Annotated in this window: 64 protein-coding genes and 1 tRNA gene (2 of these 65 cut by a window edge); 57 read left to right on the forward strand and 8 right to left on the reverse strand. The window is 44.2% G+C overall.

Annotation, left to right across the window (positions count from 1 at the left end):
* On the forward strand, window positions 1–550 hold the 3' portion of the coding sequence (locus ACMQ5W_RS05660) for a helix-turn-helix domain-containing protein (RefSeq protein WP_419024111.1). 35 nt of this gene lie to the left of the window's left edge; 550 of the gene's 585 nt are visible here — the last part of the coding sequence; its start codon lies off the left edge, out of view; it ends in the stop codon at window positions 548–550.
* 238 nt (window positions 551–788) lie between these two features.
* Here ACMQ5W_RS05660 and ACMQ5W_RS05665 read toward each other — a convergent pair whose 3' ends face one another.
* Window positions 789–1,514 carry a MerR family transcriptional regulator gene (locus ACMQ5W_RS05665; protein ID WP_419024113.1) on the reverse strand — a complete coding sequence of 242 codons (726 nt, stop codon included), beginning with the start codon at window positions 1,512–1,514 and terminating at the stop codon, window positions 789–791.
* A 122-nt stretch (window positions 1,515–1,636) separates the two neighbouring features.
* On the opposite strand from ACMQ5W_RS05665, the gene ACMQ5W_RS05670 reads away from it, so the two are divergent.
* From ACMQ5W_RS05670 to ACMQ5W_RS05695, 6 genes are all read left to right on the forward strand, one after another.
* Window positions 1,637–1,712, forward strand: a tRNA-Pro gene (locus ACMQ5W_RS05670).
* Window positions 1,713–2,099: 387 nt separating this feature from the next.
* Entirely contained in the window at window positions 2,100–2,993 is an 894-nt protein-coding gene (locus ACMQ5W_RS05675; RefSeq protein WP_419024115.1) for a hypothetical protein, read from the forward strand.
* A gap of 95 nt (window positions 2,994–3,088) precedes the next feature.
* Window positions 3,089–4,342 (forward strand): hypothetical protein, encoded by a 1,254-nt coding sequence (locus tag ACMQ5W_RS05680; RefSeq protein ID WP_419024117.1) that lies wholly within the window; start codon window positions 3,089–3,091, stop codon window positions 4,340–4,342.
* Between the two features lie 215 nt (window positions 4,343–4,557).
* Window positions 4,558–5,139 (forward strand): TetR/AcrR family transcriptional regulator, encoded by a 582-nt coding sequence (locus tag ACMQ5W_RS05685; protein WP_148492940.1) that lies wholly within the window; start codon window positions 4,558–4,560, stop codon window positions 5,137–5,139.
* Window positions 5,132–5,824, forward strand: a complete 693-nt coding sequence (locus ACMQ5W_RS05690) for an ABC transporter ATP-binding protein (RefSeq protein ID WP_419024119.1) — start codon at window positions 5,132–5,134, stop codon at window positions 5,822–5,824. The genes ACMQ5W_RS05685 and ACMQ5W_RS05690 overlap by 8 nt, the downstream gene beginning before the upstream one ends.
* A complete protein-coding gene (locus ACMQ5W_RS05695; RefSeq protein WP_419024121.1) occupies window positions 5,808–6,968 on the forward strand; it encodes an FtsX-like permease family protein in 1,161 nt (386 codons plus the stop codon). The genes ACMQ5W_RS05690 and ACMQ5W_RS05695 overlap by 17 nt, the downstream gene beginning before the upstream one ends.
* 50 nt (window positions 6,969–7,018) lie before the next feature.
* Here ACMQ5W_RS05695 and deoC read toward each other — a convergent pair whose 3' ends face one another.
* Window positions 7,019–7,678 carry a deoxyribose-phosphate aldolase gene (gene deoC, locus ACMQ5W_RS05700; RefSeq protein ID WP_419024123.1) on the reverse strand — a complete coding sequence of 220 codons (660 nt, stop codon included), beginning with the start codon at window positions 7,676–7,678 and terminating at the stop codon, window positions 7,019–7,021.
* A 207-nt stretch (window positions 7,679–7,885) separates the two neighbouring features.
* Between deoC and ACMQ5W_RS05705 the strand changes: the two genes are divergently transcribed.
* The 36 genes from ACMQ5W_RS05705 (at window position 7,886) to ACMQ5W_RS05880 (ending at window position 36,738) form a co-directional block, all read left to right on the forward strand.
* Window positions 7,886–8,368 (forward strand): hypothetical protein, encoded by a 483-nt coding sequence (locus ACMQ5W_RS05705; protein ID WP_148492937.1) that lies wholly within the window; start codon window positions 7,886–7,888, stop codon window positions 8,366–8,368.
* Complete coding sequence (locus ACMQ5W_RS05710) at window positions 8,369–9,685, forward strand: Na+/H+ antiporter NhaC family protein (RefSeq protein ID WP_419024125.1); 1,317 nt, start codon at window positions 8,369–8,371, stop codon at window positions 9,683–9,685.
* A 39-nt stretch (window positions 9,686–9,724) separates the two neighbouring features.
* Window positions 9,725–10,438, forward strand: coding sequence for a 4-hydroxy-tetrahydrodipicolinate reductase (gene dapB / locus ACMQ5W_RS05715; RefSeq protein ID WP_419024127.1), 714 nt, complete (start codon window positions 9,725–9,727; stop codon window positions 10,436–10,438).
* 70 nt (window positions 10,439–10,508) lie between these two features.
* Window positions 10,509–11,126: an inorganic triphosphatase gene (locus ACMQ5W_RS05720; protein WP_419024129.1), complete on the forward strand. Its 618-nt coding sequence runs from the start codon at window positions 10,509–10,511 to the stop codon at window positions 11,124–11,126.
* A gap of 142 nt (window positions 11,127–11,268) precedes the next feature.
* Window positions 11,269–12,600 carry a trigger factor gene (gene tig, locus ACMQ5W_RS05725; protein ID WP_419024131.1) on the forward strand — a complete coding sequence of 444 codons (1,332 nt, stop codon included), beginning with the start codon at window positions 11,269–11,271 and terminating at the stop codon, window positions 12,598–12,600.
* Window positions 12,601–12,626: 26 nt separating this feature from the next.
* Window positions 12,627–13,208: an ATP-dependent Clp endopeptidase proteolytic subunit ClpP gene (gene clpP, locus ACMQ5W_RS05730; RefSeq protein WP_148492932.1), complete on the forward strand. Its 582-nt coding sequence runs from the start codon at window positions 12,627–12,629 to the stop codon at window positions 13,206–13,208.
* Between the two features lie 12 nt (window positions 13,209–13,220).
* Entirely contained in the window at window positions 13,221–14,495 is a 1,275-nt protein-coding gene (clpX, locus tag ACMQ5W_RS05735; protein WP_419024133.1) for an ATP-dependent Clp protease ATP-binding subunit ClpX, read from the forward strand.
* A gap of 62 nt (window positions 14,496–14,557) precedes the next feature.
* Window positions 14,558–16,909 carry an endopeptidase La gene (gene lon, locus ACMQ5W_RS05740; RefSeq protein ID WP_419024247.1) on the forward strand — a complete coding sequence of 784 codons (2,352 nt, stop codon included), beginning with the start codon at window positions 14,558–14,560 and terminating at the stop codon, window positions 16,907–16,909.
* A gap of 7 nt (window positions 16,910–16,916) precedes the next feature.
* A complete protein-coding gene (yihA, locus tag ACMQ5W_RS05745) occupies window positions 16,917–17,504 on the forward strand; it encodes a ribosome biogenesis GTP-binding protein YihA/YsxC (protein WP_148492930.1) in 588 nt (195 codons plus the stop codon).
* Complete coding sequence (locus ACMQ5W_RS05750; RefSeq protein WP_148492929.1) at window positions 17,505–17,849, forward strand: YkvA family protein; 345 nt, start codon at window positions 17,505–17,507, stop codon at window positions 17,847–17,849. It abuts the gene before it with no gap.
* A gap of 3 nt (window positions 17,850–17,852) precedes the next feature.
* On the forward strand, window positions 17,853–18,383 hold the full coding sequence (hpt, locus tag ACMQ5W_RS05755) for a hypoxanthine phosphoribosyltransferase (RefSeq protein WP_419024136.1): 531 nt from the start codon (window positions 17,853–17,855) through the stop codon (window positions 18,381–18,383).
* A 40-nt stretch (window positions 18,384–18,423) separates the two neighbouring features.
* Window positions 18,424–18,996, forward strand: coding sequence for a PduL/EutD family phosphate acyltransferase (locus tag ACMQ5W_RS05760; protein ID WP_148492927.1), 573 nt, complete (start codon window positions 18,424–18,426; stop codon window positions 18,994–18,996).
* A gap of 69 nt (window positions 18,997–19,065) precedes the next feature.
* On the forward strand, window positions 19,066–19,731 hold the full coding sequence (locus tag ACMQ5W_RS05765; protein ID WP_419024138.1) for a hypothetical protein: 666 nt from the start codon (window positions 19,066–19,068) through the stop codon (window positions 19,729–19,731).
* A 16-nt stretch (window positions 19,732–19,747) separates the two neighbouring features.
* A complete protein-coding gene (locus ACMQ5W_RS05770; RefSeq protein WP_419024140.1) occupies window positions 19,748–20,317 on the forward strand; it encodes a DJ-1 family glyoxalase III in 570 nt (189 codons plus the stop codon).
* A gap of 17 nt (window positions 20,318–20,334) precedes the next feature.
* Entirely contained in the window at window positions 20,335–21,105 is a 771-nt protein-coding gene (locus ACMQ5W_RS05775) for a PHP domain-containing protein (RefSeq protein ID WP_419024142.1), read from the forward strand.
* 98 nt (window positions 21,106–21,203) lie between these two features.
* Complete coding sequence (locus tag ACMQ5W_RS05780; protein WP_419024249.1) at window positions 21,204–21,290, forward strand: DUF3791 domain-containing protein; 87 nt, start codon at window positions 21,204–21,206, stop codon at window positions 21,288–21,290.
* Window positions 21,291–21,422: 132 nt separating this feature from the next.
* Window positions 21,423–21,635 carry a hypothetical protein gene (locus tag ACMQ5W_RS05785; protein WP_419024144.1) on the forward strand — a complete coding sequence of 71 codons (213 nt, stop codon included), beginning with the start codon at window positions 21,423–21,425 and terminating at the stop codon, window positions 21,633–21,635.
* Window positions 21,635–22,036, forward strand: a complete 402-nt coding sequence (locus tag ACMQ5W_RS05790; protein WP_419024146.1) for a hypothetical protein — start codon at window positions 21,635–21,637, stop codon at window positions 22,034–22,036. Before ACMQ5W_RS05785 ends, ACMQ5W_RS05790 begins: the two co-directional genes overlap by 1 nt.
* A 942-nt stretch (window positions 22,037–22,978) precedes the next feature.
* Window positions 22,979–23,551 (forward strand): glycerol-3-phosphate responsive antiterminator, encoded by a 573-nt coding sequence (locus ACMQ5W_RS05795; RefSeq protein WP_148492923.1) that lies wholly within the window; start codon window positions 22,979–22,981, stop codon window positions 23,549–23,551.
* Window positions 23,548–25,218, forward strand: a complete 1,671-nt coding sequence (locus tag ACMQ5W_RS05800; protein WP_419024148.1) for an MBL fold metallo-hydrolase RNA specificity domain-containing protein — start codon at window positions 23,548–23,550, stop codon at window positions 25,216–25,218. The genes ACMQ5W_RS05795 and ACMQ5W_RS05800 overlap by 4 nt, the downstream gene beginning before the upstream one ends.
* Before the next feature lie 3 nt (window positions 25,219–25,221).
* Window positions 25,222–25,872, forward strand: a complete 651-nt coding sequence (udk, locus tag ACMQ5W_RS05805) for a uridine kinase (RefSeq protein ID WP_419024150.1) — start codon at window positions 25,222–25,224, stop codon at window positions 25,870–25,872.
* Window positions 25,865–26,911 carry a hypothetical protein gene (locus tag ACMQ5W_RS05810; RefSeq protein WP_419024152.1) on the forward strand — a complete coding sequence of 349 codons (1,047 nt, stop codon included), beginning with the start codon at window positions 25,865–25,867 and terminating at the stop codon, window positions 26,909–26,911. The genes udk and ACMQ5W_RS05810 overlap by 8 nt, the downstream gene beginning before the upstream one ends.
* A gap of 182 nt (window positions 26,912–27,093) precedes the next feature.
* Entirely contained in the window at window positions 27,094–28,062 is a 969-nt protein-coding gene (locus ACMQ5W_RS05815) for a DMT family transporter (RefSeq protein WP_419024154.1), read from the forward strand.
* A gap of 106 nt (window positions 28,063–28,168) precedes the next feature.
* On the forward strand, window positions 28,169–28,570 hold the full coding sequence (locus ACMQ5W_RS05820; protein WP_148492918.1) for a hypothetical protein: 402 nt from the start codon (window positions 28,169–28,171) through the stop codon (window positions 28,568–28,570).
* Window positions 28,571–28,756: 186 nt separating this feature from the next.
* A complete protein-coding gene (locus ACMQ5W_RS05825) occupies window positions 28,757–29,722 on the forward strand; it encodes a hypothetical protein (protein ID WP_419024156.1) in 966 nt (321 codons plus the stop codon).
* A 2-nt stretch (window positions 29,723–29,724) separates the two neighbouring features.
* Complete coding sequence (locus ACMQ5W_RS05830; RefSeq protein WP_419024158.1) at window positions 29,725–30,297, forward strand: SAF domain-containing protein; 573 nt, start codon at window positions 29,725–29,727, stop codon at window positions 30,295–30,297.
* An 8-nt stretch (window positions 30,298–30,305) separates the two neighbouring features.
* The gene (locus ACMQ5W_RS05835; protein ID WP_419024159.1) at window positions 30,306–31,052 is read left to right on the forward strand and encodes an AAA family ATPase; all 747 of its coding nucleotides are present in this window, start codon (window positions 30,306–30,308) and stop codon (window positions 31,050–31,052) included.
* On the forward strand, window positions 31,031–32,458 hold the full coding sequence (locus ACMQ5W_RS05840) for an ATPase, T2SS/T4P/T4SS family (protein ID WP_148492914.1): 1,428 nt from the start codon (window positions 31,031–31,033) through the stop codon (window positions 32,456–32,458). Before ACMQ5W_RS05835 ends, ACMQ5W_RS05840 begins: the two co-directional genes overlap by 22 nt.
* 3 nt (window positions 32,459–32,461) lie before the next feature.
* Window positions 32,462–33,412 (forward strand): hypothetical protein, encoded by a 951-nt coding sequence (locus tag ACMQ5W_RS05845; protein ID WP_148492913.1) that lies wholly within the window; start codon window positions 32,462–32,464, stop codon window positions 33,410–33,412.
* A 9-nt stretch (window positions 33,413–33,421) separates the two neighbouring features.
* Window positions 33,422–34,015: a hypothetical protein gene (locus tag ACMQ5W_RS05850; RefSeq protein WP_419024161.1), complete on the forward strand. Its 594-nt coding sequence runs from the start codon at window positions 33,422–33,424 to the stop codon at window positions 34,013–34,015.
* Between the two features lie 16 nt (window positions 34,016–34,031).
* Window positions 34,032–34,190, forward strand: coding sequence for a hypothetical protein (locus tag ACMQ5W_RS05855; protein ID WP_419024163.1), 159 nt, complete (start codon window positions 34,032–34,034; stop codon window positions 34,188–34,190).
* A 2-nt stretch (window positions 34,191–34,192) separates the two neighbouring features.
* Entirely contained in the window at window positions 34,193–34,333 is a 141-nt protein-coding gene (locus ACMQ5W_RS05860; RefSeq protein WP_419024165.1) for a hypothetical protein, read from the forward strand.
* Window positions 34,334–34,339: 6 nt separating this feature from the next.
* Window positions 34,340–34,741, forward strand: coding sequence for a hypothetical protein (locus ACMQ5W_RS05865; RefSeq protein WP_148492911.1), 402 nt, complete (start codon window positions 34,340–34,342; stop codon window positions 34,739–34,741).
* Window positions 34,738–35,097, forward strand: a complete 360-nt coding sequence (locus ACMQ5W_RS05870; protein ID WP_148492910.1) for a hypothetical protein — start codon at window positions 34,738–34,740, stop codon at window positions 35,095–35,097. Before ACMQ5W_RS05865 ends, ACMQ5W_RS05870 begins: the two co-directional genes overlap by 4 nt.
* Before the next feature lie 72 nt (window positions 35,098–35,169).
* The gene (locus ACMQ5W_RS05875; RefSeq protein WP_148492909.1) at window positions 35,170–35,664 is read left to right on the forward strand and encodes a peptide deformylase; all 495 of its coding nucleotides are present in this window, start codon (window positions 35,170–35,172) and stop codon (window positions 35,662–35,664) included.
* 231 nt (window positions 35,665–35,895) lie between these two features.
* The gene (locus ACMQ5W_RS05880) at window positions 35,896–36,738 is read left to right on the forward strand and encodes a DUF5688 family protein (RefSeq protein WP_419024167.1); all 843 of its coding nucleotides are present in this window, start codon (window positions 35,896–35,898) and stop codon (window positions 36,736–36,738) included.
* Between the two features lie 546 nt (window positions 36,739–37,284).
* Here ACMQ5W_RS05880 and ACMQ5W_RS05885 read toward each other — a convergent pair.
* Window positions 37,285–37,956, reverse strand: a complete 672-nt coding sequence (locus ACMQ5W_RS05885) for a CPBP family intramembrane glutamic endopeptidase (RefSeq protein ID WP_419024168.1) — start codon at window positions 37,954–37,956, stop codon at window positions 37,285–37,287.
* Window positions 37,957–38,165: 209 nt separating this feature from the next.
* On the reverse strand, window positions 38,166–38,885 hold the full coding sequence (locus ACMQ5W_RS05890) for a DUF134 domain-containing protein (protein WP_419024170.1): 720 nt from the start codon (window positions 38,883–38,885) through the stop codon (window positions 38,166–38,168).
* 144 nt (window positions 38,886–39,029) lie between these two features.
* Between ACMQ5W_RS05890 and ACMQ5W_RS05895 the strand changes: the two genes are divergently transcribed.
* The 7 genes from ACMQ5W_RS05895 to ACMQ5W_RS05925 all read left to right on the forward strand — a co-directional run bounded on the left by ACMQ5W_RS05895 (window position 39,030) and on the right by ACMQ5W_RS05925 (window position 46,279).
* A complete protein-coding gene (locus ACMQ5W_RS05895; RefSeq protein ID WP_419024172.1) occupies window positions 39,030–39,734 on the forward strand; it encodes an ABC transporter ATP-binding protein in 705 nt (234 codons plus the stop codon).
* Window position 39,735: 1 nt separating this feature from the next.
* Complete coding sequence (locus tag ACMQ5W_RS05900; RefSeq protein WP_419024174.1) at window positions 39,736–41,334, forward strand: hypothetical protein; 1,599 nt, start codon at window positions 39,736–39,738, stop codon at window positions 41,332–41,334.
* A gap of 120 nt (window positions 41,335–41,454) precedes the next feature.
* A complete protein-coding gene (locus tag ACMQ5W_RS05905) occupies window positions 41,455–42,471 on the forward strand; it encodes an ornithine cyclodeaminase family protein (RefSeq protein WP_419024176.1) in 1,017 nt (338 codons plus the stop codon).
* Window positions 42,472–42,494: 23 nt separating this feature from the next.
* Entirely contained in the window at window positions 42,495–43,616 is a 1,122-nt protein-coding gene (locus ACMQ5W_RS05910; RefSeq protein WP_419024178.1) for an aminotransferase, read from the forward strand.
* Between the two features lie 118 nt (window positions 43,617–43,734).
* A complete protein-coding gene (locus ACMQ5W_RS05915) occupies window positions 43,735–44,727 on the forward strand; it encodes an inorganic phosphate transporter (protein ID WP_419024180.1) in 993 nt (330 codons plus the stop codon).
* Window positions 44,728–44,739: 12 nt separating this feature from the next.
* Window positions 44,740–45,366 (forward strand): DUF47 domain-containing protein, encoded by a 627-nt coding sequence (locus tag ACMQ5W_RS05920; RefSeq protein ID WP_419024182.1) that lies wholly within the window; start codon window positions 44,740–44,742, stop codon window positions 45,364–45,366.
* A 205-nt stretch (window positions 45,367–45,571) separates the two neighbouring features.
* The gene (locus tag ACMQ5W_RS05925; protein ID WP_419024184.1) at window positions 45,572–46,279 is read left to right on the forward strand and encodes a B3/4 domain-containing protein; all 708 of its coding nucleotides are present in this window, start codon (window positions 45,572–45,574) and stop codon (window positions 46,277–46,279) included.
* 137 nt (window positions 46,280–46,416) lie between these two features.
* Here the strand turns inward: ACMQ5W_RS05925 and ACMQ5W_RS05930 are convergent, their stop codons facing one another.
* Both ACMQ5W_RS05930 and ACMQ5W_RS05935 read right to left on the reverse strand, forming a co-directional pair.
* Window positions 46,417–47,406 (reverse strand): DUF5692 family protein, encoded by a 990-nt coding sequence (locus tag ACMQ5W_RS05930; protein ID WP_419024186.1) that lies wholly within the window; start codon window positions 47,404–47,406, stop codon window positions 46,417–46,419.
* 99 nt (window positions 47,407–47,505) lie between these two features.
* Window positions 47,506–48,381 carry a LysR family transcriptional regulator gene (locus tag ACMQ5W_RS05935; protein ID WP_419024188.1) on the reverse strand — a complete coding sequence of 292 codons (876 nt, stop codon included), beginning with the start codon at window positions 48,379–48,381 and terminating at the stop codon, window positions 47,506–47,508.
* A gap of 127 nt (window positions 48,382–48,508) precedes the next feature.
* Between ACMQ5W_RS05935 and ACMQ5W_RS05940 the strand changes: the two genes are divergently transcribed.
* Both ACMQ5W_RS05940 and ACMQ5W_RS05945 read left to right on the forward strand, forming a co-directional pair.
* Window positions 48,509–49,450, forward strand: a complete 942-nt coding sequence (locus tag ACMQ5W_RS05940; RefSeq protein WP_419024190.1) for a DMT family transporter — start codon at window positions 48,509–48,511, stop codon at window positions 49,448–49,450.
* A 171-nt stretch (window positions 49,451–49,621) separates the two neighbouring features.
* Window positions 49,622–51,343, forward strand: a complete 1,722-nt coding sequence (locus ACMQ5W_RS05945; protein WP_419024192.1) for a glycerophosphodiester phosphodiesterase family protein — start codon at window positions 49,622–49,624, stop codon at window positions 51,341–51,343.
* Between the two features lie 32 nt (window positions 51,344–51,375).
* Here the strand turns inward: ACMQ5W_RS05945 and ACMQ5W_RS05950 are convergent, their stop codons facing one another.
* Entirely contained in the window at window positions 51,376–52,416 is a 1,041-nt protein-coding gene (locus ACMQ5W_RS05950; RefSeq protein ID WP_419024194.1) for a YeiH family protein, read from the reverse strand.
* 125 nt (window positions 52,417–52,541) lie between these two features.
* On the opposite strand from ACMQ5W_RS05950, the gene ACMQ5W_RS05955 reads away from it, so the two are divergent.
* The gene (locus ACMQ5W_RS05955) at window positions 52,542–52,814 is read left to right on the forward strand and encodes an iron-sulfur cluster biosynthesis family protein (protein WP_419024196.1); all 273 of its coding nucleotides are present in this window, start codon (window positions 52,542–52,544) and stop codon (window positions 52,812–52,814) included.
* A 42-nt stretch (window positions 52,815–52,856) separates the two neighbouring features.
* Here the strand turns inward: ACMQ5W_RS05955 and mscL are convergent, their stop codons facing one another.
* Window positions 52,857–53,261 (reverse strand): large conductance mechanosensitive channel protein MscL, encoded by a 405-nt coding sequence (gene mscL, locus ACMQ5W_RS05960; protein WP_419024197.1) that lies wholly within the window; start codon window positions 53,259–53,261, stop codon window positions 52,857–52,859.
* Window positions 53,262–53,395: 134 nt separating this feature from the next.
* Here mscL and ACMQ5W_RS05965 point away from each other — a divergent pair, with 134 nt between their 5' ends.
* The 4 genes from ACMQ5W_RS05965 to ACMQ5W_RS05980 all read left to right on the forward strand — a co-directional run.
* The gene (locus tag ACMQ5W_RS05965) at window positions 53,396–53,785 is read left to right on the forward strand and encodes a thioesterase family protein (protein WP_148492892.1); all 390 of its coding nucleotides are present in this window, start codon (window positions 53,396–53,398) and stop codon (window positions 53,783–53,785) included.
* A complete protein-coding gene (locus ACMQ5W_RS05970; RefSeq protein ID WP_419024200.1) occupies window positions 53,778–54,647 on the forward strand; it encodes an AraC family transcriptional regulator in 870 nt (289 codons plus the stop codon). Before ACMQ5W_RS05965 ends, ACMQ5W_RS05970 begins: the two co-directional genes overlap by 8 nt.
* A 63-nt stretch (window positions 54,648–54,710) precedes the next feature.
* Entirely contained in the window at window positions 54,711–55,454 is a 744-nt protein-coding gene (locus tag ACMQ5W_RS05975; protein WP_419024202.1) for a GNAT family N-acetyltransferase, read from the forward strand.
* 80 nt (window positions 55,455–55,534) lie between these two features.
* Window positions 55,535–55,680 carry the start of an N-acyl-D-amino-acid deacylase family protein gene (locus ACMQ5W_RS05980; RefSeq protein WP_419024204.1) on the forward strand. 1,456 nt of this gene lie beyond the right edge of the window, so 146 of the gene's 1,602 nt are visible here — the first part of the coding sequence; its start codon is at window positions 55,535–55,537; its stop codon lies off the right edge, out of view.

Below are 55,680 nucleotides of genomic sequence, written 5' to 3' on the forward strand. Positions count from 1 at the left end.
GCTGCGAAAAGAGGCAGCTATGACACAGCAGGAACTTGCCGACAAGCTCTTTATCAGCAATAAAGCCATTTCAAAGTGGGAGAGAGGGCAGGGCTGTCCGGACGTGTCTCTGCTGGGGAGCCTCTCAGAAGTATTTGGCGTAAACATAGAGAAAATACTGGCAGGAGATCTTTCTCCCAACAGTGCAGATGGAGGGAATATGAAGAGAGTGAAATTTTATGTCTGTCCCATGTGCGGGAATATCTTGACAGCCACTGGCGATGCGGAGATTTCCTGCTGCGGCAGAAAGCTGGAACCGCTTGTGAGCAAGACGGCGGATGCGGAACATCAGCTTCACGTTGAGGTAATTGAAGACGACTACTATATTACCTTTGAACACGAGATGAGCAAAGACCATTTTTTGAATTTCTTTGCATATCTCGATTACGACCGGGTGACTTTGGTCAGATTGTACCCTGAGCAGGGCGGCGAAGTCCGCTTTCCAAAGCGAGGCAGGGGGAAACTGCTGTTTGGCTGCAGTAAAGATGGCTTGTTCAGCTGGAAATTGTAGGGCTGAGGCCTGGCGCGGCGGGGTGTTACGCATGCGCTTTGCTGCCGCCCGGTTTTGCTTAACGAAAAGCGGAAAACGGGCTAATCTTGCGTAACGGTACCCCCAAATGCAAAGGGGGTGTTACGCATACGCTTTGCTGCTGCCCGGTTTTGCTTAACGAAAAGCAGGGGGCGAGCGGATTCTGCGTAACAAAATAGCGAAGCAGCATAAACCACTTCGCTATTAGGTTTGATTTGTATTACCTGCAGTAGCAGGCGATGGCCTTTGCGGCAAACTCAGCGGTGCCACTTCCGCCCATTTTGTCGATATTGTCTTTGAAACGCTGATCAGCAGTGTACATCTGACCTAATCCGGCTAAAATGTCCTTGTTACAAGGGTAGTAGAACTGGCTGATGAAATCCTGCAGTTTTTTGACTGCCAGCTGTACCTCCTGGCTTTCCGGCGGCAGATCTTTCAGCTGACCGAGTTCAGCAAAGACAGATGTCATCTGCTCATTTGCCATGTTCCAATCCTCCTTCGTATAATTCTTCGTTTTCCTGGCGCTCTCCTGATATGCGGCGGAGTCGCCCCAGCGTTCCTTTGCTTCTTTTGCGTATTCGTCTATCTTTGACGTATCAAAAGGTTTAAAATCCATTTTATTTACTCCATTCTTTTTGATTTCAAGGGCGAGGTCGATGAGCCCTGAAAGATGCTCCTGCTGCAGTCTCAGCATCTCAATCTGCTGATCGAGGGCTTCTTGCTTATTAAAATCGGGACTATCTACGATGGACTTGATTTCTTTCAGTGGAAATTCCAACTGGCGGAAGAGCAAAATCTGCTGCAGCCGCTCCAAAGCATGCTGACCATATAGTCTGTAACCAGCTTCACTGACCTGGTCGGGACGCAGCAGTCCGATCTGATCGTAGTAATGCAGTGTGCGCACACTGATTCCGCTTAACTTGCTTACTTCATTAACTGTCATCATTGATATCAAACCTCCTCTTGATAAGTATATCATAAAGGCTGACGTTACGTCAGAGTCAAGAAAAATTTTCTTTTTTAGGTACTTCCTTTTTTTGAAATTTGTGGTACAATATTATTCGTTGGCGGGGTATGGCGCAGTTGGTAGCGCGCTGCGTTCGGGACGCAGAGGCCGTGAGTTCGAGTCTCACTACTCCGACCAAAACAGAGAGGTGCATAGCGCCTCTCTGTTTTTTTATGAAATAGAGACTCGAACTCGAAAGAGCGCGAGCGTGAAGTGAGATGGTTCAGTGAACCATCGAATAGGGAGCGGTGCGAATCGACCGAAAGGGGAGATGAAGCACGGCGGATGCGAAGCATACGCATAAGTCTCACTACTCCGACCAAAACTGAGAGGTGCATAGCGCCTCTCAGTTTTTTTACATAAGAAATATCATCTGAAGGACGTATTTATCGTCCTATGGAAAAAATTATATCTGTCGCTCAACGCAGGCAATTCTCCTATATTTGTCGTGCCCAGTGCCTAAAAAGCATTGTCATAGGGGACGGACTATTGTATGATGAAATTATCAGAAAGAAGGAGCGTAATATGAAGAAAAAAGTATTCAGTCTGCTTTTGACTATCACACTTTCGATGCTTTTTTTGCCAACCGCAAGAGTATCGGTATATGGAGCCAGCGCGATACATTATAATTCTGCCAAAGCACTCACCTATGCTGAAAATCACTGGAACGACGGAAAAGGCGACTGTGTTGCGTTTGTCAGAAGATGCGTAGAGTCTGCAGGAATTCCCAGAGACAGTAATCGAACCTATAATTACACGGCAAAACAGTATAAAGATTATCTCGTCAAAAATGGTTATGCTGTTGTATATAAATTGAAAACTTCGATTTACTATGACGATTATCATGGTATTAAAGAGGATGATAACAAAGGGAAGATTGCGCCGGGTGATATCATTCTCTATCGATGTAATAATGAAAAATGCCCAAAACGGGAATTCCATCTTTCCCTTTGCAATGGAGCAAATGGTACCGCTGAGGGCAAGTATCCCGGATGGATGACTTGCTATGCCCACAATGCAGCAGTCAACAATAAAGTGGCCTGCAAAATCAAATGCAGTAAATGCGGTGCAAGTAAGAATTCGATTTCTCTTTATGCCATTCACTTTAAATCAGAGGAGAACGGTTATCGCAATTATACTGGAAAGGTGCTGGGGGTTAAAGCAAAAGGAACCGCCAACAAAAGAATAATCGTCAGCTGGAAGAAACTATCGACAGCCACAGGGTATAAAGTATATCGAGCGCCTAGCAAATCGGGAACTTATGTCTGCATCGCTTCGGTTAAAAAGACCACGTATACTGATACCGTGAAGAGCACTGGGAAAAAATATTATTATAAAGTCAAACCGTACAAAGAGGTAAACGGCTTAAAAAATGATGGAAAATTCAGTTCCATGGTATCAGCGAAAAGCAGTGGATAACCCCTAATTATTTCATATGGTATATTGATACTTTTTTGATATCATTGTATAATATAGCTAATAAGTTGTATCTGTTGATAAAAAAGAGGTACAGTATGAATAGGAATTTTGCAATATTAGGACTCAGAGAAGATGCAACCAAAGAACAAGTGAAGCAGGCCTATGAACTGAGGCTCCGCAAATATAAGTCGTCAGATTATGACGACGATCCTGACTATGTGAGAAAAAAGACTTCAGAGTTGAAAGCTGCCTATGACGCTGCCTACAGTATGGCCGGCAACGCTCCCGCATATGACGACTACGAAGGAACCTTTGGTCGACGGGAAGACTTCGTCCGTGAAGATGATCAGCCTGCGGACTACGAACCAGACGACTATGAGCCGGAGGTCTACAAACCGAAGGTCTATAGACCGGAGAATTACGACCACGATAAATTTGAACGAGATAGGGATCGAGCTGCCAGAGCGGGCGAAGATCGTCGTTTCAAAGGGCCGGATATATCAAAATTAAGAGATAAGATGGATAACCTTAAAACCACTGTCTCAGAAAATGTAGGCGGTCTTGTGGAAGACATTCGCAAATCTTCTGAACAGCGAGACAGGGACCCGGAGGAAAGGCATGAGACGCCCGCAGGAACCTCAGCCAATGTGCGTAGGCTGGACAGTGATCAGAGCGGCAGAATCGTTGAACCGACGCCGCATCCAGTCAATTCACCGAGACTGGATGGCAGTGGAAGTGGCAGGGTCATAGAGACGCCTACCGGGGCGGATAAACCAGTATACAACAGCAGTGACAGCGCTACCGTAAAAGGCGGGTCAGTGGCAGGGATGATTATTGCACTTTTAATCGGAGTGGTAATCATGTTTGTCAGCATGTGTGACGACGGGAGCGATGATTACAACTATGATGATTATGAGGATACCACCAGTTATAGTTATACATACAACACAGACAGAGATGAGCGTGTTTATAATACTGCGGTAGAAGTCAATAATCTGCTCTATGAACAGGACTATGTAAATTCCTACACCTCTTATGGTTACAGCGAAAATGACGTGAAGAAAGCGGCAGACCGCTTTGCCAAGAATTATCTGGAAATGAATGACGTAGAGGAGGTTACCCAATATCTGTATGACAATTATGGAGAGTTTTATACGGATACCAGTGCATCCTATGAAGAGCAGATGACGCAGATTCTGGCTTTTTATGGGTTCATGTCAGAAGCCGAGGCGGAAGGCAGGATCAATCCTTATACCGATAAAACGATTGCCAACTTTCTAGATTACCTCAAGTATATCAATAAATACTATCGAGAGAACGGTATTCTTGACGGCGATGAGGAATCGTAATTTTTAACAAAATGCGGAAGTTTCGTTCCGCTTTAAAGGGATAAGCAGGAACAGCAGCGGTTGAGCCGCTGCTGTTTTTATGTAGAAAACGAGTGGATGAGATTGCTCTGATACACAAATAAAAAAGCCAGGGGCCTTGACATTCTTTCTGTAACAGTTATAATAAAACATATGTTTTAAAACGAAGGTTTTATTATAAACGAAGGAGGAAAGAAATGCCACCGAAAGCAAAATTTACAAAGGAGGAAATCGTTTCTGCCGCGCTGAAAATAACTAGAGCGAGTGGAATTAACGCTGTCAGCGCCAGGGCAATCGGCGCTGCGCTGAATAGTTCGGCCAGACCGATCTTTACCGTGTTTCGGAATATGGAGGAGGTTCAGCGGGAAGTGATCGATGCCGCCAAGAGACTTTATAATGAGTATGTCAGGCAGGGTTTGGAACAAAAGCCAGCTTTTAAACACGTAGGCATGCAATATATCCACTTTGCTGTAAACGAGCCAAAACTCTTCCAGCTTCTCTTCATGTCAGAACAGAAAGAAATTCCCAACTTGTCTGAGGTATTGTCTTTGATCGACCAGAATTATCAAAATATTTATCTTTCTATTATGGAGGAGTACGGTGTAGATGAGAGAACTGCAGAGCGGTTATATCGCCATCTGTGGATTTACACGCACGGAATCGCTTCTCTCTGCGCAACAAAGGTATGTGCGTTTGATGAGAGTGAAATGAATGATATGCTGACAGAAGTCTTTGTCGGTCTTCTACAGCGGGAAAAACAGGAGAAAGAACATGATTGAAATACATGATATTACAAAATGGTACGGGAGCGGCGAGTCCAAGTTTCAAGTTTTAAAAGGCATTTCACTGGACATCAAAGAGGAGGATTTTGTAGTCATTGTCGGTGCCTCTGGTTCAGGCAAATCCACGCTTCTCAATATTATCTCTGGTCTTGAACGTCCTGACAGTGGGAGTGTGTGCTATGATCAGAGGGATATCACCCAGCTGTCTGACCGTGAGTTGACACAGTTCCGTAAAGAAAATGTCGGCTTTATCTTTCAACAGTATTACCTGCTTCCAAATATGAATATCGATAAAAATGTAAGAATGGGTGCCGAGTTAGCTGATAATCAGCACTATCGGCAGATTATAAAAGATGTCGGCCTTGGCGATAAGATGCGTAAACTGCCAGGCGAGCTGAGTGGGGGAGAGCAGCAAAGAGTTTCTGTAGCCAGAGCATTGGCTAAGAAACCAAAGGTACTGTTTCTTGACGAACCGACAGGTGCTTTAGACGAAGAAACTGGACGCATGGTGCTGAATTACATTTGCATGCTGCAGAGAGAATACCACTTTACAATTGTGATGGTAACGCATAATTTGAACATTGCAGAGATGGCGAAAACAGTGATCAGAATGAATAGCGGCAAAATTACAGACACTTATAAAAATGAAAAGCAGAAGACTGCGTATGAGATCGGGTGGTGATGAGATGATCATTGGTATGAAAGATGCTGCAAAGCTGATTGGCATATTCATCATTTCCAGTTGTGCAGTCTTCGTGTGTACACTTTTTCTGAACTTCAATTTGGATATTGTCAGTGTAAAACCTGCTCTCACAGATGGGGCCATGACCATGTTTTATCACGCACAGGTATCGACAGGAAAATTGATCAGCGCCGTCAGTGGAGGCTGTCTGCTGGTCACCTCTATTGTCATGCTGTTTTTCTACATTAAACATTATATCGATGCCCATGGAAAAGAACTGGGTCTTTTAAAGGCATTGGGATACTCGGATATGAAGATTGCCAAAGGGTTCTGGGTATTTGGCAGCAGTATCTTCCTGGGAACATCTGTTGGATTCAGCGCCTCTTTCCTTCTGATGCCCACCTTTTATAAAGTGATGAACGAAGATCAAATACTGCCCCATTTTACCGTGCAGTTCCATCCCGTACTGCTTGTCTGCCTTGTCATTTTACCAACGATGGTCTTTTCTCTTCTTTCCGTATTCTATGCGAGACATCGGATGAAAAGGCCGGTACTGTCATTGCTGCAGGGAACCATTGAACTAAAAATAAAAGTACGCCGTTCCAAAGAAAAAGAAGGGTCTTTTCTTTGGGAACTAAAACACTCTATCGTTAGAAGCCGCATATCGCTGGCCTTCTTTGTTGGCTTTGCTTCGTTCTGTTATTCTTCAATGATGCAGATGTCTTTCAGCATGAAAGAGATTGCCAGTGTGATGTTCACGGCAATCTTGATCGTGATCGGACTTATTCTTGCCGGTACGACTCTCTTTCTGGCTATCACCACGGTAGTCAATGCCAACACAAAGACCATTGCCATGATGCGTTCTATGGGGTATCCTCTCAATCAGTGCAGCAGAGCCATTCTGGGCGGATATCGCCCCATCGCATATATTGGCGTTGTGCTTGGAACGGTGTATCAATACGTGTTACTGAAAACCATGCTAGCTGTTGTCTACAGTGATGTCGAAAACGTACCGGAATATCACTTTGATGATCGAGCGATGTGGATTTCCATCGTCTCTTTCATCATCATTTATGAATTTATCATGTACTGCTATTCCATTAAAATCGTGAAGGTACCTCTCAAAGAAATCATGGCGGAATAAACTAATAAAAATAACAGCCCTGTCGATTTATGCGAAAGGGCTGTTACTTATTATTTATTCTCTGCTTGTTTCATGATTTTGACGGATGCGCTGGATCCCAGTCTATCCGCTCCAGCCTCAATCATTTCTTTTGCGGCCTCATAGTCCCGGATTCCGCCTGCAGCTTTGATTTTCAATACATCTCCAATGGTCTCTTTCATCAGACGCACAACTTCTGTTGTCGCGCCTCCGCTGCTAAAACCTGTCGAAGTCTTGACAAAATGAGCGCCGCCTTGGGCAGCAAGCTGGCAACCTTTGACGATTTCTTCTGGCGTCAGAAGGCCTGTCTCCAAAATGACTTTAACGATTGAGCCGTACTCTGATGCAGCATCCACGACCTTCTCGATGTCTGCCAGTACATAGTCATAGTCCCCTGATTTTAACTTTCCAACGTTCATCACCATATCGACTTCAGAGGCGCCAGCTTTGCAAGCTTCTTCAGCTTCAAAAGCCTTGGTCTTTGAAGTGCATGCTCCCAGAGGAAACCCGACAACCGCGGTAATTTCCACATTGCAGCCCGAAAGCTCTTTTGCCGCCAGGTTGACGTGACAGGAGTTAATGCAGACAGAATAGAAGTCGTATTCTTTTGCCTCTTGGCATAGCGCTTTAATCTGCGCATCTGTTGCATCTGGCTTTAACAAAGTGTGATCAAAATATTTGTTCAATGTCATTATAAAATCCTCCCAATTACTTCTTTCTTTTCAATACGATGATATAATTAGTATAACATAAATCGACTGCAAATCATACGATAAAAAACTTTGGTTCTTTTTTAAAATCCTGGATAAGCTAAACTTTGTCTTTTTGTTTTGACATTATGCGCAATTGAGCATATAATAATTAAGAAAATCCAGTGAATAGGAAATAAGAGGTATAGGATGGAAAAAACAGTTAAAATAATTAGTGTATCGAAGTGGTTGTGTTTTCCTCTGGGCTACATCATGTTCTTCTGCACACAGGAAAGTTTCGGCAGCATCATTTCTGTGATTCTGGCCATCATTGCAGCCGTTTCCTTTTGGTTGATGATGCGAAGCGAACAGACCAGGCTCATCGGCCAAACAATCGCTAAAGAAATCAAAGAGGCGATTTCAGAGACAGGAAATGTAGAGAGCTATATTGAGATCAAAAGGCTGAAGAGCGGAATTATCGCCAGAGTTTATCTCATAAATGGAAGGGATAAAGTATCGGCCGTGCACAGAGCGATTACGAACAGACTCGATGAATGCACATTTAAAAAATATCTTTGGATTATGCAGTTGACGGATATGCCCGGCAAAGGAGCATTGAAGGAAACACAGAGGATGCTCAATGACCAGTTGTTGGAAGAGCTAATGAGTAAACGCAAGGGAGACAAGGATTAAATGGATTTAATTTTCAGTTTCGCAATTTTTATCGGGGCAATGATATTGTGTATCGCCACTGGATACACGACGGTTATTGCTCTTTTTGTTGGTCTGATTGCCTTTATCGTCGTGGGCATTCGCAAGGGATTCACGTTTAAAGACCTGATGAAGATGGGCAGAGATGGGTTGAAGGATGCCATCGTCGTAGTGGAAGTCATGTTCATCATCGGTTTTATCACAGCGGTATGGCGGTCGTCTGGCACAATCACCTTTTTCGTCTATTACGGCATCAAAGTGATTACGCCGAGTCTGTTCCTCATCATTACCTTTGTACTGAGCTGCCTCTTGGCTTACGCTTTGGGGACTTCTTTCGGCGTAGCCGGCACCGTAGGCGTCATCTTTATCGCGCTGGCCCGCACTGGCGGTGTCAACGAAGTGATTACGGCTGCTGTGGTCATGAGCGGTATTTACTTCGGTGACAGAGGTTCCCCGGTATCCTCCAGTGCAATTTTGGTGGCTGCCATCACCCACACCAATCTTCTGGACAACGTGAAGATGATGATGAAGACGGGCATCGTCCCACTGGCGCTCACCTTTGTCATCTACGCAGTGCTCTCTTTTTACAATCCGATACATACCGTCGATCAAAGTTTTTTAAGTGCATTACAAGGGGAATTCAGCGTGTCTCTCTGGTGCATCGTGCCGGCAATCTGCATGTTGGTGCTGCCGCTTCTGAAGGTGGAGGTCATCAATGCCATGCTGGCCAGTATTGGAAGCGGAATTTTGATCAGCATTTTCGTACAGCACATGGAGATTCTACCGTTGATAAAATCTATGTTTCTAGGATATCAATCGACGGGAAGCCTGGGTGCCATCATCAACGGCGGCGGTCTGGTCTCCATGATCGAGGTGGTATTCATCGTAGCTCTGTCCAGTACCTATTCCGGCATCTTTTCCGGAACCGATATGTTGGCGGTTCTGCAGGATAAGATAAAGCCGATAATGAGGAAAATCGGCCGTTTCGGAGGTATGATTGTCGTTACCATGTCGACTTTATGCATCTTCTGCAATCAGACCATTGCCTCCATGATGTGCAACGACATCTTGAAGAAACCTTATGAAGAGATGGGGGCGACAAAAGAAGAACTGGCAATGGATATGGAGAATTCGGTCATTCTTCTGGCCGGCATCGTGCCGTGGGCTATCGCCTGTTCCGTGCCTCTTGGCTTTATGCAGGTGGGATTTGAAGCGGTTCCCCTGAGTTTTTTCCTATTTCTCGTACCGATCTGTTATGGGATACAGAAAAAAGTGGCAAATCCTTTTCCTTCTGAATAAACTGATATAGAATATATTTTGTTTAAAGGAAGTGAATACATGAATATTGCCATCGTAGGCAGTGGGACTATGGGCCGGATTGTAAGAGATATGGCGCTGCAGAATCCAGGTATTGAAAAGGTCTGCAACATCGAACCCGCTTTGGGAGAGACTCTCTGGGACATAGACCAACCTGATATTGTCATAGATTTCAGCCATCCAGATGCACTGGATGGAATTTGCAGTTATATTGCAGCCAAGCAGGGACACGTGGGCGTCGTCTTTGCTACTACGGGATTTACGGAAGAAGATGAAGAAAAAATCAGAAAGCTGGCAGAAAAAGCGCCGGTCATCAGAAGCTATAATTTCTCATACGGCATCAACTCATTGAAGAGGATTATCGGCTTTGCAGCCCCCCTCTTAAAAGAGTGTTCGGATATTGAAATCATAGAGAAACACCATAACCAAAAGGCTGATTCTCCAAGTGGTACAGCGTTGATGCTGGCAGATGTCTGCGACCCTTATCACGAGAGAGAAAGAAAGTGCGGCCGCAAAGGCGAGGAAAAGAGAAAAAATGAAATCGGTATCCACAGCGTTCGCGGCGGTACCATATTTGGTGAACATACTGTCATCTTTGCCCTGAAGGATGAAGTGATTGAAATCAAACATACGGCTTTTTCCAAGAAAATATTCGCAAAAGGTGCCCTTGAAGCAGCCCTTTGGCTGAAGGAGAAAAAACCGGGTTTCTACCCCATTGAAGACGTCTTCTATTGACTAATTCGCAATTTTGTGGTAGAACATATGTTGCAAATAAACAACAGAAAAAAGAAAAGAAGAGGACCATATGGAAATTGAACTTAAATATCTAATAGATAAGGATGAAGTCATCGAGCAGATATTTCAAGATCCCTATTTGTCAAAGATTAAGGATAAAAATTCCGATGAAGAAATAGAGATGCATGCTGTTTACTTTGACACAGAGGATAGAAAGCTGTACCGCGAAGGGATGGCTTTCAGAGTCAGAAAAGAAGGAAACAAGCTGGTTGCCACCCTGAAGTGGAATGGTTCCAGTGAAGAAGGCATGCACAAGAGAGAGGAAATCAATGTTCCTGTCGATGACGAAGAAAAGCTGAAGACACCGGATATCCATATTTTCGATCAGAGTGAGATGTGTCAGGTACTCAGCCAGGTCGTCGGCAAACGCAAGCTGATTCCATTGATGGATATTTATTTTAAACGCAGGCAGATGCGGCTCGATACGGGAAAATCTATCAGCGAGCTCTCTGTGGACCAGGGACAGATTGTATGCAACGGAAAGGTTGCACCTATTTCTGAATTGGAAATAGAACTCTACTCTGGAGAGGAAGATGACATGAAAGCTCTGGGCGATGATATGGCAGAGAAATATGGCCTGATCGCCGAGAATACGAGCAAGTTTAAAAGAGGTCTCGACCTGATGTGATAAAATGACTGCTTAAAAGCAGTCATTTTTGCTAAGATTTCCTTTACTTTGTGTGACAAAAAAGGTATAATAATATGCATTCTATGTTCGGAATTGGCCAAGCGCCTACTTATTTGCTATAATTTTAGGAGGATATATATCAATGAAGACAACATTTGTTTCAAAAGAAAAGAATGATGTGAAATTTACTATGGATTTTACAGCTGAAGAGTTTGACGCTGCAGTAGTAAAGGCATATCAGGCATCAAAGGATCAGTTTGTAATAGACGGTTTTAGAAAGGGGAAGGCCCCTAGAAGCATCATCGAGAAGCACTACGGTGAGGGCATTTTTTTTGAAGATGCGATCAACAATATGTTTAGAGACGGCTATCCTGTGGCAATAAATGAATTAGACTTAGAAGTTATCGACAGCCCGGCAGCTGAATTCAGTGAAATCGGACACAACAAGCCTATGACAATCACTATCACTGTGCCAGTATACCCAGTCATCGAAGTGAAGGACTACTTTGGTGTAGAAGTGGAGCAGGTAGAAGAGAAAGTGAAGCCGGAAGATGTTGAGAAAGAAATAGAAGCGCTGCAGAAGAGAAACGCGAGAATGATCTTAGCGGATAGACCAGTGCAAGAAGGAGATACGGTTCTCCTGGACTACTCCGGATTCGTGGGAGAAGAGCAGTTCGAAGGCGGCACGGCGGAGAGACAGGAATTGAAGATCGGTTCCGGCATGTTTATCCCAGGCTTCGAAGAACAGCTTGTAGGCGTTACACCTGGTGAAAAGAAAGATGTGACTGTCACATTCCCAGAAGAATACCACGCAGAAGACCTGGCTGGAAAAGAAGCAGTGTTCCACTGCCTGATCCACGAGGTGAAAGAAGAACAATTGCCGGAACTTGACGACGAATTCGCGAAAGATGTCAGCGAATATGATACTTTAGATGAATTAAAGAAGGAAACAGAGGCAAGACTACAGAAGAATGCCGATGAGCAGTCTCTAAATGCCGCTAAAGATGCGGTCATCGAAAAGGTTTATCAGGTCAACAAGACGGATGTTCCAAGAGTCATGGTAGAAGACGAAATCGACCGTATGGCTCAGGATCTCGATCATCAGCTGAGATATCAGGGATTATCCTTAGAACAATACTTACAGTTTATGCAGAAGGATGCAAAAGAGTTCCGCGAAGAACTGAGAGAAGATGCGACAAAGAAAGTATCCACCAGAATGGTTCTGATGTCCATCGTTGAAGCCGAAAAGGTTGACGTTACTGAGGAGGAACTGGAAGAAGAACTTGCAAACATGGCAGCTGCTTACAAAATGGATACAGCGCAGGTTAAGGAAATGATCGGTGCTGACAACATGAAATTCTTCAAGAAGGACATCCAGCTGAAAAAAGTAATCGATATGCTCTACGACCAGGCAAAGGTAACAAAAGTAGAGAAGGCTGAAGAAGCTCCGGCAGAAGAAGCAGAAGAAAAGTAAAGAATTATTTAAGGGGGACATGAAGAATGGCTTTAGTACCATACGTGGTTGAACAGACCAGCAGAGGAGAAAGATCCTACGATATCTATTCAAGATTATTAAAGGATAGAATTATATTTTTAAGCGAGGAGATCGACGATCATATCGCCAGCCTCGTGGTAGCTCAATTGCTATTCTTGGAAGCAGAAGACCCTGACAAAGACATCTGTATCTACATCAATAGCCCCGGCGGTTCTGTAACCGCCGGCATGGCTATTTATGATACGATGCAGTATATCAAGTGTGACGTATCCACCATCTGCGTCGGACTTGCGGCAAGCATGGGAGCATTCTTGCTGTCTTCGGGGAAAAAGGGAAAGAGATTCGCACTGCCAAATGCAGAGGTTATGATTCACCAGCCTCTGGGCGGAGCAAAGGGCCAGGCATCTGACATCAAGATTCACGCTGAATGGATTTTGAAAACCAAGGAAACACTGAACCGGATTTTAAGTGAGAATACCGGACAGGATCTGGCCACGATTGAAAAAGATACAGACAGAGATAACTTCATGAGTGCAGAAGATGCCTGCAAATATGGTCTGATCGACAAAGTTATCACATCTAAATAAAGGGGGATTTTTATGTCAGATAAATATGATGACAACAAACAATTGAGATGCTCATTTTGTGGGAAACCGCAGAGCCAGGTAAGACGCCTGGTTGCAGGCCCCGGCGTATATATCTGTGATGAATGCGTAGAAATGTGCATGGATATCGTAGCGGACGCCATCAAAGATGCGGAGACGACTACAGAGAGCGTCAAATACGAACTTCCAAAACCAAAAGAGATTTACGAGACACTGTCTGACTATGTCATTGGCCAGGATCCGGCCAAGAAAGCTTTGGCAGTTGCTGTCTACAACCATTACAAGAGAATCAACGGAATTGGTGATAAAGAGAAAGATGTCGATCTGCAGAAGAGCAATATCGTCATGATAGGACCAACTGGTTCCGGTAAGACATTATTGGCACAGACTTTGGCCAAAATCCTCAACGTACCTTTTGCCATTGCTGATGCTACAGCGTTGACAGAAGCCGGTTACGTTGGTGAAGACGTAGAAAACATTCTGCTTCGCCTGGTACAGGCAGCAGATTACGATATAGAAAAAGCACAGAAGGGTATCATTTATGTAGATGAAATTGACAAGATTGCCAGAAAGTCTGATAACCCGTCGATTACGCGAGATGTCAGCGGCGAAGGCGTACAGCAGGCGCTCTTGAAGATTTTAGAAGGAACAGTGGCAAACGTGCCTCCACAGGGAGGAAGGAAACATCCTCACCAGGAGTTCATCCAATTTGACACTACGAACGTTCTGTTTATCTGCGGAGGAGCCTTTGACGGACTTGATACCATCATCCAGAGAAGAATGGGTGAGCGTGTGATCGGGTTCAATTCTGAATTTGTCTTAAATAAAAAAGACGAAGAAGATCTTTTAAAACATATACAGCCGGAAGACTTGCTGAAATTCGGTCTGATTCCAGAATTCATCGGCAGACTGCCTGTCATCGTGACCTTAGAGGAGTTGACAGAAGATGCTCTGGTGAGAATTATGAAAGAGCCAAAGAACGCCTTAATTAAACAGTATAAGAAACTCTTTGCGCTGGATCACGTGGAACTGGAAATTGAAGAAGAAGCGGTTACCGCTATTGCGAAAAAGGCAATTGAGCGGAAAACTGGCGCGCGGGGACTGCGGAGCATCTTTGAGAAGGCCATGACGGACATCATGTTTGAAATTCCTTCCAGAGAAGATGTACAGAAATGCATCGTCACAAAGGGAACCATTGATGAGGAGAAAGAGCCGACTTTGGTCCTTGGGGATGAAAAAAATAAGAATAGCGAGGCAGATGCCTCTTAAATGAAGGCGGCTTATGTCGCCTTTCTTTGAAATGAAAGGGTGAAATTATGAGTGATGAAATAATGAGAGAGACCGAAGAACGAAATGAAGAACAAGAGGAGAGAAAAGATCTTTTTCCCTGCATTCCGCTCAGGGGTGTATCCATATTTCCAAACACTGTTGTTCATTTTGACATAGGTAGAGAGAAATCAATTCGTGCACTGGAAAAAGCCATGGCAACCGATAAACTGATATTTGTATCTACGCAGAAGGATGAGAGCGTCTTGATTCCGACTTTCGAGGACATTTATGCCATCGGCTGCATCGTCAAAATCAAACAGATGCTGAAAATCCAAGGCGATGCGGTGCGAGTTTTAGTAGAAGGAATCTGCAGGGCAGAGGTCACTGAACGCGTTACAGAAGAAAGTTACATGTCCTGCACGGTGAGAAGAATAGAAGAAGATATTGACACAGACAGCTTGTCCATGGAGGATAAAGCCGCAATGCGCATATTGACAGAAAGTTTTATCGAGTATGCTGCTTTGACCGGTCAAGTTACCGATGAAGTGGTAGATAAAGCTGTTTCCAGTCAGATGCCGGCAGTGGTGGTAGACAAGATCGTCAGTGAGCTGATGATTCCGTGCAGCAAAAAACAGAAAGTATTAGAAGCTTTGGACTTTTCTCAGCGGATTCAGGTATTGACCAGTATGATCGCGGAAGAAAATGAAATCGCTGTCATAGAGAAAGAACTATCGCAAAAGGTAAAAGAGAGCATCGACAACAATCAAAAGGAATATTTTCTCAGAGAAAAGATGAAGGCGATACAGGAAGAGCTGGGCGTCAATGAGGATGCTGGCATTGAAGCTGCAGATTGGCTGAAAGCCCTGGAAGAACTTCAGCTCGATGAGAAGGTAGAAGGCAAGATAAAGAAGGAAATCGATAAATTTTCGAAGATGATGCCATCCTCAGCAGAGGCCACGGTCATCAGAAACTATGTGGAGACGATCTTAGCCCTGCCTTGGAAAGAGTCCTCCAAGGTCAACGTCAATTTAAAAAAAGCGGAGAAAATCCTCAACGAGGATCACTACGGCTTAGATAAGGTAAAGGAGAGGGTGCTGGAATATCTGGCAGTGATTCATCTCTCTAAGGCCATCAAGGGTCCGATTCTCTGTCTGGTGGGACCTCCGGGAGTCGGAAAGACTTCTATCGCCAAATCCATCGCCAGAGCATCTGGCAGAGAATTTGTCAGAATGTCTTTAGGCGGCGTTCGTGATGAAGCTGAAATCAGAGGCCACAGAAGAACTTATATCGGAGCGATACCGGGCAGAGTCATTTCCTGCATCAAAGACGCAGGGACCAACAATCCAGTATTCCTCTTTGACGAGGTGGACAAGATTGGAGCGGATTTCAAGGGGGATCCGGCATCTGCCCTGTTAGAAGTCCTGGATCCGGAGCAGAACAATACTTTCACAGATCACTTCTTGGAGATTCCTTTTGATCTCTCTAAAGTGATGTTTATTACGACAGCCAATTCGGTGGATACCATTCCAAGACCGCTTCTCGATAGAATGGAAATCGTCGAAGTGCCGGGTTATACAGAAGAAGAAAAGGTAAAAATTGCGCAGAGGTATCTGATTCCGAAGAAGACCAAAGAGCACGGTCTCAAGAAGGAGAACATCAAAATCTCCGAAAAAGCCCTGCACGATTTAATCAACTATTACACGAGAGAATCTGGTGTGAGAAATCTGGAGCGAGAGATTGCAAATCTCTGCCGTAAGGTTGCCAGAAAAATTGTGACCAACAAGGCCAAATCCTATACGATCACGCCGGGAAACCTGGAGAAATATCTGGGCAAGAAGAGGTATCATTACGATATCGTAGAAGGTGAAAATCAAGTAGGCGTTACAACTGGTCTGGCATGGACCATCGTCGGCGGTGATACGCTGCAGATAGAAACCACAGCTGTAGCAGGCAGTGGCAAGCTGGTTCTGACGGGACAGCTGGGAGATGTGATGCAGGAGTCTGCCAAAGCGGGCATCAGCTATATTCGGTCGGTCGCTGACAAGCTGGGCATTGAAGAGGATTTCTACAAGAAATATGATCTGCACGTTCACATTCCGGAAGGAGCAGTTCCAAAAGACGGACCTTCTGCCGGCGTGACTATGTGCACAGCGGTTATTTCCACGCTGACCAAGACACCGGTGAGAAGAGACGTGGCGATGACGGGAGAAATCACATTACGAGGAAAAGTTCTGCCGGTGGGCGGCATTAGAGAAAAAGTGCTGGCTGCCCATAGAGCAGGCATCAAGAAAGTGCTTCTGCCTAGCGAAAATGAACGAGATATCAGCGAGATTCCAAATGCAGTACGAAAACAGCTGGAATTTGTTTTGATCGACGATGTCAGCAGAGCACTGGAAGAGGCATTAGTAAAGTAGGTAAACAATGAGAATTATAAAATCAGAACTGGATACCGTCGGTGTAAAACCAAGTCAATATCCACCTGACACCATGCCGGAAATTGCTTTCGCAGGCAGATCAAATGTGGGGAAATCCTCACTGCTGAATCTCTTGACTGGCAGAAAAAAGTTAGCCAGAGTCAGCGGAAGTCCGGGCAAGACAAGAACCATCAACTTCTACCTGATCAACGATTCCTTTCGAATCGTCGATCTGCCAGGATACGGCTACGCTAAAGTCTCTAAATCCGTGACAGAGAACTGGGGCGATATGATGGAAACCTATTTTCAACACAGAGAAGGGCTGCGAAAAGTCGTTCAGTTGGTGGATGTGAGGCACAAGCCGACAGCGCAGGATCTGCAGATGTATGAGTATCTGAGACATTACGGTTTGGATGGTATCGTAGTCGCAACAAAAGCTGATAAAGTTTCTAAAAGTGAACTGAACAAGAACATTTCGTTAATCCGTAAAACTTTGGAACTTTCAGCTGAAGACAAGGTGATTCCTGTTTCCGCCTTAAAAAAGACGGGGTACGACCAATTGCTTTTGGAAATCGAAAAGATTCTGGAGGAATAAATGCAGTTTATCAGTTTTAGAGTGATATTGAAGCGAATCAAAGCGCTGCCGTTCTTCATGAAAGACAAGACAGTGCCTCTGCGAAAAAAAATCCTGGTGGTTTTTGGTATCGTCTATTTGTTCCTGCCTGTCGATTTGATACCGCCGATCCTGTTCCCATTCGGATTTATCGATGATTTAATTCTATGGATTTATATCCTTTGGCATTTAAAAGATGAATTGGATTCTTATTGGGAGGGCGAAAAAGCAGAGGACCTTTCGAAAAAATTTCGTGGCAAAAATATCGTTGAAGGTGTAGAATTTAAAGTAGAAGACGATAATGATGATAAGAAGGATAAGGAGTAAGTGATGGCAAACAACGATGTGATTGGTAAAATCTTATTGACCCAGGATCAGATTTGGCAGAAAGCCAAAGAAATGGGCGCTCAGATATCAGCCGACTACGAGGGCGAAGAGTTGATTCTCATAGGCACTCTCAAAGGTGCCGTCATGTGGATGGCCGACATCATGAAAAACCTGTGTCTCGACACCCAGATCGATTTCATCTCTGCCAGCAGTTACGGCGGCGGAACGACCAGTTCAGGCAGCATCGAAATAAAGAAGGACATCGAACTGGATATCACAGACAAAAATGTTCTGATTATAGAAGATATTATTGATACAGGAAACACGCTGAAGTATCTGAGAGACTACTTTCTGAGCCAGAATCCGAAGAGCGTCAAGATCTGCACCCTTCTGGACAAACCGTCCAGAAGAACAGCAGACGTCAAAGCCGACTACATAGGATTCACCGTAGATGATTTGTTCATCATCGGATACGGCCTGGATTTTGACCAGAGGTACAGAAATCTCCCATATATCAGTTATTTAGAAAACTAAAGACGTCTATTATTTTTTAAGCAAAGGAGATATATTTTAAATGAGTTACAAAGTAAAAATTGGATTATCAAACAAGCATGTTCACTTGAGCCAGGCAGATTTGGAAGTTTTGTTCGGAAAGGGTCATGAACTGACGCCGACGAAAGATCTTGTTCAGCCGGGACAGTTCGCAGCTGAAGAAAAGGTAGACATCGTCGGACCGAAGAAAACCTTGGCTGGAATCAGAGTCCTCGGACCAGTTCGTCCAGAAACACAGGTTGAACTTGCGCTGACAGATGCAAGAACTATCGGCATCAAAGCACCAGTGAGAGAGTCCGGAAAACTGGAAGGAACGCCTGGATGTAAACTGGTGGGTCCATGCGGTGAAGTAGAACTTTCTCACGGCGTCATCGCGGCTTTGAGACACGTTCACCTGAATGACGACCAGGCAAAGGAAGCCGGCGTAAAAGACGGCGATTGGGTAAGCATCAAAATCGAAGGCGAGAGGGGTTTGGTCTTTGATAACGTACTCGTAAGAGCTGGTGCAAAACACGAGAAAGAAGTACATCTGGATACTGATGAAGGAAATGCAGCTGGCTGCGGTCCTGATACAGTATGTGAAATATTAAAATAAAACAAAGGGCAACGGGAGGATAGGCTGTACGCGGCCTATCCTCTTGTCACAATGTGGGTAGGAGTCAAAATGCATAAGTTTAATTATTTTTGTTCAATCGTGCTGGTAGTTACATTGCCGCTGATGATCGTTATTTTAACTTCCAATCTGATCTTAAGAGTGTCAGCAACTTATACGTATCATTTTAACGACAGCCAGGTTATGGATGAAGTGCCGTACAGTATCACTGGAACCGAGATGGGATCGGAGATCGCCTCCTATTGGTCTTCCTTCCGTTCTGAGGATTTTCAAGTTTATGAGGAAAACGGCGTTTACAAGGATCCGGTCTTTCAAAGTGACGAACAGCAAGTGATGAGAAAGACGAAAAACATTCTTAATATTGAGTTGGCCGCAGGACTTCTCTGTCTTGCAATTTCTTTAGCGATTTATATTTATTTACTGCGCAGCGGTTTCAGGGATGCACTCAGAAATCGTTACAGAGTGGGAGCGGGACTGACCCTGGGGCTTTTGGCCGCGCAGGCGGTCTGCTGGATGTCAAAGGGGTTCAGGCTGCAAGCTTATCATATGCTGATCGGCATAAAGCTTCACAAAGACTCTACGACTTTGGCACTGGTATTGGGTGATCCATTCTACAAGACTTATGTACTGTTTGCATCGATTCTCGGCGTTGTTTTTCTGGCAGTGCTGACCTATGTAAACTACAATCTGACAAAACCGAGCAGAATATTTTATTAGAGGGGACGTGTGAAGGATGGTATATGTTTTTTTAGCAAATGGATTTGAAGAACTGGAGGCTCTTACAGTGGTGGACCTGCTGAGACGGGCGGAGATTCAAGTAAAAACTGTTTCTATCATGGAGGATCGACTCGTATATGGCTCGAAGGGAGTCGGCGTAGAAGCAGATATCTTGTTCAAGGCGGGAAACTATGAAACCTGTCAGATGCTGATTCTTCCCGGAGGAATGCCGGGAACGACAAACCTGTGCAACCACAGGGATCTGAACGAAGAACTGAGAGAATTCTATGGAAAAGGGAAACCCATTGCAGCCATCTGTGCAGCGCCGATGGTCCTGGGCCGAGCAGGCCTTCTGGCAGGTCATAAAGCGACCATCTATCAGGGCATGGAAGAGGAACTGGCAGGCGCACAGCCGGTGGACGATGATGTTGTCGTCTCTGAAAATATCATCACCTCGAAGGGACCGGGAACCGCTATGGACTTTGCCTTGACCATCATTGAATATATCAAGGGCACACAGAAGGCAGAAGAAATTGCGGCAGAGCTATTGTATCACCGTGTACAAGGCGCTGTTTCCAGTCTGTAAGGGAAGAAAGAGGTTTTATGAGTTATAAAGTGGACTACCATATGCATTCTTATTATTCTGACGGAACCATGAAGCCGACAGATTTGGTGAGAATGTACAAAGAAAAGGAATACGACATCATCGCTTTGACGGATCACGATGGGGTTGACGGTATCAACGAAGCTGTGATAGCAGGTGAAGCGCTGAAAATCAAAGTGATTCCGGGCATCGAGTTTTCGACCGGGTATGATTTTGATGGACGGGAATTGGAACTGCATCTGCTGGGTTATCACATCGATATTGAAAATCAGCCTTTGCGGGAACGCCTCAAGGAAATCCGCAAAGATAGGGACGTGCGCAACGAAAAGCTGCTCGCACATCTCAATGGGCTGGGTTACGAACTCACCCGTGAAGATCTGCTGCAGCGGCCCGGACAGACTTATGTGGGTAAACCCAACTTTGCCAGGGCGATTGCCCATAAAGGCTATGAGATTGAAAATCTCTGGGAGGTGCTGGATACCGTCAAGAAGGATAAGATTTCTATCTTTGAGGCTATGGAGCTGATCAAGGGTGCCGGCGGTATGTCCGTTCTGGCGCATCCCATGAAGACCAAGAACCTTGCCGAGCTTCGCAGCGACGCTTTTTGGGACGCACTGGAGCGGATTCTCCGCGATTTAAAAAAACACGGTCTCAAGGGACTGGAGTGCTTCCATCCTTCGGCTACAGAAGAGGATTCCCTGAGACTTGTGAATCTGGCAGGAAAATATCATCTGCACATCACCGAAGGGTCGGACTTTCACGGGGAGTAAGAGAAAATAGAAAATGTCAGGGAAGACTGCTCTGCTGCTTTGGCGGCGGAGCTTTTTTGTAAGGATTGTTCGATCGCATAGGATGTGATAAAATAGAAATGATCGGAGCGCTTCATACGCAGGGAAAAGAATATATTCTGGAGGATATATTAGAGACGATAAAAGAAAGAGGCGTGGAAATATGAGACTTCTCACGGATCATATATGGAAGTGCCAAAACCTGATATTGTCCACTCTAGATTAAATGTCGATTTTGGAAAGGGATGCTCACAGGAGGTCATCGAAATGTATTTACACTTTGAAAGGAGCCAGGTGCTATGAATGCGAATCCAATATTATTGCAAATGAAATATGCCAGGGTGGTCAGTCTTTTTGCAGAGAAAGAGGGGCTGACCCTGGATAAGGCTCTCGATTTTTTCTATTATTCACAGTTATATCAGCTTGTGAGCAGGGGCGTGTCCGATATGCACTGCGTAAGCGACCTATATTTGGTGGAGCATTTGGCTGAGGAATATGAAAAGGGGGACTGATGATGAAAAAGATAGTGAAAATCATGGTAATAATAGCAGTCACCATCGTCGTTGCTTTGGCCGGCCTATATTTTGTCGGAAGTGGATTTTTGCCACGGACAGATATGGGATTAGGGGAATACTCTGTTTCAGAAGATGGCAAGTCAATGACCATCACGGCAGGCGTGATGAGTTCTGCAGGCGCTGCCAGAAGCTGCAAAGCATCTTATGAGGGCGAGAACGCATATCTGACTTTTTTCACTACCTTTGGCGGCTTTAACAGTTTGTGGGGAGCAAAGAACGAGTTTTCTGTTGAGCTGCCTGAAGATTGTAGCAAGATTTACTTTTATCGGGGAGAAAGAAAAAAGTGTGTGCTGGAAAAAAATACAGAAACCGGGACGTGGGAACGAAGGGAGGAGTAGGGGGAAGTCGATGAAATCAAAGAACAAACTAATTTTGGAGAGGCAACAAAAGCAGCTGGGATTGGCGCTACAGTTTAAGGCGCAGTTAATCCAGGTGTTTTTATCTATAAAAAGCATAAGTATGGTTTTATTGATTTGGTAACTGTGAATGCCATTAATGCAACGAGTACCGCTAGGCGTTAACTCTTGGAAAGGGTACGGTGTAGAGGGACTTCCATTCTCCATGACACTTTTGTACTTTTTGTTACTACTTTTAATTCCCTGCACAAAAGACGAGGTAGGAAAGAACAGTTGTTATGTAAAAACAAGGTAAATGGAGGAAAGGATGGCTGTTCGGGTTATTTTTAAGATGATTTAAACGCATAGCAATTGCCGCCACGGTGTTTTTATGTTTTTGAGGTTATTTTTGATAATTTGACATAATGACGGGTCTTGCCAAGTCTGGCGGGACGCCTGTAAAGGTGTGTGAAGTTACAATAACTGGGAGCAACTGTGCTGCTGGTTATTTTTTGCGGTTTGAAAAGGGGGTTCTTATTAGAGTAATTGTTCAAAAAAATAACCGTGGATGACGTTGAGCTACTATGGACTGATGGATTCGTCTTGCATGGATGCGATTCCTCACTGTCTGTTATGTCAAAGCTGCAAATAGTGCGCAAAAACATAAATACACCGTAGAGGTTAATTGAAGAACGTTATACTACAAGGTAAGAGAGGTGAGGGTCCTGGACGGCAAGAAGGTTTACGCCAAGTATTCCAACAAGGCAGTCAGAATTGCAAAATAACATAAACGCACGACCAAACACGAAAACCGTGGGGCAAAGGCTGTGCCGCTTTACTATGTAAGACTTTTTTGTATACCTGCACTTTCTATTTGTAAACCCTGCCATAAAGTATTATAATTGTAAGTAATTGAAGATACCCTGAAGGAGAAGAGGAGAAAAAATGGTGGTAGATTTCATGAAAAAACCGATTGCCGCGGCAATCAGAACCGAGAGAGATTTCAGTACCGCACTAAAGTCAGATGTAGACATGGTCTTTTTACTGCATTCCAATATCATGACTGTCAATCAGTGCATCAAGGAGATACACAGCGCAGGCAAGAAAGCCTTTATTCATGTAGATTTTGCTGAGGGAATCGGCAAGGACAAGTTTGGACTGGAGTTCCTGTCCAAACAGGGTGCCGACGGTATTTTGACGACCAGGACCAACATCATCAAGGCCGCAAAGGAATTCGACCTCATCACGGTACAGAGATTTTTTATGATTGATTCCCATTCCGTCGGAACATCCATTGAATCAATCAAAATATCAAAGCCGGATATCATTGAGATTATGCCGGGCATCATTACCAAGAAAATTAAAGAGTTTTCGGAGAAAGTTGATATGCCGATTATCGCTGGCGGCATTGTGGAGACCATCGAAGAAGTGAAGGCTGCACTGGCAGCTGGCGCAACAGTTGTTTCTACAGGAGAAGCACAGCTTTGGAATATCACAGCAAGAGTGGAGGGAGTATGAAGATTAAATTTTGTGGTGCGTCATCAGGCGTCACCGGATCATGCCATTTGTTAACGACTGGAAATCACAAGGTGTTACTCGATTGCGGACAGTTTCAGGGAGGGAAAGCACAAGATGCGTTGAACTACGAACCATTTCCCTTTGAGCCTTCTGAGATCGAATGCGTCATCCTGAGCCATGCACACATCGACCACTGCGGCAGGCTGCCCCTTCTCGTAAAGCGCGGCTTTACCGGAAAAATTTACTGCACCGATGCGACAGCAGATCTCCTTGACGTCATGCTCAAGGACAGCGGTTTTATTCACGAAAAGGACGCAGAATGGAAGAGCAAAAGAGCGGCCAGAGCGGGGAAACCGCCGGTGGAACCGCTTTATACATACAAAGACGCCTGTGAATCTCTCAAATACGTAGAGCCGATTCTCTACGATCAGCAGATTCAGATTAACGACGATATGAAAATCGTATTCAACGATGCAGGACACATCCTCGGCTCTGCAATTACAGAGTTGTGGATCAAAGAAGACGATAAGGAGTCAAAAATCGTTTTCTCCGGCGATCTGGGTATGGTAGACAGACCGATTTTAAGAGACCCTACCATCATCAAGAAAGCTGACTACGTCATCATGGAAACCACCTATGGCAACAGAAACCATCCGCAGAATTCCACCAGCATCAAGCAGCTTTTGGATATCGTTCTCAAGACTACCCGCCGCGGCGGCACCGTTGTCATCCCATCCTTTGCCGTAGGAAGAACCCAGGAACTGATTTTTGAATTCAATAAATTCTATGAGGAACACAGCGACTACAAAGACGAACTGGATAACTTGATGGTTTATGTCGACAGCCCTATGGCTACTACGGCTACCGAAGTATTCAGGAAAAATGCCCAGGTCTTTGATGAAGAGACGAGAGATTATATCCTCAGAGGCGATAATCCTTTAGATTTTAAAAATCTCAGATTTACCAGAAGCACGGCAGAATCCCAGGCGCTGAATCTGGATAAGAGTCCCAAGGTCATCATTTCTGCCAGCGGCATGTGTGAAGCGGGCAGAATCCGCCATCATCTGAAGCATAACCTGTGGGATCCGAGATCCAGTGTCATATTTGTAGGTTATCAGGCTGAAGGGACTCTGGGAAAGATTTTGGTAGAGGGAACGAAGGACGTCACCCTGTTCGGCGAAGAGGTTCACGTCAATGCAGAGATTTATAACCTGGAGGGCTTTTCCGGTCACGCTGACCAGAATGGACTGTTTTCCTGGATTGCCGGATTCAGGCAGAAGCCGAAGCAGGTATTCCTGGTTCACGGTGAAGAACAGTCAAAGATAGATTTCGGCAAATTGATTCACGATAAACTGGACTACGATCCTGTGGTCGTTCTAGGCAACTCAGAGTACGAACTGGATATGAATACAGCAACGATACTCAATAAGGAGCAGGCTGAGGCGGATGCAATTTCTGATGAAGAAATTCACGATGTTAGAAACAAAATTTCTAACATTCACAACGATATCGAGAATATTCTTTACAATGCAGATCTTGTCATGGGCCGGAACATCTCTCCAGACAAATTGATCAGAATCAATAACATCGTACAAGAACTGGAAAAGGCGACAATCAACCTTGGATCCACCGTAACAGAAGAAGATCGAAGTTTAGGGCAGGAATAAAATATGGAAAAGAACGTAATTATCATAGGCATCGCCGGCGGCACAGGATCAGGTAAAAGTACCATGATCGATCGGATTGAAAAACAATTCAGCAGTCAGATTACTATTTTGAGCCATGATTTCTATTATAAGGCCCATGACAATATGACTTACGAAGAGCGATGCAAGCTGAACTATGACCACCCGGATGCTTTTGATACAGATTTGATGATCGAGCATATCAAAAAACTGAAGCGGTGGGAAAGCATCGAGCGGCCTGTATATGATTTTACCATCCACAATCGGGTGAAGGAGACCGTAACGGTCTACCCTGCCAAGGTAATCGTGGTAGAAGGCATTTTGATTTTTGAAAACAAAGAACTTCTGGATCTCTTTGACATCAAAGTTTTCATCGATACCGACGCCGATGTGAGAATTATCAGGAGAATTTTAAGAGACGTGCAGGAGAGAGGCAGAACACTCGAGTCCGTGGTGAATCAGTATCTGACTACAGTTAAACTGATGCATGAACAGTTCGTGGAGCCCAGCAAAAAAAATGCGGACATTATCGTACCAGAAGGCGGTTATAATGTGGTAGCCTTAGATATGCTCAATCAGAGGATTCATGCATTACTGCACGATGAAGACGAAATTGGAGGGTTTATGGATGAATGATTTAAAACTTGCCCTGCTGGGTTTTGGCAATGCAGGACAGGCTTTTGCCAGGATGCTTTGCGATAAGCAGGCGGACATTAGAAAGACTTATGGCCGTGGTGTCACTGTAACGGCCATCGCCACCCACTCAAAGGGAACGATTGTCGATGCAGATGGTATTGATCTGCTGAAAGCCTGCGAGGACGTAGCGCAAATGGGAAAATTTGCACCAGATACAAAAGGGTTATGCGATCTGACTACTTTTGAGGTCATCGAGCAGGCGGACTATGATGCCCTCTGCGAACTGACGCCCTTAGAAATCTTTACAGGCCAGCCTGCCATCGATCACATTAAAGCTGCTTTTGCCAGGGATAAGCATGTGGTCAGCGCTAACAAAGGGCCAATTGCCTGGGCCTTTGACGAGCTTTCGGCATTGGCTGCTGCAAAGCATCTGCTGTTCTTCTATGAAACCACTGTCATGGATGGCACGCCGATTTTCAATCTGGTAGAACACACACTCAAGTTCTGCAAGATTACAGAGATTTCAGGTATCCTCAACAGTACGACTAACTATATCTTAGAGGAACTGGCGGCTGGCAAGGAATATGATGCGGTCATCGAGGCAGGTAAAAAGCTGGGCTTTATCGAGGCAAACCCAGCCATGGATATTGAAGGTTATGACGCAGCGGCGAAGGTGACTGCTTTACTCAATGTTTTGATGAAAGCGGGCATTACGCCTGCTGATGTGGATCGCACAGGCATTGAAAATATAACGGTGGAAGATATAAAGGCTGCTGCTGCCAACGGAAAAGTAATCAAGCTTCTGTGCAAGGGACGTTTGACAAACGGAAAGGTAGAGGCTTCTGTAAAACCTGTCGAGGTTGATAAAAGCGATATGCTGGCTTCTGTGGACAGCACCACCTCCATTGTGTCGATAACGACAGACCTCATGGGCAAACTCTCTGTGATCGAACATGCGCCGGAGATTGAACAGACCGCCTACGGTATTTTTGGTGATGTAATTCAGATAATGGAGCTGGCCCCAATTTCTGAGTCGTAGATTGCCACGTGCTAAAGCACTGCAATCTTGACAGGGGACCTATCATACATTTGTTGCACAAATGTGGTTAGGTCTCCCAGGAAATTGATGGGTCGTCCTTATGCTTTTATGCCCCGGCGTCAGCCGGCATGGCATAAGTCGTATAATGGAGTTGATAAATTAGAAAAGGACGTTAATGTGAAATGAAAGAAAAAATAACCGATAAAAAGTGGTTCATTTATGCGTTGGTGCCGCTCTGTGCGCTGTGCTGGGGATTTTCTTATCTCGGTATCACTGTGACCCTCAAAAGCCTGGAGCCGATACAGCTTCTGGCGATGCGCTGGACTGTATCCGCTTTGATCTTCTTGATTTTGGCAGCATGCAGGATCATAAAAGTGCAGTACAAGGGAAAGGATATCAAGCTGGTCTTGACTGTAGGAATTTTACAGCCCTGTATCTATTCCATATTTGAGACTGTCGGTGTCAAACTGACCACTACTTCAGAATCATCTATCTTTATTGCGACGATTCCTTTGGTGGTACTGATTATCGGTTCACTGATACTGCACAAGAAAAACAGCAAACGAACGATTCTCGCTATTGTCATGGCTTTTGCAGGCGTCGTCATCTGTGTCGCTTTCTCACCGAACTTTTCTCTCGGCGGAAAGGGACTGGGGTATCTGATTTTGTTCTGTGCCGTGCTGACAGGCGCTTTTTATACGTATTCCAGCAGTAAAGCGGCAGAACAATTCGATGCCATCGAAGTGACCTTCAGCATTTCCGTCATGGGAGGAATTTTCTTCAACTGCGTCAGTTTTGCCATGGGTTATGGATTTAGCGGCTACAGGGCTTGCCTGACGGATATGAAGCTGCTGGCCGGCGTGCTGTTCCTGGGTATTTGCTGTTCCTGTCTTTGTTATCTGATTTTCAACTTCGTGTTGGGAAAGCTGCCGACTGCTATCGGTACCAACCTGGTTACCAATTCTACCACTGCGGTAGGCGTTATCTCAGGCTGTGCCTTTGCAGGCGACCCCTTTGGATGGTATACGGTTGCAGGTGTTGCGCTGACCATAACGGGAGTATGTCTCTCGTCGTTGGGAAATAAAGAATTGGCGGATTCTTCTCCTGTCGCAGGCGACGAAGTCAATACTGATATGATGAAAGCAAAATAGAAATCAAACACTGGAGGCCGAAGAGGCCTCTTTTCTTTTTAAATATAGTTGACATTATATGTAAAATATGATAAAAATTAGATAGAGGTTTCGGAAAGAGGAAGTTATGGCTAGAGAGTGGCAACAGACGAAATTTAAGGAGTATGTGATGCCAGACCCAGTGTATTACCAGAGCCTCTGGGCAGTCAGAGATCTGGAGAGAATGGAGGTGCGATTAGAAGAACTGAAAAGAGAACAGAAGACCTGCAGCAGCAGTTTGATTTGTGAAGGAAAGAATCCGTCTCTGCTGAGCAGGCCGACAGAAAACCACGCTTTGGAGATGGCCATCCTGGAAGAACGGATTAAGGCGATTAGAGAGGCGCTTTCTATTGTACCGGAAAGCTATCGGGCATTCGTTTTAAGCAATATCATTTTCAAGACGTCAGGCAAGGGGTACCCTAATAAACTGTGGAGAATATGGAAACAACGGTTCTTGTTTCAAGTGGCAAAGAATTTATCAATTATGTAGAGAACTGCGGAAGAGGTATGATATAAAAATATTGCCTAAATTGTAAAAAAATGTATTGAACGGGGAGGAAAAGTGTGGTAATATGATATTGAGAATAAATGGAAGTAAATGTAAAGGGACTGCTGCTGCGGTCTCTTTTTTCTTTTATCTATTCTCTAATGTGAAAGAAAGGAGGAACAGAAAAGGATGAAGGCTTTGAGACGAAGTGCGGCAATCGTCATTCTATTGGTGCTGATGACGGCAACTGCTTTTGCAGATTACACGATCAGCTGGCCGTCAGAAGGAAGCTCTCCCATCATTGGGGCATCCTCAGCTGATGTGAAATGTGGAGGACAACTGAACGCATCTGCCTATTTACTCAATACAGGAGAGAACGTATCTTTCCAATTGATTCCAGGAGCAACCCCGCCAGACTTTATGGGCAGGGGGGCGCATAACAGAAGCGCCAAGTATCTATATCAGGGAATCTGCGAGTATATGCTCAGAATCGAAGGGAAAGATTATCTGACGGATTCATTGAACTACAGTTTTTCTGAACCGGGTGACTATGAGGTAAGAGGGTACATTACCTACAGGTGGCAGACGAAGAGAGCTAAGGCAGGGTTTCCAAAATACTACTATAAGCAGCGTATTATGTCCAGAACCATCAGAGTCAGCGACTTAGAGGATGCAGTTGCACCGGAACAACCGGGAAAGCCAGGACAATCCGGTGAAGATACTGATGAGGAAGAGGAGATGATCAAACCGACTCTGAAAGGAATGGTCTCTCACACAGAAGACTGGGAAAAAAACAGGAATCAGTTCAACGCTTATTGCAGAGCCAGTGGCAATGAACACTGGCAGAGAGAAAGTGATGTTTTTTGGTCGGGGGAAAAGTTTCGCCTGGCAGCTGTAGCTACAGGAAAAGAACAGCCACAGACGATTAACGTAAAGATTCGTGACCATCCGTATCAAACCACCCTGCACAGAAATGGAAATTCATGGGAAGGCGTTCTCTTTGATAAATCCATGATTGACAGATGGGGAAGAGATGGACCGGAGACTTTACAGTTTGTATTTTCTGCGGTCATAGACGGCAGTTATTGTGAAGATATCCAGCGAGTGATCGTTGATGATCTGCATAAATATTGGCTGATGCATAGAAAGGAATAGCTGTGGAGAAAGGAAAGAAAATCATCGGAATCTTATTAATTCTGATTAGTATTGCAGCGCTGTTCACCTGGGAGAAATGGGGAAAAAACCGATTTCTTTATGATGACGTATTGGTGTTTACACAGAATATAGAAAAAGGAACTGTAATCACAGAGGAGATGATCAGCACTATAAAAATGGATGTCGGTGAGGAGGATCGATTAGAGGACGGAGACAAAAAGAATATTATCGGCCGTGAAGCGGCCTTTTTTATTCACAAAGGAGCACCACTTTTTAAAGAGTATTTTATGGAGGAAGGACTGACGGCGAATCAAGAGCAAGATCGGTACATTCTGTCAATCCCTGATGATTGGCTGCTGTCTGCACCGAAGACCCTCTCCCGCGGAGACAGGGCATACTTCTACTTTAATGGAAAGTTTGTGACATCTGCCTTGGTTTCGTTTGCAGAGGAGGAAAGGAAATCTTTCGAGGTCGTGGTCTCATCCAGGCAAGCGGAGGCTCTCTCGAAGATCGCCAGTCGCGGAGACGAGATGATTATAACTTATACGACGCAATCCCCTTCTCCCAAACAATAGGAGGTAATATGAAAAAAATAATTGGAATCTTTGGTGGGGACAGCCAAGTAGGCACGACGATGATATCCCAATCTATTGCCGAATGTCTGAAAGACTGCGGCAAGCAAGTGCTTTTGATAAAGGGCAGCGGAAAGTATGGGGAGGAGTTCATGAATGGTGACGGCAGATATTCACTTGACGATATCAAGGCCAATATTATCAGTGGAAAAGTGTCTTATGAAGATATCGAACAGGTAATTACGGAGTCCAAAGGAATCTTTGTCATACCATCGGTGAGGAACCCTTTCTCATCAAAGTACTATCCGGAGAACACCTACGAAGTGATGCTCTCTTCTGTGGCCGATGAGTTTGACTATATTATCATCGATGCAGGAAATGACGCAAACCTTGGCCTTATGATCTCTGCCTTGAATATGTCCGACAGCAGGTATTTTGTCACGACACAACAATCGAAAGTCATTCATCGTTTGATTCAAATGAAGAAAAATATTACACAGCCGCTGGGACTGGAAGGACATTTGATCATCAATAAATATATGAAAGATCCGGCCCTATTTTTGAAGCGGGATATCGAGAACCTCTGTGAAATAGATGATGCATCGGTAGTTCCCTACTTGGAATATGGCTGGCAGATGGAGATGGAGGGAAGGACACTGATGCATTTTCATAAATTTGCAAAAGCTATTGAAAATATTGTAGGCGAGTTTGAAGAAACTCCAAAGAAGGAAAAGCCATGGAAAAAGAGTTTTGCTTAGAAGCGTATCTCAATAAGGCACTATCAAAAGAAGAGATAAAGGAATCCTCTTTCATAGAGCAGTTTTATGCAGTGTGCCAGGTAGTAGAATCAGAATTTGACAAAGAGTGGAATGAGACGGACGACGAATCAAAGAACCGAAAATTAGAAAGGGAAAAGCGGGCCATCATGGGATTCGAAGAGGAAACCAGATTTTATAAGGAGAAGATAAAAGAAATCCTCAGAGACAAAAAACTATCAGATAGATGGCATCCCGACTGGTATCCAAACTTGTGTGAAGGTGTTTTTGCAGAACTTTATGGTTTGGCAGGCTTAGCACCCTGGGCTTACGATATGGAAGAAAAATATAAGACGTCGTCATCAGCAAAACTGATAGGGGATCGCTTGTATTGCTTAATCGATGGCAGATCAGAACTACAGCCGCAGAGGATTTCCGCTCGGCGCAGACAGCAGCTGAAACGAACTTTGCTGTTAGCGACCCCTTATGAGCGCCTAGAGTATGGATTTCATGAAGTTTACCTTCGCAATGGGATTCGTATTACGATTTACTCCGGTGAACGGACAAAAGACGGGCAGGATGTGATGGTCTTTCGTAAGTATGTGTTGGAGGACCTGACCTTTGAGAATTTGGCAGAAAAAGGCACTATACCCTCAGAATCCATCGCGCTGTTTCACAAGATGATATCTATCGGATTTAATGTTATTTTTGCTGGTCAGGTACGTTCCGGCAAGACGACGTTCATGCAGATTTGGCAGAAAAACGAAGACCCCTCTCTCGAAGGATTAGCCATCGCTACCGATCCAGAAACACCCTGGCATCGAATTATGCCGCAGGCGCCAATCATGCAGCTGATAGCTGACGGCGCACAGCTTGCGAGTATTACGAAATCGCTCTTGAGAGGAGACAACGATTATGTTTTATTGGAAGAGATGCGGGATGCGGCTGCTTTTAGTCTGGCTCTCGACATCACTTCGACAGGAACGACCAGGAGTAAAGCAACCATCCACGACAGCGATGGCTTAAATATCCCATACAAAATGGCTTCTAAAATCAGAGAGCGATATGGTGGACATGCAAAAGAGCTGATTGCACAAGTTTTTAAGAATTTTGACTATGTAATAGAGCTTTGCCAACTGCCAGAAGATAAAGGGAAAAAAGTGATGAAGGGTATTTTAGAATACGACTATGATATAGAAAATGACAGAGTTTTAGCAAGGCGCATCTGTAGTTATGATTTCCTCCAAAAATGTTGGCATTGGAATGGAAGCGGCATCGCATCAAAGATAGATAAATACCCTGAACGGAAGGAGGAGATTAAACAGATGATGGAAATTCTCGATGCACTGTCCGCGGTACACCGCTTGACAGGACAAACGGTCATTTATCCAGCTTATTATAAGGAGTAAGAAATGAATATAGCAAAACTGACGTATGCCCTCTATTTTATTGGATTGGCAATTTGGCAGTATCCGCTCTTATATTCATTATATTTAGCAGGCAGAAATAGAATACGAATCAGACGTAATCTGAAACATCTGACTGACGATGAGAGATTAAAGCGATACGGAAGCTTTAGCGAACACATAAAAATGGCGGTGGAAGGTGCTGACATGAAACGGCTTTTCGCTAATCCAGAGACTTTTTATCTGGTCAGTACAATCCTCTTTTTAGGATCGGCTTCCATAGCGGCATTGGCAGTAGGTCCATCTATGGCACTGTGTTTTGGCGGTTTTATGGGAGCGCTGCCATATTGCACAATCATGGCGAGACTCTACAGCCAGAGAGTGACCAGATCAAGAGAAGGGGATCTTCTGGTACAGGAGCTGCTCAACAACTATAAAATACATATGTACAACATGAAAGAGGCTGTGGAAATCACAGCATTTTCCATAGAAGGTGCGCCAGGTGCAAAACGAATTCTGTTAAATTTAGCGAAGGGTCTCAATAATGCGGCCACAAAAGAAGAAGTAGAAAAGCTGTTGGCCGTCTTTCGCTATTCCATTGATACGGCCTGGGGCAATGTACTGGCATCTAATATATTCTTTGCATATGTACACGGCAACAGGGTAGATCAAGCTTTAGAAGACTTGCTGGCCAGTATTACGAAAAGCAGAAAAGTAATTGAACACGGAAAGCGAGAAAACAATGAGGCAAGATTGATGCTGAAATATCTCGCACCGATTAGTTTTGCCCTTTCTGTTATAGGAGCCTGCAAATACTTTGGATTCACCTTAGCAAAATTTATTAAGTACCAATGGGGGACTGCTCTAGGACTGAAGTGGTTCATGATCATGGTCATGATTTATGTTGCCGGAATACTTGTAAATGGGTTTTTCTCCAGAGAGAAGATGGACATATAGGTAATAAAAATGATGAAAATAAAAACAACGACAGGATTCAAAGTCAGAAGATTAGCTGGTTATACGAAGAGTCTGCTGCCAGTGATATCAGAAAAAAGTCGTCATGATATAGCAGTAAAGTGGAGGCTGCTTTATAGTGACAAGGCAGAGAAAGAAGTATTTCACTGCTGTATCGTTCTTAAAAACTTGGCAATTGTGCATCGCGAAATGCCTATGTCTGCCGATTTTATATTGGAACAGCTTATGGAAAGCAGCAAAACATTAAGAAATACCTTTGCTGACATATTGTCTGCTTACAGAAATGGAAAAGGGGAAGATGCGTTTTCTATTCTTTACTCGAGGATTCCAATTAAAGAGTGCAGAAGCTTTGCCAACATCTTGAGTAAAATGGATCAGATCAATCCGGCTGAACTGGTCGCACATATGACAGCCTTTGAAGAAACGTTTGCTTCCCAGCGGATGACAAAGGGAATGAAGCGAGCAGAACGGAAGAGTCTGCTGACAACAATGATAGCGACAGCGTCTATCTTTGCTATACTGCTTAATTTCACGATTGTGGTTGTATTTATGGATACGCTGAATTTGCTGGGACAGGTATTTTGAAAGATAGGAGAGACATATGAAAAATTTGATTATTATCATCGGCACGATACTGTTGGGTGTCATCATCGTTAATACGATGGTGCTGGGGGACAGTGATACCTCTCTGCAGGGGGCGGCACAGAATGTAGTAGAACAAGGGGTCAACAGCATCAACTCTATGGAAATAGGAGAGTGAATATGAAGGAGCTAGTTATTATTATCGGAACGATTGTCTTGGGTTGTCTGATTTTCAATATGATTGCAGGTGACAAGGATAGCCTGAAGAGCGCTGGTGCTGGTGTAATGGAAAAGACCATAGAGATGTATGAGGAGCAATGATCATCTATGAAGAACCTAATTACTTCAATGGCCTGCATCATGATTTTGCTGGCATTCGTACTACAATTTACACAGAATCAGGTGTTACACAACAGGATTACGGCAGTGGATCAAGCAGCTAATAACTTTAAGGAAGTGGTCAAACAACAGGGGCGTATCGAAGAAGAAAATGAAAAACGCTTAAAAAAGGAAATTGCCCAGATTTTATCTTGTTCTGCTGAAGAAGTAAAAATCACAGGCGACAGGAAAGCTGTATTTCGGGGTGAAATCATTCACTATCGAGTTGAAGTTCCCATCAAGAATATCATTCATCAAGCGGGGTTTTGGGGACTGAAAAAAGAGGAGAATCTGATGCTGTATAAAGTGGATCGATATACCACCAGCGAATACATAGGAAGAGGCTTATGAAAAATTTTATCATTACGACAGGGGCTGTTATCTTAATTTTGACAATTATGAGTTATCAATTTCAGTGCAATCAGATGCTGCGTGAAAAGCAGCAGTTGAAATATGCGGCAGACGAAGCAGCTGCAACTGCAGGACTGTGCTTTGATGAAGATCACTTTGGTGAGGGGAGACTTTTATTCGATAGAAAAAAAGCTACGAGAAAAGCAGAGCAAGTAATATCTTATAACCTGCAGAATTCTCAATTTATATGGAAGATTTCTTTTGCAGATCAAGGTCAGCAGCGTCCTTTTGTAACGATTATCATAGAGAAAGACAGATTAAAAGTCTTATCAAAATATGAGTATTTGCCATATTAATTTGAAAAATCAGTCATAATATGGTAGAATCTCCTTAACAGCTGAAGCCTGCTGAGATAGGAGGAAATTGATATGATCAGAGATATTCTGACTCTTGGAAACCCGCAGCTCTATGTTACGTGTACGGAATACCGAAAGGAAAACATCAAGGAAATCGAATCGGTCGTAGAGGATCTACACGATACGATGATGGAGTACAAGAGAGTTCATGGAGCGGGCAGAGCCATTGCAGCCCCACAGATTGGCGTGCAGAAAAGGCTTCTGTATATGTATATCGATCATCCGATGGTATTCATTAACCCGGTTCTAAGCTTTCCAACTGACGAGAAGATGACCGTAATGGACGATTGTATGTCATTTCCTGGACTTTTGGTAAAAGTAAAACGATATAGAGAATGCATCATAGAGTATTATGATTTGGACTGGCACAAGCAGGAACTGCACTTGTCAGGTGATCTTTCTGAACTGATTCAACATGAATACGACCACCTTGACGGTATATTAGCCACGATGAGAGCGACGGATAACAAATCATTTTTCTATGGAAATATTAATGATTATAGATAATACAGAAAATTGAAATCCGGCGCCTGCCGGATTTTTGTTTTATCAGGTAGGATGTATCGATAAAATCGATATTGACGGAATATCAAAGAACGTACCTTACGAAGTGCCGTCCCTTTACGGGCGACGTGTGGAAATAGGAATCTTTGTTTCCGTCATTTCCACGTTTTTACATAAGAAATATCGTCCAAAGGACATATTTCCGTATGTTTCAAGGAGAAGAGGAGAATTTTTATGATGGATTATGAATCCTTTAAAAAAGAGTTGATAGAGAGATTGAAGGAATTTTTGCCTGAGAAATATCGAGGGTGGGAGATTTCGCTTAGTAAAGTACCCAAAGTGAACGGATATATGGAGTCAGTTAATCTGATGCCGACATCAGAAGAATTTGTCGCAGTTCCCAACATTTATGTTCCTGAACTGTACGAAGTTTATCAGAGCTGTCAGGATATGAATCAAGTGCTAGAAAAGACTGCGGACTTTTTTCTAAAGGGCATGGAATACGTAAAAGACATGACCACAAAAGTAGAACTGGACAATCCGCATGATAAAGTGATCATGGCTTTGGTCAATTCGGAAGAAAACAAAGAGCTGCTGGCCCATGTGCCCAATCGCAGTCTTTTGGATCTATCAATCATCTACAGAATTATGGTAGAACTGCCAGACGATGCCTTTAACAGTGCGATTATCACCAATGATCTGGCAGATAGATTTGAACTGTCCGAGACTGAACTTTACAATCTGGCAAAAGAAAACACGCCGAGATTGATGCCGATATCTGTTGAATATGCAAGCGACGACTTCTATATTCTGACGAATAAGTATAGAACACTGGGAGCTGCGGTCATGCTTTACAAGGATGTGCTGACTGACATTGCTGATGAGTTTGACAATAATTTGTACGTTCTGCCATCGTCTATTCATGAAGTGTTTATCGTGCCGGATTATGTAAAAGGGGCTGACGAGCTGCGTGAAATCGTCACAGAAGCCAACGCCACAGTGGTCAAGAAAAATGAAGTCCTATCAAATAAGGTCTACTTTTATGAAAAACAGACAGGGAAGCTTACCGTGGTATAATGGTTCCAGAATCAAACGGCGTTGCCGTAAGGAAGGAACCATTGAATCATGACGTTCGATTCTAATTTCAAAGGTATCGTCATGGTATAATGAACGCATCGATCTAACGACGTTGTCGAGAGGAAGCGTCCATTGAATCATGACGTTCGATTCTAATTTGAAAGGTATCGTCATGGTATAATAGTTCCAGAATCAAACTATAAAGTGATTTAACTATCAGAAGAAAAATTTGAAACGGCGGATCGTATCATTGTTAGTGCAATGATATAATCCGCCATTTAATTAATATTGAAAGTAAAAGATTAACAGGTATATCCTTGTTATTCCTATATAGATAACGCAGCCAGGATTCCTTTACGAAGCCACCATAAAAAGGTGAGTTATAGTTATATCTTGCAAACGAGTATAGAGGAACCAAATCATCATTTAAGGAGATCGACACATGATTATGTTTAAACTTTGTAGCCAATCGTATGATTTGCCCGAGAAAAGTAGGCGTCCTGCTTGCAACAATGTTTAAGTGATAGTTCGTTTCTTTCCCTTATTTCACAAAATAAGAAATCCGATCGTATTTATTCCCAGATTAGCCGCAATGTGTATTGGCCATGAAGATAAAAAAGACTTTCCTTTGTAGGCAAACCAATTTAACAATATGCCAGCTGCAAATAATGCTGACAATGTAACGAGAAACATATAAATATTGAACCAGCTAGACATGATGCCTATATGATATAACGAAAACAGAAGTGCGCTATATACAAATCCCGACTTGCAAAACCCCAATACCTTTATATTGAGAAAAATAAAGCCTCTGAAAAACGCTTCTTCGATAAAAGAGTTAACTATAGTGATATACATTGCCACATAAATAAAGTTACTCCGCTTGATGTGTTCTTTTCCCATCAGACTATTTTTAATCTGCTCTGCATCTATGTATTTATCGAATAAGATGAATGCCGCAATTATTAATAAGTATACCACCGCTGCAATATAAATGCTGTTCTTAACGTTTTTCCTATCAAATTCAAGGATGTTGATGTTTGTATTAAATATCACATGGCATAATATTATTGCGAGAAAAAAATTTCCAAGCTTTAACATTGATTTAATCCAATATGAAGGCTGAATTATTAACTCGATTAAAATCATTAATAAACAAGCTATAGTTGAAATTAGAATGATTCCTACTAATTTACTCTTTTGGGATGTTTTTATCATTGAATCACTTCTCCTCGTTTCTTTCAAAGTAATTCTAACACAAATATGTCTGATGCAAAAGAAAAAAGTGAAATACTTCAAACGGCAGAGAAATCTGACAGTCAATGAAGAAGACGCTTGAAAATGATGGTTAGTTTTCCAAAAAGCAGACGGGGATGCCCTCATGCTGAAGGTGTCCCCGTCATAGTCAGATATCTAATTCAGTTCTTTTAGTTATGACACTTGTGCTCACCGCAGGAGTGTCCTTCGCCGTGTCCATGATGGTTGCACTGTACATTTTCGTTGTACTCTAAGGTTCCCTTTAAGAGCGCTTCAGCCGCCGCATCAGCATCTCCTGAAACACCGCCGAAGAGCTTGATGCCAGCCTCTGCAAGGGCAGTCTTTGCACCGCCGCCGATGCCGCCGCAGATTAAAGTGTCAACGCCTAAGTTCTTTAAGAAACCTGCAAGTGCGCCGTGTCCGCTGCCGGCAGCATTTTCCACTTTTGCTGATAGAATCTTATCACCTTCCACTTCGTATACCTTAAAATTCTCGCAATGTCCAAAGTGCTGGAAAATCTGACCATTCTCATAAGTAACTGCAATTTTCATTTCTTCTTTCTCCTTTTCTAATCTCCCTATTTTTTTGTTTTCATGAAATACATCGTAATCCCCGCCTTCGATGAGGAGGAGTTTTTCATTGATCAAAGCATCTGCCAGTTTATGCCTGGCTGACTCATAGATGTTGGTGACAGTCGGCCGTGAAATCCGCATGCTTTCGGCACAGGCTTCCTGGGTCATCCCCATAAAGTCTATGAGACGAATTGCCTCATATTCGTCTACCGTCATGGTTACTCGCTGACAGCATTTAGATTCTGCATAACCTAAGGGCACAAACCCTTCTGTACTGGGCATGGAATAGACGATTCTACTTTTTCTCGGTCTGGCCATATCTGCCTCCTTTCATTTCTAACATATGACAATAACATTATAACGATATTTCTAACATATGTCAATTATATTGTGATAGATTTTTTTAGACAAAAATGATAAAATGTATAAAAATATAATAAAAATTGTGGAAAGAGGTTAATCATGCTAAAAATTAATAACTTGACGAAGATTTATGGCGAGAAAAAAGCGGTAGATGATCTTTCACTACATATTCAAAAGGGTGAAATTTACGGCTTTATCGGTCATAATGGAGCAGGGAAGACGACAACGATCAAGTCTTGCTGCGGCATTCTGAAATTTGACGAGGGTGAAATATTCGTGGATGGTGTTTCCATCAAAGACCATCCGCTAGAATGTAAACAGAAAATCGCGTATATTCCAGATAATCCCGACCTATATGAGTTTTTATCTGGCATCAAATATTTGAATTTTATAGCGGACGTCTATAAGGTGTCATCGAAAGACAGAGAAGAAAGAATCAAAAAATATGCGGATATGTTTCAGATTACTTCTGATTTGGCACAGCCGATCAGCGCCTATTCCCACGGAATGAAACAGAAACTGGCTATTATTTCTGCTTTAATCCACGAACCGAAGCTGATCATCATGGATGAACCCTTTGTAGGCCTGGATCCGAAAGCAGCGCATCTTCTGAAGGGGTTGATGCGGGAGATGTGTGACAATGGCGGCGCGATCTTTTTCTCTACTCATGTTTTAGAAGTAGCGGAAAAACTCTGCGACAAAGTAGCCATCATCAAAGGTGGTAAGCTGATTACCTCGGGTACAATGGAAGAAGTCAAGGGAGATACTTCCCTGGAGACAGTATTCCTGGAACTGGAGGAATAAGATGCTGAAGAATTTAGTTTTAATTAGGATTAAATCCATGTTTGCAGGCATGTTTGCAAGGAGCAAAAAGAAGATCAGCGGAGGAAAGATCTTTTTGTTTGCCCTCTTAGGTATCTACATCATAGGCTGCTTTGGTATCTTGTTTGGAGGTATGTTTGCAAGTGTTCGTGATGTCTTTGCGCAGCTAGGCATGCCTTGGCTGTATTTTGGCTTGATGGGTCTGATGGTTTTTGCCCTCTGTTTTGTGGGAAGCGTGTTCATCACACAGAATCAGCTCTATGAGGCGAAAGATAACGATCTGCTGCTTTCTATGCCGATCCCTGTAAAATATATATTGGCTTCCAGGTTACTATCCATCATCATACTGAACTACGCATATGAACTTTTGGTCATCATACCAGGGGCCGTCGTCTACTGCAGCAAGATGCCGGTCACCTTTATCGGGTGTATATTTTTCCTCATCGCGTTTTTACTGCTGCCGCTGCTGGTTGTTGCGGCGTCCGCTTTATTTGGCTGGCTCATCGCATTGGCCAATACGAAGATGCGCAACAAAAACGTAATCATGATGATTCTGACTTTGATTCTGTTCTTAGCCTACATGTATGTTTGCCTGCGACTTCAATATTATCTGCAGAAACTGATTGAGAATGGAAGCGCCATCGGCGAAGCCATTCAAAAAGCGCTGCCGCCGTTTTACTATCTGGGAAAATCTATAACAGATGGAGATGTGGTCGCATTTTTCATCTTCTTGGCATTCTGCATCGTACCATTTGCGCTGGTATATTACATACTGTCAAGGAGTTTCATCAAGATAGCGACTACCAATCGCGGGCATAAAAAGATTGTTTATAAAGAAAAGGCAATGAAGGCCAGCGGTATCAGAAAAGCCTTGATTATCAAAGAATCGAGACATTTTCTGGGCAGCCCGATGTACATATTTAATGCGGGTATCGGCTTATTGTTCATGCTGATTGCAGCCGTCTATCTCTGCATTAAGAGAGGAGATATGCTGAAAATGGCACAGATGTTTCCTAACGCAGATGAACTGATCGGACCACTGATCTGTGTTGGCTTTGGAGCCATGGCATCCCTGACCATTATTTCGGCGCCGATGATTTCCATCGAGGCAAAGACCTTGTGGATTTCGCAGTCTCTGCCAGTTAGAGGAAAGGATGTCCTTCTGGCAAAAGCTGACGTTCACACGCTGATGAGCTTGCCTTTTATCGTGGCCAGCGCAGTCATGTTGGAATTTGCCTATGATATGTCCATCATCAGCAGAATTATGATTTTGTTTTTCCCATTGGCGGTGACCGTATTTAATGCCTATACAGGAATTGCACTCAATCTGAAATATCCGAAGTTCGACTGGGTCAACGAAACGGATGCAGTCAAACAGGGCGTGGCACCGTTTTTAGCCATGTTTATTGCCGCGGCGACCGTTGCTCTGCCGGTACTGCTCTATGCCTTTCTCTTCAGCGATATGGTTTCGGCAGAGATATACCTCTGCATCGTATTCCTGCTGTTTGTAGCAGCTTCGGCCGTGCTGTACCGCTATTTGACGACGAGAGGCGTGGAGATTTTTAAGAATCTCCAGAACTAGTCATTTGTAAAAAAATAAAAATAGAGAATTAAAATTCTGACATTATACAAAGAAATGTTTTGTAAATATTGATATACTGAAGATAACAAGTGTGAGAACTTTGAGAAAGGAACCCAGATTATGTTTAATTTAAAAGTACTGAGCAGAGAAGTAACCGAAGACGTTCTCGAAATGCCTGAAGTGATTGATACTGTTAAGGAAGTATATCAACTAAAAGCAAAAGGAGACACCACTGTTTTTCCTCTGGTATTTCACGAATTTGAATCAGGAGTGGCCGATATGGATATCAAATCAGGCTGGCTGAAGGGCAGTGATATCTTTGGCCTGAAAGTTGTTTCCTGGTTTGGAGACAACGCTGAAAAGGGTCTTCCAGCATTGATTGGAACCATCATGGTCATGGATTCGACCACAGGAGTGCCTATCGGCATTTTAGACGGCAGCCATATTACAGGAATCAGAACCGGAGCCGCAGGCGCCATCGGTGCGAAAGCACTGGCAAGAGCAGATTCTGAAACTCTGATGGTAGTCGGCGCAGGCCATGTGGCGACTTTCCAGGTTGCAGCGACGCTGATGATGTTCCCAGGGCTGAAAAAAGTCTATGTCTATGACGGCCTGAGTTTAGAAAACGCCGAGAAGTTTGCAGCGTCCATGCCGGATACATTGCAGAAAAACTTCGATCATGAGGCTGACGGCGTAATCTTTGAAGCCGTAACTGATCTGCCTGAAGCTACAGGAGAGAGCGATATCATCATCACCGTGACGCCTTCCCATACGCCGATTATTCAAAAAGAATGGGTAAAGCCAGGTACGCATTTCAGCTGTATCGGTTCTGACATGTCCGGTAAGGAAGAAATCGATCCTGAGATTTTTGCAGATGCCCGCGTCTTCACCGACGATACGCCGCAGTGTATCAATGTTGGGGAAATTGAAATTCCGATTCAGAAGGGAATTCTGAAAAAAGAAGACATTGCAGGTGAAATCGGAGAGATTTTGATTGGTCAGACTGTCGGCAGAGAAAACGACGAGCAGATTACAGTTTTTGACGCTACAGGTACAGCGCTGCTGGATTTACTCACAGCAAAGCTGGCGTTGGCAAAGGCTGAGGAAAGAAATCTTGGAGAAACAGTTAATTTGTAAAAACGAATGCAGAGAGGTGTTATATGAAAATCAAAACATTTAAGGTAGAACGTTGGATGAACGAATACGAGGATGATGCAGTTTACAATCTTGGAGAAACCTGTATCGATTCTATGACCATAAAAGAACTTTTGGAGCTGGCAGGAAAAGATGTAGAGCAGTATATGATAGAACTGGCAGACACCAGACTTTCTTACAGCCATATCTTCGGTTCCCCTGCGTTTTTGCAGGGTGTGGCAAGTATGTATGAAGATTTAAAACCTGAACAGGTCATCCCGACCCATGGTGCTATCGGCGCAAACAATCAGGTCATCACCACTTTGATCGGAGCGGAAGACAACATGGTATCCGTCATGCCGACTTATCAGCAGCATTACTCCATACCAGAGTCCATCGGTGCCGATGTGAGACTGCTGCAGCTGACCTTGGAGGACGATTTCCTGCCAAATCTGGACGTACTCAGAAGCTTGATAGATGAAAATACGAAGATGATTACCATCAATAATCCAAACAACCCGACAGGTTCCTGGATTCCAATTGATATTATGAAGGAAATTGTTAAGATTGCCGAAAGCGTGGACGCTTATGTGCTCTGCGACGAGGTATACAGAGGAATTTCCGAGGACGGCAGCTACATGCAGTCCATCGTAGACCTCTACGACAAAGGTATTTCTGTAGGAAGCATGTCCAAGGTGTTCTCTATGGCAGGTCTGCGCATGGGGTGGATTGCCACAAAGAGCGAGGAAGTCCTGCATCAATGTCACGAAAGAAGAGACTACGATACCATCAGCTGTGGTGTTTTGGACGACAAACTGGCGGCTCTTGCCCTTGCGCACAAGGAGCAGATCTTTGCCAGAAACAGAAAGATCTTGAACACCAATAGAGCCATCCTGGACGAGTGGGTCAACGAGACACCAGAAGTCCGCTATCTGAGACCGGTAGCCGGTACTACCGCTTTGGTGTACTATGACAAGGACATCCCATCTTACGATTTGTGCGTAAGGCTGATCAAAGAGAAGGGGGTGCTTTTCACGCCAGGCGAGTGTTTTGAAATGGAAGGCGCTGTCAGAATCGGTTACGCATACGATTCAAAGACTCTAAAAGAAGGACTGGACAAATTCACTGAATTTCTGAGAGAATTATAAAATCACAAATCGATGGAATCCGCCATATCTTAAGATGTGGCGGATTTTTTCATATTATTGTGTTGTAATCCGTACAATTCTGGGTAAAAATACATCAAATATAAAAGAAGGTTCATCTATGTTTTACTTTATGATTTCCATAGGGCTGGTTACAGCATACATAGCAGGGATGCACGACGGCGGAACCATCATGGCTACCGCAGTTTCGTCGCGTCTCTTTTCTGCCAGGAAGGCGGTCCTCCTGGCGGGACTTGCAAACTTCCTCGGTGCAGTGTTACTTGGCACGGCGGTGGCTTATACCATTTCCGGCGATATCATTGATACCGCCGCTGTACTTTCCGGCAGCAGAGATCTATGCTGTACTTTCGCGGCAGCAGCTTTTACAGGAGCAATCGTATGGAATCTGATCACCTGGGGTTTGAAGCTGCCGTCCAGTTCCTCTCATACGCTGATCGGCTCTCTCATCGGCAGCGGCATTGCGGCTTATGGAACTGTTTATATCAAATGGCATCTGATTTTTGTAAAGGTCATTTTGGCGATGATCATTTCCCCAGTCTTGGGCTTTGCATTGGGTTATCTATTTCTGAAGCTGGAAAAGCGGGTTTTACAAAACGGTACCATCGTATGGAGCGGCAGAATTCATCTTCTGAGCAAAGTCAGCAGTTTTCTGGTAGCGTTCTCTTATGGCAGCAACAACTCGCAAAAGGTCATGGGGATTATCGCCATGGGGCTCGCCGGATATCTGGGAAGAGATGTCTTCGTACCAGTATGGGTCGTCGCAAGCTGCGCCTTGGCGCTGGGACTGGGCACCATCACAGGCGGCTATAACATGATCAAAACCGTCGGCATGGATATCTGCAAAATTGATACGCAGAATTCTTTTGCTTCTCAGCTTTCTACTATTTCTGTCGTGATGACGGCGAACGTGACAGGACTGCCCATCAGCGTACCCCAGATTATCACAGGATCGGTGATGGGAGTAGGCACCGAAAAGACGCCCAGGGCGGTAAATTGGGCAGTTTCAAAGAAAATCATCGCTGCGTGGATCATCACCATTCCGATATCGGCTGCAATCGGAGGCGGTGTGTACTTTTTGCTGAGACTGATATGAATGGAGGCTGTTATGAAGAAGAAAAATTTTTTTAAGAAAGAAGAGAGACCGGATTTTTACTCCCTTTTGATTGACCAGTGCGACCTAAACGATGAAATTATGACGTTGTTCATCTCATATATGGAGGAACAGGAAGAGGAGACGGCAGAAGCCATCGACCAGTGCGAAAAGGAAGCAGATCAGGTCCGGCGGAAGCTGATCGACTACGTGGAAAATTCCTTCATCACGCCTCTGGACCGTCACGATATCTATGCGGTTTCTCGCAGAATTGACGATATCACCGATAAAGTAAAAGATTTGAAAGACTTCATTCAGTTTTTTGAATTTGTTCCAATTAAAAAGAACCTTGAAATGGCTCAGCGGATACAGGTTACAGTCAGCGGAATCACAGAAGCGGTTAAGGCCTGGGCTGTCAGTGACGACGACGGTTTCTGGGATGCCATTATGGAAGCCAAACGGAAGAGCCGAATCATTAAAAATCTTTATTGGGAGAGTCTGAAAAAGCTGGACAGTGACATCTTTACCCTTGAAGAGATTTTAATCAAAAGAGAGTTTTTTCGGGACTTAAATCAGCTGTCGTACAAAACGAAAAAAGCCATAGACAGAATCAGCGATACGAAGATTAAATCCATCACTTGACATCGTGAAAAAGGTTCCCTATAATAATGGACAAAGTGTATGACAGAATTTATGCTTACTGGTGCTTGCCCCAATTCACGCAGTGAATTGCAGGGAAGACCTTATGCAACAATTGCCCGAACTTGTTCGGCTGCAATTGACTGCGGCGTTCCCCAGCTTCAGCTGGTTGGGCGCTTGTCGTACAAGAAGGGAGCACGAATTTGCTATGAAAAAAATAATATGTAAAGACGACTTTTGGGAGATGTTTCCTGACTGCAAAATTGGTATCGTAGTCTGCAAAGGCATCGACAATGTGTACAAGGATGACGAGGCGGAATATGAAGTCCTGATCCGTGAGGGGGAGAAGAGAGCTTTGACCTTTTTAACGGAAGAAAATTTTACGGATAACAAGGTGATCAAAGTGTGGCGGGAAGCCTACATGAAGTTTAAAACGAAAAAAGGAGCCAGATGTTCCATCGAGGCTCTGATGAAACGCATTTCCAAGGAAAACCATCTGGGAACCATCAATCCGATTGTAGATATCTATAACAGCGTGTCTCTTTCCCATGCCATGCCTTGCGGCGGCGAAGATATCGACTGTATGGAGGGCGATTTGCTTTTGACAAAGGCAGTCGGGGATGAGTCTTTCCAGGTCATCGGCAGCGACAAGAACGAGCCGCCGTATCCGGAGGAACTGGTCTACAAGGATGAGGCGGGTGCCGTCTGCAGGTGTTGGACCTGGCGGGAAGCAGAACGGACCATGCTGACAGAGAAGACCAAGAACGCCATGCTCTGCTGTGAGCTGGTGGACACGGACCGCTATGAGGAACTGCTGGCGGTATTAGAAGATTTGAAGCGGGAAGTGGAAAACAGGCTGGGCGGCCAGTGTGAAATCAAGATATTGGATAAAGAACAGAAAGAACATGTATTATAGTTCGATCACAAAATGCACATTTCCTGACCCTGGGCATAAACAATAATTTTTTCGCTCGTTGCAGAGAAATGCCCGAATCGTCCTTAAACTGGATGATTCGGGCATTTTTACATCTCGGCAGGGCTGATGTCACCCTATTACGCAGACAGTTTCTTGATTTCCTCGTATTTTGGAAGATCGGTGTAGAGTTCTCCCTTCCAAGGATTGCGCCGGGTCTTCTTGATCTTGTAGATCATGTAGAAGAAGACCAGCACGTTAGCTGCCAGGGCGGCAAAGCTGACGATAAAGTAGATGGTGGGATTGTAGGTGGAGTCCACAGCGTATTTGCTCACGTCCTGGAATGCAGGGAAGGTCTGTGCGAACATGCACCACAGTGCAAGAGTGTGTGCTCTATGCTGCAGCCAGGCGCCTTTGCCCACTGTAAAGGCACAGACGGTCGGAGCCAGGAGCAGAGCGAAACCGCAGTACCAGGCATGATGCGGCAGGCAGTTGTATGTATAAGCGAAGTTCCAAAGGTCATAGGCTACAATCCAGAACCAGAGCATATCCGGCCAGAGCATATCTTTGCTGCCGTCCTTAGCCGTTTTCTTCCTGATGCAGATGCCCATCCATCCGGTGATGGTGAGGATGTTCAAGATACCGGCAGCTGCGTTCATGTAGTTCCAGGAACCACCTAGCATGTATACATCTTTCATGGTATCGGCCATATAACCGCCGCCGGTGAAAGTCATGCCTACTTCGATGTCACGAGCAACAGCTTCACAGATGTTGATTGCCAGAATCAAAGGTGGAAAGCAGAGCGCAATCTTGTTATCTGCCAGTCTCCAGGTCACCTTCCCCGTAAGCTTATCTTTCTTCTCAACGTGTCTGATGCACCAAAAACCGATACAGCCGGCAGTGGACGAGTAGACTTTAGCCAGATGGAACCAATCGGTATAAGTTACGTCCTTCAGCGCTGTAAACCAAAGGATGGATAAGACGATGGGCAGAATGATAAAGCAGAAAAAACCTGCCCACTTCCAACGCCTGGATACTTCATTCAGTCCAAATAAGGCCGCAAATACGACTAGCCAGACACCCCATACAGCCAGGGTTTCCGCGCCAGCTTGGTAGTTAAAAGTAAACATAAGTGTACCTCCATTAAATAAATCTCGCATGTACATAACGATTGTTATGCACCTTTGATAAAAGAATAACACATGTTATTCTTTTTGTACACCCATCAATTAAAAATTTTCTGAAATCCAGTCTTTGGCGAAGACGATAAAGGCCCGCGCTGCGTCGGAGGCGCTCTCCCAGGCGCGCAGGACAATTCCTATTTCCCGGGAAAAGGATATTTCCGGTTCTTTGACCGCCAGCGGAAAGGTGGGCGACTTGAGCATCAGCGCGGGAAATACGCTGAAGCCGAACCCCTGACTGACCATGGACATGACGGCAAAATCGTTGTCCAGCATAAGGTAGGTATTGGGTTTTACGTTATTGTAATAGAACAGCGCGTCCATCTCTGAATGATCGCCGACACTGATATAGGGTTCCTCCGCCATGGAAGAAGAAGGGAAATAGGGCAGACTGGACAGAGGGTGATTTTCTGCAAGAACGATCATCATGGGGTCTTTCTTTAAAAAGATTTTTTCAAAGCTGTCGTCAGCATCGGGCAATACGGTGAAACCGAAATCGACATCACCGCTATCTAACATTTCGTCCAAAACCTTAGGTTCTTCATAGCACTTCACATCGAAGCCAATGCCAGGATGCTTTTCGAGAAATCCTTTCATGAGATAGGGCAGCCAGTATACGGCAATACTGGTGAATACTGCGATAGTGATATTTCCCGACTGGAGATTCTTCAATTCGGAGAGGCGGGTCAGCAGGCGCCTTTGATTGTTACAGATGGCGTGAGCGAGAGGCAGCAGTTCCTTTCCGGTACCAGTGAGATGGATTTTGCCGTAATCACGAAAGAAAAGGGAAGTATCCAGTTCCTCCTCTAAAGTCTTGATGATATAACTGAGACCCGCCTGCGTATATCCCAGTTCATCAGATGCTTTTTTGATGCTGCCCAGTTCAGCCGTTTTGATAAATGCTTCGTATTTTTGAATATCCATAATGGCTCCTAAATTAAAGAGTTCCTTTAAAAACTTAAAAGAAACTCTAGCTTTACTTTTAATTATAGGGAAATTATACTATAAATATGATGATTCCACAAGATATAGAAAGGGAGACATGAGATAGATGAAAAATAAGACTTTGATATATGGCAGCATGGTAGCCCTGCAAGCATTGATATATGGCATGGGCAATGCAGTAACAAAAATTGCCTACGAGAGCATCACCCCATTTTGGAGTATGGTATTAAGATTTGGCTTGGCATTTGTGGTATTCCTTATTTTCTTTGGAAAGGGCATCTTCAAACAGCTAAAGGACGTATCGCTGATGACATGGCTGCCCAGCAGTCTGTGTGTAGCAGCTACATTTATTACTTGCAATGTGGCCTTGGATATGACGACGGCAACAAACGTGGGGTTCTTTATTTCTCTTTCTGTTCTCTTTGTACCGCCCATGGAGACCATCATTTTGAAACGGAAATTCAGACTCAAGTATCTTCCTGCGCAGTTCATGGTTATCGTGGGTCTTTACTTTCTGTGCTGCAATGGCGGAAGTTTCTCCATCGGATGGGGAGAGGCATTGGCACTGCTTTCGTCTGTCGCCATGGCGGGTTCTCTCGTCTTTGGAGAGAAAGGCCTGCAGGATATGAATGCGATGACCATCAGTACAATGCAGGTAGGAATTACTTTTGGAGCTTCCTTAATCGGCGCATTGGTTTTAGAACCAAATTTCCACATGACCAGCGTAGAACCATCTGCCTGGATGGTACTCTTCTACCTCGCAGTCATCTCCACTTGTCTGGCATTCTGGCTGCAGAATAAAGCGCTTACAGGCATCACATCGACGCAGGTTTCCGTCATTCTCTGCAGCGAGCCTGTATTTACAGCTGCTATTTCCTGGGTAATACTCGGGGAAATACTGAGTGGCATCGGTCTGCTGGGTACGGTCATCATCGTCGGATGCATCGTGGCGGAAACGTGGGTGATTTCCACAGTCAATGGGCAGCCGGTACCTGAGGAAGTCTGCGAAGCCATAAAACCAGCTTTTCGAGAGGAAGAAGCAGTATAGAACTGATTATGAAAAATTCCTAATAAAATAGTAAAATAAAATAAAATCCAGAAAACAGCATTCTTCAGGAGTGTTGTTTTTCTTTTTTGAGAAAAAGGAAACAGATGTATAAAGGAATGACTTAATTATAAGAATATCTTTATCACAGAAGACCGCGAGAGGGATATGGGTATGAAAGAGACGATAAAAACATGGCTGCAGGCAGCCCTGAAAAACTGGCTGACCTTGCTTTACTTTGAAATATTTTATAAAGTCATAGGAATCACTTTGCTCACCGCTTTGACAGATAACAGCAAACTGTTGTCTGTTGCCGCAATTTTTCTGTTTTTCTATTACGTATATTTTGAAATAACCGCAGTCATCGTCTATTGTGAAGCCGGCTGGAGAGGGGAACGTCTTTCTGTATGGAAGCTTTTTAAGGAATCTTTTCACCATTCTTTCCATCTCTTTCATATAAAAAACGTTCCAGTGCTGCTTTTACTGCTGCCAGTTATCGCCTTATCTGCCTTTCCCCTGACGAGTGGGCTGCTGAATAAATTTCAGATTCCAGAGTTCATACTGGATTTCCTGCGAACCCGTCCCCTTCTCTTTTTCATTTTTCTAGTGAGCATGCTGGTATTAAATGTTTTATGCTTCTTCTATTTATTTCGGTTTCCGTTAGTTGTGCTTCGTGGAGCGTTTTTCTTAGAACGACCATGGCAGATTCCTTTTTTGCAAGGTCGGAAAAAAGAGGGCGCAGGATATCTGTTCCTCAGTCTCTTGCTCTGTACAGCCGCCCTGTTTATGGCGTTTATCTGTATGTGTCTCCTCTTATGGTTATGCAGTAAATGGCCTGAATCTGTGGATGGCGGTAAAGCTATGTTCCAATTCTATTATGCCAAATGGAGTGTGATGGGAGCGATTCTCGTGAACATCTTTACTACTTCAGCATTGCTTGCCATGGTCGTGACGCTCTACCATCGCTACACCGGAGAATCACGTCCCGTCCAGGCTGCAGTAAAGTGGTCCCCCAGAGCGGTGCTTTTGAGAACCGCAGCGGTATTTCTCATGCTAGGGCTGCTGACCTTTTACAGCGAAACAGAGTTAGGAGGAAATCTGTTTTCTTCAGAGTATGATACGAAGATCGTTGCCCATCGGGCGGGAGCCGCTTTGGCGCCGGAAAACACAAAAGCGGCTTTGGAAACCACTATCAAGGGGGGATTTGAACTGGCCGAAATTGATGTACAACAGACCAGAGATGGTGTGCTGATTGTCATGCACGACGCCAATTTCAAACGGACGACGGGGCTTGATCAAAAGGTATGGAATACAGATTACAAGACGGTACAGACCTTGGACGCAGGTTCTCATTTTTCTGCGGATTTTGCGGGAGAAAAGATTCCCACGCTAAAGGAAATGCTTTTGACGGCAAAAGATCGTATCCATTTGATGATTGAACTTAAGGCGACAGGTCACGAGGAACACCTTGTGGAAAAAACAGTGGGGGCGGTGGAGGAGACGGGGATGAGCCGACAATGTACAATTGCGTCTATGGACTTAGAGCTGCTTAAAGAGAGCAAGGAACTTGCACCAGAAATTGATACCGTCTATATCACCACATTTTTGAAAGAGGCATTCTTCGACCGCAGCTATATTGACGGTTATAGCGTTGAGACCACGTTTCTCTCACCCAAAATTGTTGCAGAAGCGCATGCAAGAGGGAAAAAGGTTTACGGTTGGACAGCTAACACAAAGAAAAATATGAAAAAAATTCTGCGTCTAGGCACGGACGGTTTGGTAACAGATAACCCTCAGTACGGATTGGTTACTTCAAGAAATGTTGCCGAAGATGATACCCTGGAATTTATAACAGAGTTACTTTACCCTGAACAAAAAACAAAGAAACTCCCATGACGATGGTTAGGGAGTTTGTATGTATCGGTTTATTACCAGAGATGCATTACATGCTGTAAAAGCAGGCTGACGCCAGTGATTCCAATCCAGCAGCAGAGACCCATGAAGAGTGGTTTACCGCCGGTTTTGACCAGTTTCACGATGTTGGTATTGAGTCCGATGGCCGCCATGGCCAGCACAATGAAGAATTTAGAAAGTTCTTTGATCGGGGCAAAGAAGTCCGCAGGCAGTCCCATGGCAGCAGCCACGGTAGTGATGATAGAAGCGGCGATGAAATATAGGATGAAGAATGGGAAGATATCCTTCATGGAAACTTTTTTGCCTTCTGCTTCATCCTCTTTTTCTTCTTTTCTCGTCCTCCAAACTGCCAAGATCAGAGTGATCGGGATAATGGCAAGGGTTCTGGTCAATTTTACTGTTACAGCCTTGTCCAAAGTAGCGGCTCCCAAATTCCACATGCTGTCCCAAGTAGAAGCACAGGCTGTGACGGAAGACGTATCGTTGACGGCAGTTCCGGCAAAGATACCGAAAGCTTCTCCTGAAGTGGTATCAAATCCGATCGCGTTTCCAAAGGTAGGAAATACGATTGCCGCCAGTACGTTGAAAAAGAATATGATAGAAATGGCCTGTGCGACTTCCTCGTCGTCCGCCTCTATGACGGGTGCCGTAGCTGCGATGGCAGAACCGCCGCAGATAGAGGAGCCTACGCCGACCAGAGTCGAGATGTTTGCCGGTGTCTTCATAACCTTGTGCAGTACATAGGCGATGAGCAGGGACGTAGATATCGTACATATGATAATCGGAAGAGACTGTTTGCCAGTCTCTAAAATGACGTTTAAGTTCAATCCGAATCCGAGTAAGATGACTGCCCACTGCAGTATTTTTTTTGATGTGAATTTAATGCCTGCCTCAAATGAGGCTTTTTCTTTCAGCAGCAGAGTGACAATCATTCCTGCCAAAATTGCGATGACAGCACCGCCCACGAGGGGGAAGGCTTTTCCCAAAAACCATGACGGAACGGCGATAAGCAGGCAAAGAAACAGTCCCTTGCCGTTTTTGTTTATAAAATTCATTGTGTATCCTCCTAAAATGATATCGCAAACAATCATTATAGCGGAAAATGTCGAAAAAGTAAAATGTGTGAAAATTGAAATAACGGGTATTTATATAGAAAATGATAGAAAGGCAGGTTTCAAACATGAGTATTGCATTGACACAGGCAGCAAAAGACCAATTAGACAAGATACTGAGTGACGACAGATATATGAGAATCGCCCTGAACAAGACAGGCTGCTGTAACTTTACATTAGACTTTTACGTAGACCGGAAGAAATCAAAGGACGAGTTGATTGACGTAGACGGATACGGATTTCTGATTTCAGAGTTAGAAAAACCGATTTTGGACAGCGTAGTAAAAATTGACTATGGCAGGAAGGGCATGTTCAAAGACTTCAGAGCCGTCATGAGGTAACCTGGAATTGACCAGATTCTGAAAAAACCGATAAGACGATGCTTATCGGTTTTCATTGTATTCTTTTTGCTTTGACAGCAGGTCTCTGATTTCGATGAGAAGCTGCACCTCTTCTGATGGTTTTTCAGGTTCTGGTGCGGGTTCTTCTTTTTTTCTCTGCAGTTTGTTGAAGCCCTTCATGATACTGAAGATGACGAGAGCAGTCAGCAGGAATACGATGACTGCTTGTACAAAATTTCCAATCAGAATGACACTGTTGCCCACAGTAATGGAAATACCTGTAAAATCAAGACCGCCGATGATAATGCCCAGTAGGGGCGTGATGATGTCGTTGACAAGAGATGTCACGATAGCGGTAAAAGCACCGCCGATGATGATGCCTATGGCCATGCTCATCGCATCGCCGCGCGATATGAATTCTTTAAACTCTGACAAAAATTTTTTCATTGAAACCTCCATTGCATTTAAATAAATTTGAAGTTTTTGCTAGTACACTTTCTCATCATGACCTTTGATTTCGCTTGAAGAAAAAGTTCGCTTCATGTATACTTTTAGTATATCAATTTCTAGGAGGAAAATCTATGTTGGAGATAGGAATTAAGGGAAATCAAGAAGTAAAGGTGACAGATGAGAATACTGCACTGACCATGGGCAGCGGCACCCTCAAAGTCTTCGCAACGCCTTCGATGATCGCTTTGATGGAAAAGACCGCTTGGCAGAGCGTAGCATCTGATTTGGAGGAAGGCAGCGGCACCGTAGGTACTCAGCTCAACGTAAGCCATTTATCGGCGACGCCTTTGGGTATGACTGTCAGATGTGAAAGCGAACTGATTGAAGTGGACGGCAGGAAACTGGTCTTCAAAGTTTCTGCTTATGACGAAGCAGGGTTGATTGGCGAGGGGACTCACGAGCGGTTTATCGTCAAGAATGAGAAATTCCAGGCGAAGGCAGACAGCAAGGCAGATGCATAACAGGCTATTATTGCAAAACATCATCACTCATATTGAAGAGAATCTTACAGAGAAACTGACTTTGGAAGTTTTGGCAGGCAGATTTGGCGTTTCAGAAATCTATATTCGGAAACTGTTCAAGTCTGCTTTTCATATGCCCATCTCCACCTATATCAAAAAGAGAAAACTTTCCTGTAGTGCAGCTCTGATGTTAGAGTGCGACTTTCGTATAGCCGATATTGCGGCTGAATACGGTTATGAATTTCCCCAAACCTATATTAACGCTTTCAAAAGAGAATATGGCCTAACCCCTTTTCAGTGGAAAAAATCCGGACAGCCTTTAACGATTACAGAGAAGGTCTCTCTAGATGAGATGATCGCCATTGGAGAAGAAGGGATGATTCTGCCTGACCTGCTTATCTTGCCTGCCATGATTCTCTCAGGGGTAAAGCACAGGTTGGGTTTTACTGAATCCCACAGCCTGGCACCTCAAAAAGCCTTGGAGTTTTGGGATGATGATTATCCCAAAATAAAACATGTGCAGGAAAAAGCCGTCTATTATGGTGTAACGAAGAACTACGACCAAGAGAAACGCAGCTCTGATTATTATTGTACGGCTCACGTTTCTGCCCCCAATGAAGGACGGCAGAATCTGCTAATAGGATCGTCTCGTTATGCCAGGTTCACCTATATCGGCAGCCATTCTTATCGGGAATTGGACGTGAAAAGGGCAAAGGAGATGTACCGGGCCATTGAGATATATTTTGCCCGCCAGTCTGATAACCAGCATATGTTTGATCAGGATATGTATTTTGAGCGGGTAGATACAAAAGTCTGTACTGAAGATTTTTGTACCATGGAATGGTATATCCCGTACAAATAGTATCTCTTCTGTTCATTTTTCTGCAATGAAACATGGTATTATGAACAAAAGGAGGAACTGACTATGGAATTTAAGAGAGTAAACTTGGACAATCTGGAAGCAGAGCACATCTGCTGTGCGATTACAGAAAAAAAGGGGGAAATCTGTGTTTCCTCGAAAAAACAGTGGCTGCGGCAGAGGATGGAAGAAGGATTGGTTTTCCTCAAGCTGGATGAGAGAGGGAAGGTTTTTATTGAATACTTGCCAGCAGAGGCCGCCTGGGCGCCTATTGAAGCGCCGGGTTATCTGTACATCGACTGCTTCTGGGTGTCTGGAAAATATAAAGGGAAGGGATATGGCGACGCACTGCTGGAAGAATGTATCGCCGATGGAAAAGCACAGGGCAAGACCGGTCTGGTTGTTCTGTCCACGAAAAAGAAAATGCCGTTTATCTCAGAGCCGGGGTATTTGAAATATAAGGGATTTATAGTGGCGGACACCTGTGAACCTTATTATGAATTGCTCTACCTGCCCTTCGGAGAAAAGGCTCCAGTGCCAAAATTCCGTGATAGTGTGAAAAACACTGTGGTTCCAAAGGAAGGGTGGACTTTATATTATACGAACCAATGTCCTCATACGGCAAAATATGTGCCGATTCTTGTCGACGTGGCGGCAGAACGAGGAATTGCAATCAAGGCAATTCACCTTGACAGCAGGGAAGCGGCACAGAATGCGCCGAACCCGTTTACAACTTATGCCCTATATCGTGACGGCGAGTTTCTGACTAACGAGATTTTGTCAGAGAAGAGCTTTATGAAAAAACTATAATGAAACATATAGCGCTGGATTTTCCTGTCTCCCCGTGGTAAAATAAAGTCAGTAAATTCTGAAAAAATGGAGGCGGTGTAATGAAGACATTATTGAAAAACGGATTCATCTATGATGGAACTGGCGGCGAAGCATTTTCTGGAGATATTTTAATTCAAGACGAAATGCTCGAGGAAATCGGAGAAAATTTGACAGACGACGAAGCAGAAGTCATTGATCTTGCAGG

It is taken from the genome of Emergencia sp., assembly GCF_048465375.1.
Taxonomy (GTDB): domain Bacteria; phylum Bacillota; class Clostridia; order Peptostreptococcales; family Anaerovoracaceae; genus Senimuribacter.

Excerpts from the sequence above, each read along its gene's own strand:
- ACMQ5W_RS05665 (WP_419024113.1), bottom strand. The coding sequence starts at position 1,514 with ATGATGACAGTTAATGAAGTAAGCAAGTTAAGCGGAATCAGTGTGCGC.
- ACMQ5W_RS05675 (WP_419024115.1), top strand. The coding sequence starts at position 2,100 with ATGAAGAAAAAAGTATTCAGTCTGCTTTTGACTATCACACTTTCGATG.
- ACMQ5W_RS05680 (WP_419024117.1), top strand. The coding sequence starts at position 3,089 with ATGAATAGGAATTTTGCAATATTAGGACTCAGAGAAGATGCAACCAAA.
- ACMQ5W_RS05685 (WP_148492940.1), top strand. The coding sequence starts at position 4,558 with ATGCCACCGAAAGCAAAATTTACAAAGGAGGAAATCGTTTCTGCCGCG.
- ACMQ5W_RS05690 (WP_419024119.1), top strand. The coding sequence starts at position 5,132 with ATGATTGAAATACATGATATTACAAAATGGTACGGGAGCGGCGAGTCC.
- ACMQ5W_RS05695 (WP_419024121.1), top strand. The coding sequence starts at position 5,808 with ATGAGATCGGGTGGTGATGAGATGATCATTGGTATGAAAGATGCTGCA.
- deoC (WP_419024123.1), bottom strand. The coding sequence starts at position 7,678 with ATGACATTGAACAAATATTTTGATCACACTTTGTTAAAGCCAGATGCA.
- ACMQ5W_RS05705 (WP_148492937.1), top strand. The coding sequence starts at position 7,886 with ATGGAAAAAACAGTTAAAATAATTAGTGTATCGAAGTGGTTGTGTTTT.
- ACMQ5W_RS05710 (WP_419024125.1), top strand. The coding sequence starts at position 8,369 with ATGGATTTAATTTTCAGTTTCGCAATTTTTATCGGGGCAATGATATTG.
- dapB (WP_419024127.1), top strand. The coding sequence starts at position 9,725 with ATGAATATTGCCATCGTAGGCAGTGGGACTATGGGCCGGATTGTAAGA.
- ACMQ5W_RS05720 (WP_419024129.1), top strand. The coding sequence starts at position 10,509 with ATGGAAATTGAACTTAAATATCTAATAGATAAGGATGAAGTCATCGAG.
- tig (WP_419024131.1), top strand. The coding sequence starts at position 11,269 with ATGAAGACAACATTTGTTTCAAAAGAAAAGAATGATGTGAAATTTACT.
- clpP (WP_148492932.1), top strand. The coding sequence starts at position 12,627 with ATGGCTTTAGTACCATACGTGGTTGAACAGACCAGCAGAGGAGAAAGA.
- clpX (WP_419024133.1), top strand. The coding sequence starts at position 13,221 with ATGTCAGATAAATATGATGACAACAAACAATTGAGATGCTCATTTTGT.
- lon (WP_419024247.1), top strand. The coding sequence starts at position 14,558 with ATGAGAGAGACCGAAGAACGAAATGAAGAACAAGAGGAGAGAAAAGAT.
- yihA (WP_148492930.1), top strand. The coding sequence starts at position 16,917 with ATGAGAATTATAAAATCAGAACTGGATACCGTCGGTGTAAAACCAAGT.
- ACMQ5W_RS05750 (WP_148492929.1), top strand. The coding sequence starts at position 17,505 with ATGCAGTTTATCAGTTTTAGAGTGATATTGAAGCGAATCAAAGCGCTG.
- hpt (WP_419024136.1), top strand. The coding sequence starts at position 17,853 with ATGGCAAACAACGATGTGATTGGTAAAATCTTATTGACCCAGGATCAG.
- ACMQ5W_RS05760 (WP_148492927.1), top strand. The coding sequence starts at position 18,424 with ATGAGTTACAAAGTAAAAATTGGATTATCAAACAAGCATGTTCACTTG.
- ACMQ5W_RS05765 (WP_419024138.1), top strand. The coding sequence starts at position 19,066 with ATGCATAAGTTTAATTATTTTTGTTCAATCGTGCTGGTAGTTACATTG.
- ACMQ5W_RS05770 (WP_419024140.1), top strand. The coding sequence starts at position 19,748 with ATGGTATATGTTTTTTTAGCAAATGGATTTGAAGAACTGGAGGCTCTT.
- ACMQ5W_RS05775 (WP_419024142.1), top strand. The coding sequence starts at position 20,335 with ATGAGTTATAAAGTGGACTACCATATGCATTCTTATTATTCTGACGGA.
- ACMQ5W_RS05780 (WP_419024249.1), top strand. The coding sequence starts at position 21,204 with ATGATCGGAGCGCTTCATACGCAGGGAAAAGAATATATTCTGGAGGAT.
- ACMQ5W_RS05785 (WP_419024144.1), top strand. The coding sequence starts at position 21,423 with ATGAATGCGAATCCAATATTATTGCAAATGAAATATGCCAGGGTGGTC.
- ACMQ5W_RS05790 (WP_419024146.1), top strand. The coding sequence starts at position 21,635 with ATGATGAAAAAGATAGTGAAAATCATGGTAATAATAGCAGTCACCATC.
- ACMQ5W_RS05795 (WP_148492923.1), top strand. The coding sequence starts at position 22,979 with ATGGTGGTAGATTTCATGAAAAAACCGATTGCCGCGGCAATCAGAACC.
- ACMQ5W_RS05800 (WP_419024148.1), top strand. The coding sequence starts at position 23,548 with ATGAAGATTAAATTTTGTGGTGCGTCATCAGGCGTCACCGGATCATGC.
- udk (WP_419024150.1), top strand. The coding sequence starts at position 25,222 with ATGGAAAAGAACGTAATTATCATAGGCATCGCCGGCGGCACAGGATCA.
- ACMQ5W_RS05810 (WP_419024152.1), top strand. The coding sequence starts at position 25,865 with ATGAATGATTTAAAACTTGCCCTGCTGGGTTTTGGCAATGCAGGACAG.
- ACMQ5W_RS05815 (WP_419024154.1), top strand. The coding sequence starts at position 27,094 with ATGAAAGAAAAAATAACCGATAAAAAGTGGTTCATTTATGCGTTGGTG.
- ACMQ5W_RS05820 (WP_148492918.1), top strand. The coding sequence starts at position 28,169 with ATGGCTAGAGAGTGGCAACAGACGAAATTTAAGGAGTATGTGATGCCA.
- ACMQ5W_RS05825 (WP_419024156.1), top strand. The coding sequence starts at position 28,757 with ATGAAGGCTTTGAGACGAAGTGCGGCAATCGTCATTCTATTGGTGCTG.
- ACMQ5W_RS05835 (WP_419024159.1), top strand. The coding sequence starts at position 30,306 with ATGAAAAAAATAATTGGAATCTTTGGTGGGGACAGCCAAGTAGGCACG.
- ACMQ5W_RS05840 (WP_148492914.1), top strand. The coding sequence starts at position 31,031 with ATGGAAAAAGAGTTTTGCTTAGAAGCGTATCTCAATAAGGCACTATCA.
- ACMQ5W_RS05845 (WP_148492913.1), top strand. The coding sequence starts at position 32,462 with ATGAATATAGCAAAACTGACGTATGCCCTCTATTTTATTGGATTGGCA.
- ACMQ5W_RS05850 (WP_419024161.1), top strand. The coding sequence starts at position 33,422 with ATGATGAAAATAAAAACAACGACAGGATTCAAAGTCAGAAGATTAGCT.
- ACMQ5W_RS05855 (WP_419024163.1), top strand. The coding sequence starts at position 34,032 with ATGAAAAATTTGATTATTATCATCGGCACGATACTGTTGGGTGTCATC.
- ACMQ5W_RS05860 (WP_419024165.1), top strand. The coding sequence starts at position 34,193 with ATGAAGGAGCTAGTTATTATTATCGGAACGATTGTCTTGGGTTGTCTG.
- ACMQ5W_RS05865 (WP_148492911.1), top strand. The coding sequence starts at position 34,340 with ATGAAGAACCTAATTACTTCAATGGCCTGCATCATGATTTTGCTGGCA.
- ACMQ5W_RS05870 (WP_148492910.1), top strand. The coding sequence starts at position 34,738 with ATGAAAAATTTTATCATTACGACAGGGGCTGTTATCTTAATTTTGACA.
- ACMQ5W_RS05875 (WP_148492909.1), top strand. The coding sequence starts at position 35,170 with ATGATCAGAGATATTCTGACTCTTGGAAACCCGCAGCTCTATGTTACG.
- ACMQ5W_RS05880 (WP_419024167.1), top strand. The coding sequence starts at position 35,896 with ATGATGGATTATGAATCCTTTAAAAAAGAGTTGATAGAGAGATTGAAG.
- ACMQ5W_RS05885 (WP_419024168.1), bottom strand. The coding sequence starts at position 37,956 with ATGATAAAAACATCCCAAAAGAGTAAATTAGTAGGAATCATTCTAATT.
- ACMQ5W_RS05890 (WP_419024170.1), bottom strand. The coding sequence starts at position 38,885 with ATGGCCAGACCGAGAAAAAGTAGAATCGTCTATTCCATGCCCAGTACA.
- ACMQ5W_RS05895 (WP_419024172.1), top strand. The coding sequence starts at position 39,030 with ATGCTAAAAATTAATAACTTGACGAAGATTTATGGCGAGAAAAAAGCG.
- ACMQ5W_RS05900 (WP_419024174.1), top strand. The coding sequence starts at position 39,736 with ATGCTGAAGAATTTAGTTTTAATTAGGATTAAATCCATGTTTGCAGGC.
- ACMQ5W_RS05905 (WP_419024176.1), top strand. The coding sequence starts at position 41,455 with ATGTTTAATTTAAAAGTACTGAGCAGAGAAGTAACCGAAGACGTTCTC.
- ACMQ5W_RS05910 (WP_419024178.1), top strand. The coding sequence starts at position 42,495 with ATGAAAATCAAAACATTTAAGGTAGAACGTTGGATGAACGAATACGAG.
- ACMQ5W_RS05915 (WP_419024180.1), top strand. The coding sequence starts at position 43,735 with ATGTTTTACTTTATGATTTCCATAGGGCTGGTTACAGCATACATAGCA.
- ACMQ5W_RS05920 (WP_419024182.1), top strand. The coding sequence starts at position 44,740 with ATGAAGAAGAAAAATTTTTTTAAGAAAGAAGAGAGACCGGATTTTTAC.
- ACMQ5W_RS05925 (WP_419024184.1), top strand. The coding sequence starts at position 45,572 with ATGAAAAAAATAATATGTAAAGACGACTTTTGGGAGATGTTTCCTGAC.
- ACMQ5W_RS05930 (WP_419024186.1), bottom strand. The coding sequence starts at position 47,406 with ATGTTTACTTTTAACTACCAAGCTGGCGCGGAAACCCTGGCTGTATGG.
- ACMQ5W_RS05935 (WP_419024188.1), bottom strand. The coding sequence starts at position 48,381 with ATGGATATTCAAAAATACGAAGCATTTATCAAAACGGCTGAACTGGGC.
- ACMQ5W_RS05940 (WP_419024190.1), top strand. The coding sequence starts at position 48,509 with ATGAAAAATAAGACTTTGATATATGGCAGCATGGTAGCCCTGCAAGCA.
- ACMQ5W_RS05945 (WP_419024192.1), top strand. The coding sequence starts at position 49,622 with ATGAAAGAGACGATAAAAACATGGCTGCAGGCAGCCCTGAAAAACTGG.
- ACMQ5W_RS05950 (WP_419024194.1), bottom strand. The coding sequence starts at position 52,416 with ATGAATTTTATAAACAAAAACGGCAAGGGACTGTTTCTTTGCCTGCTT.
- ACMQ5W_RS05955 (WP_419024196.1), top strand. The coding sequence starts at position 52,542 with ATGAGTATTGCATTGACACAGGCAGCAAAAGACCAATTAGACAAGATA.
- mscL (WP_419024197.1), bottom strand. The coding sequence starts at position 53,261 with ATGAAAAAATTTTTGTCAGAGTTTAAAGAATTCATATCGCGCGGCGAT.
- ACMQ5W_RS05965 (WP_148492892.1), top strand. The coding sequence starts at position 53,396 with ATGTTGGAGATAGGAATTAAGGGAAATCAAGAAGTAAAGGTGACAGAT.
- ACMQ5W_RS05970 (WP_419024200.1), top strand. The coding sequence starts at position 53,778 with ATGCATAACAGGCTATTATTGCAAAACATCATCACTCATATTGAAGAG.
- ACMQ5W_RS05975 (WP_419024202.1), top strand. The coding sequence starts at position 54,711 with ATGGAATTTAAGAGAGTAAACTTGGACAATCTGGAAGCAGAGCACATC.